46 protein-coding genes (1 of these 46 running past the window's edge) are annotated in these 57,671 nt (G+C 73.8%); 21 read left to right on the forward strand and 25 right to left on the reverse strand.

All coding sequences use genetic code 11. The features are described 5' to 3' along the window. Positions 1-421 precede the first annotated feature (421 nt). Complete coding sequence (locus GCU56_RS08770; protein WP_163481269.1) at positions 422-1,723, forward strand: lipopolysaccharide biosynthesis protein; 1,302 nt, start codon at positions 422-424, stop codon at positions 1,721-1,723. A gap of 5 nt (positions 1,724-1,728) precedes the next feature. Beyond that, the gene (locus GCU56_RS08775) at positions 1,729-2,724 is read left to right on the forward strand and encodes a glycosyltransferase (RefSeq protein ID WP_204331758.1); all 996 of its coding nucleotides are present in this window, start codon (positions 1,729-1,731) and stop codon (positions 2,722-2,724) included. Here GCU56_RS08775 and GCU56_RS08780 read toward each other — a convergent pair. The 5 genes from GCU56_RS08780 to GCU56_RS08800 form a co-directional block, all read right to left on the reverse strand. Next, complete coding sequence (locus GCU56_RS08780; protein WP_163481271.1) at positions 2,653-3,075, reverse strand: DUF2304 family protein; 423 nt, start codon at positions 3,073-3,075, stop codon at positions 2,653-2,655. The genes GCU56_RS08775 and GCU56_RS08780 overlap by 72 nt on opposite strands. Further along, the gene (locus GCU56_RS08785; RefSeq protein WP_163481273.1) at positions 3,072-3,818 is read right to left on the reverse strand and encodes a glycosyltransferase family 2 protein; all 747 of its coding nucleotides are present in this window, start codon (positions 3,816-3,818) and stop codon (positions 3,072-3,074) included. Before GCU56_RS08785 ends, GCU56_RS08780 begins: the two co-directional genes overlap by 4 nt. A gap of 322 nt (positions 3,819-4,140) precedes the next feature. After that, on the reverse strand, positions 4,141-5,358 hold the full coding sequence (locus GCU56_RS08790; RefSeq protein ID WP_163481275.1) for an alpha/beta hydrolase domain-containing protein: 1,218 nt from the start codon (positions 5,356-5,358) through the stop codon (positions 4,141-4,143). Positions 5,359-5,707: 349 nt separating this feature from the next. Further along, a complete protein-coding gene (locus GCU56_RS08795) occupies positions 5,708-6,808 on the reverse strand; it encodes a mannose-1-phosphate guanylyltransferase (protein ID WP_163481277.1) in 1,101 nt (366 codons plus the stop codon). Between the two features lies 1 nt (position 6,809). After that, complete coding sequence (locus tag GCU56_RS08800) at positions 6,810-7,733, reverse strand: glycosyltransferase family 2 protein (protein WP_345771733.1); 924 nt, start codon at positions 7,731-7,733, stop codon at positions 6,810-6,812. Between the two features lie 183 nt (positions 7,734-7,916). Between GCU56_RS08800 and glf the strand changes: the two genes are divergently transcribed. Continuing rightward, entirely contained in the window at positions 7,917-9,104 is a 1,188-nt protein-coding gene (gene glf / locus GCU56_RS08805) for a UDP-galactopyranose mutase (protein ID WP_163481279.1), read from the forward strand. Between the two features lie 20 nt (positions 9,105-9,124). Then, positions 9,125-11,065, forward strand: a complete 1,941-nt coding sequence (locus tag GCU56_RS08810; protein WP_163481281.1) for a glycosyltransferase — start codon at positions 9,125-9,127, stop codon at positions 11,063-11,065. On the opposite strand, the gene glfT1 is transcribed toward GCU56_RS08810, so the two are convergent. Genes glfT1 through wzm form a run of 3 tightly spaced genes read right to left on the reverse strand, consistent with a single transcriptional unit; the run spans position 11,052 to position 13,575 of the window. Continuing rightward, positions 11,052-11,960 carry a galactofuranosyltransferase GlfT1 gene (glfT1, locus tag GCU56_RS08815; protein WP_163481283.1) on the reverse strand — a complete coding sequence of 303 codons (909 nt, stop codon included), beginning with the start codon at positions 11,958-11,960 and terminating at the stop codon, positions 11,052-11,054. The genes GCU56_RS08810 and glfT1 overlap by 14 nt on opposite strands. Further along, the gene (gene wzt, locus GCU56_RS08820) at positions 11,957-12,733 is read right to left on the reverse strand and encodes a galactan export ABC transporter ATP-binding subunit Wzt/RfbE (RefSeq protein ID WP_345771734.1); all 777 of its coding nucleotides are present in this window, start codon (positions 12,731-12,733) and stop codon (positions 11,957-11,959) included. Before wzt ends, glfT1 begins: the two co-directional genes overlap by 4 nt. Positions 12,734-12,735: 2 nt before the next feature. Then, positions 12,736-13,575, reverse strand: a complete 840-nt coding sequence (gene wzm, locus GCU56_RS08825) for a galactan export ABC transporter permease subunit Wzm/RfbD (protein ID WP_345771735.1) — start codon at positions 13,573-13,575, stop codon at positions 12,736-12,738. A 219-nt stretch (positions 13,576-13,794) separates the two neighbouring features. On the opposite strand from wzm, the gene GCU56_RS08830 reads away from it, so the two are divergent. Next, on the forward strand, positions 13,795-15,759 hold the full coding sequence (locus GCU56_RS08830; protein WP_163481287.1) for a DUF6541 family protein: 1,965 nt from the start codon (positions 13,795-13,797) through the stop codon (positions 15,757-15,759). A gap of 86 nt (positions 15,760-15,845) precedes the next feature. Here GCU56_RS08830 and GCU56_RS08835 read toward each other — a convergent pair whose 3' ends face one another. From GCU56_RS08835 to rfbB, 4 genes are all read right to left on the reverse strand, one after another. After that, positions 15,846-17,753, reverse strand: a complete 1,908-nt coding sequence (locus tag GCU56_RS08835; RefSeq protein ID WP_163481289.1) for a SpoIID/LytB domain-containing protein — start codon at positions 17,751-17,753, stop codon at positions 15,846-15,848. Beyond that, positions 17,743-19,716: a peptidoglycan recognition protein family protein gene (locus GCU56_RS25120; RefSeq protein WP_345771736.1), complete on the reverse strand. Its 1,974-nt coding sequence runs from the start codon at positions 19,714-19,716 to the stop codon at positions 17,743-17,745. Before GCU56_RS25120 ends, GCU56_RS08835 begins: the two co-directional genes overlap by 11 nt. Before the next feature lie 379 nt (positions 19,717-20,095). Further along, positions 20,096-20,977: a dTDP-4-dehydrorhamnose reductase gene (gene rfbD / locus GCU56_RS08845; RefSeq protein ID WP_345771737.1), complete on the reverse strand. Its 882-nt coding sequence runs from the start codon at positions 20,975-20,977 to the stop codon at positions 20,096-20,098. Between the two features lie 74 nt (positions 20,978-21,051). Continuing rightward, entirely contained in the window at positions 21,052-22,074 is a 1,023-nt protein-coding gene (gene rfbB, locus GCU56_RS08850) for a dTDP-glucose 4,6-dehydratase (protein ID WP_163481290.1), read from the reverse strand. Positions 22,075-22,359: 285 nt separating this feature from the next. Here rfbB and GCU56_RS08855 point away from each other — a divergent pair, with 285 nt between their 5' ends. The 3 genes from GCU56_RS08855 to GCU56_RS08865 are packed head-to-tail and all read left to right on the forward strand — an operon-like array spanning position 22,360 to position 25,555. Then, a complete protein-coding gene (locus GCU56_RS08855) occupies positions 22,360-23,940 on the forward strand; it encodes an LCP family glycopolymer transferase (RefSeq protein WP_163481292.1) in 1,581 nt (526 codons plus the stop codon). Continuing rightward, positions 23,940-24,737, forward strand: coding sequence for a TIGR03089 family protein (locus GCU56_RS08860; protein WP_163481294.1), 798 nt, complete (start codon positions 23,940-23,942; stop codon positions 24,735-24,737). Before GCU56_RS08855 ends, GCU56_RS08860 begins: the two co-directional genes overlap by 1 nt. Next, a complete protein-coding gene (locus tag GCU56_RS08865; RefSeq protein WP_163481296.1) occupies positions 24,734-25,555 on the forward strand; it encodes a DUF1028 domain-containing protein in 822 nt (273 codons plus the stop codon). Before GCU56_RS08860 ends, GCU56_RS08865 begins: the two co-directional genes overlap by 4 nt. A gap of 7 nt (positions 25,556-25,562) precedes the next feature. On the opposite strand, the gene GCU56_RS08870 is transcribed toward GCU56_RS08865, so the two are convergent. The 3 genes from GCU56_RS08870 to GCU56_RS08880 all read right to left on the reverse strand — a co-directional run bounded on the left by GCU56_RS08870 (position 25,563) and on the right by GCU56_RS08880 (position 31,961). After that, on the reverse strand, positions 25,563-27,614 hold the full coding sequence (locus tag GCU56_RS08870; RefSeq protein WP_163481298.1) for a DUF6541 family protein: 2,052 nt from the start codon (positions 27,612-27,614) through the stop codon (positions 25,563-25,565). A gap of 107 nt (positions 27,615-27,721) precedes the next feature. After that, positions 27,722-28,705, reverse strand: coding sequence for a decaprenyl-phosphate phosphoribosyltransferase (locus GCU56_RS08875; RefSeq protein ID WP_345771738.1), 984 nt, complete (start codon positions 28,703-28,705; stop codon positions 27,722-27,724). Between the two features lie 127 nt (positions 28,706-28,832). Next, positions 28,833-31,961, reverse strand: a complete 3,129-nt coding sequence (locus tag GCU56_RS08880; protein ID WP_163481300.1) for an arabinosyltransferase domain-containing protein — start codon at positions 31,959-31,961, stop codon at positions 28,833-28,835. A 96-nt stretch (positions 31,962-32,057) separates the two neighbouring features. On the opposite strand from GCU56_RS08880, the gene GCU56_RS08885 reads away from it, so the two are divergent. The 6 genes from GCU56_RS08885 to GCU56_RS08910 all read left to right on the forward strand — a co-directional run bounded on the left by GCU56_RS08885 (position 32,058) and on the right by GCU56_RS08910 (position 38,683). Further along, entirely contained in the window at positions 32,058-33,341 is a 1,284-nt protein-coding gene (locus GCU56_RS08885; RefSeq protein ID WP_163481302.1) for a hypothetical protein, read from the forward strand. Further along, positions 33,338-34,456 carry a glycosyltransferase family 4 protein gene (locus GCU56_RS08890; protein ID WP_163481304.1) on the forward strand — a complete coding sequence of 373 codons (1,119 nt, stop codon included), beginning with the start codon at positions 33,338-33,340 and terminating at the stop codon, positions 34,454-34,456. Before GCU56_RS08885 ends, GCU56_RS08890 begins: the two co-directional genes overlap by 4 nt. A 396-nt stretch (positions 34,457-34,852) precedes the next feature. After that, on the forward strand, positions 34,853-35,065 hold the full coding sequence (locus GCU56_RS08895) for a hypothetical protein (protein ID WP_163481306.1): 213 nt from the start codon (positions 34,853-34,855) through the stop codon (positions 35,063-35,065). Positions 35,066-35,107: 42 nt separating this feature from the next. Further along, on the forward strand, positions 35,108-36,595 hold the full coding sequence (nhaC, locus tag GCU56_RS08900) for a Na+/H+ antiporter NhaC (protein WP_163481308.1): 1,488 nt from the start codon (positions 35,108-35,110) through the stop codon (positions 36,593-36,595). 74 nt (positions 36,596-36,669) lie between these two features. Then, on the forward strand, positions 36,670-38,079 hold the full coding sequence (locus GCU56_RS08905; RefSeq protein WP_163481310.1) for a basic amino acid/polyamine antiporter: 1,410 nt from the start codon (positions 36,670-36,672) through the stop codon (positions 38,077-38,079). 52 nt (positions 38,080-38,131) lie between these two features. Next, on the forward strand, positions 38,132-38,683 hold the full coding sequence (locus GCU56_RS08910) for a copper chaperone PCu(A)C (RefSeq protein ID WP_163481312.1): 552 nt from the start codon (positions 38,132-38,134) through the stop codon (positions 38,681-38,683). A 19-nt stretch (positions 38,684-38,702) separates the two neighbouring features. Here GCU56_RS08910 and GCU56_RS08915 read toward each other — a convergent pair whose 3' ends face one another. From GCU56_RS08915 to GCU56_RS08925, 3 genes are read right to left on the reverse strand one after another with little or no spacing between them, the layout of a single operon-like run. Beyond that, complete coding sequence (locus GCU56_RS08915; protein WP_163481314.1) at positions 38,703-39,356, reverse strand: GAP family protein; 654 nt, start codon at positions 39,354-39,356, stop codon at positions 38,703-38,705. 40 nt (positions 39,357-39,396) lie between these two features. Further along, on the reverse strand, positions 39,397-41,097 hold the full coding sequence (locus tag GCU56_RS08920; protein ID WP_163481316.1) for an alpha/beta hydrolase: 1,701 nt from the start codon (positions 41,095-41,097) through the stop codon (positions 39,397-39,399). Positions 41,098-41,126: 29 nt separating this feature from the next. Continuing rightward, a complete protein-coding gene (locus GCU56_RS08925) occupies positions 41,127-41,642 on the reverse strand; it encodes a DUF1269 domain-containing protein (RefSeq protein WP_163481318.1) in 516 nt (171 codons plus the stop codon). Positions 41,643-42,033: 391 nt separating this feature from the next. Here GCU56_RS08925 and GCU56_RS08930 point away from each other — a divergent pair, with 391 nt between their 5' ends. Next, the gene (locus tag GCU56_RS08930; RefSeq protein ID WP_163481320.1) at positions 42,034-43,308 is read left to right on the forward strand and encodes an arginine deiminase; all 1,275 of its coding nucleotides are present in this window, start codon (positions 42,034-42,036) and stop codon (positions 43,306-43,308) included. A 138-nt stretch (positions 43,309-43,446) separates the two neighbouring features. Then, positions 43,447-44,130, forward strand: a complete 684-nt coding sequence (locus GCU56_RS08935; protein WP_163481322.1) for an META domain-containing protein — start codon at positions 43,447-43,449, stop codon at positions 44,128-44,130. Between the two features lie 293 nt (positions 44,131-44,423). Here GCU56_RS08935 and GCU56_RS24560 read toward each other — a convergent pair whose 3' ends face one another. Continuing rightward, entirely contained in the window at positions 44,424-44,558 is a 135-nt protein-coding gene (locus GCU56_RS24560; RefSeq protein ID WP_275585796.1) for a hypothetical protein, read from the reverse strand. Positions 44,559-44,922: 364 nt separating this feature from the next. Between GCU56_RS24560 and GCU56_RS08945 the strand changes: the two genes are divergently transcribed. Then, entirely contained in the window at positions 44,923-47,532 is a 2,610-nt protein-coding gene (locus GCU56_RS08945) for a LuxR C-terminal-related transcriptional regulator (protein WP_163481326.1), read from the forward strand. Positions 47,533-47,710: 178 nt separating this feature from the next. On the opposite strand, the gene GCU56_RS08950 is transcribed toward GCU56_RS08945, so the two are convergent. Both GCU56_RS08950 and GCU56_RS08955 read right to left on the reverse strand, forming a co-directional pair. Beyond that, positions 47,711-48,868, reverse strand: a complete 1,158-nt coding sequence (locus GCU56_RS08950; RefSeq protein WP_163481328.1) for an acyl-CoA dehydrogenase family protein — start codon at positions 48,866-48,868, stop codon at positions 47,711-47,713. A gap of 69 nt (positions 48,869-48,937) precedes the next feature. Next, complete coding sequence (locus GCU56_RS08955; RefSeq protein WP_163481329.1) at positions 48,938-49,948, reverse strand: sulfotransferase; 1,011 nt, start codon at positions 49,946-49,948, stop codon at positions 48,938-48,940. 77 nt (positions 49,949-50,025) lie between these two features. Between GCU56_RS08955 and GCU56_RS08960 the strand changes: the two genes are divergently transcribed. The 3 genes from GCU56_RS08960 (at position 50,026) to chrA (ending at position 53,396) form a co-directional block, all read left to right on the forward strand. After that, the gene (locus GCU56_RS08960; protein WP_345771739.1) at positions 50,026-50,940 is read left to right on the forward strand and encodes a hypothetical protein; all 915 of its coding nucleotides are present in this window, start codon (positions 50,026-50,028) and stop codon (positions 50,938-50,940) included. A 438-nt stretch (positions 50,941-51,378) separates the two neighbouring features. Further along, the gene (locus GCU56_RS08965; protein ID WP_204331759.1) at positions 51,379-51,954 is read left to right on the forward strand and encodes a cysteine dioxygenase; all 576 of its coding nucleotides are present in this window, start codon (positions 51,379-51,381) and stop codon (positions 51,952-51,954) included. Further along, entirely contained in the window at positions 51,951-53,396 is a 1,446-nt protein-coding gene (chrA, locus tag GCU56_RS08970) for a chromate efflux transporter (protein WP_163481331.1), read from the forward strand. The genes GCU56_RS08965 and chrA overlap by 4 nt, the downstream gene beginning before the upstream one ends. 10 nt (positions 53,397-53,406) lie before the next feature. Here chrA and purE read toward each other — a convergent pair whose 3' ends face one another. The 3 genes from purE to GCU56_RS08985 are packed head-to-tail and all read right to left on the reverse strand — an operon-like array spanning position 53,407 to position 55,956. Continuing rightward, entirely contained in the window at positions 53,407-53,907 is a 501-nt protein-coding gene (gene purE, locus GCU56_RS08975; protein WP_369410079.1) for a 5-(carboxyamino)imidazole ribonucleotide mutase, read from the reverse strand. Between the two features lie 10 nt (positions 53,908-53,917). Then, positions 53,918-55,126 carry a 5-(carboxyamino)imidazole ribonucleotide synthase gene (locus GCU56_RS08980; protein ID WP_239522010.1) on the reverse strand — a complete coding sequence of 403 codons (1,209 nt, stop codon included), beginning with the start codon at positions 55,124-55,126 and terminating at the stop codon, positions 53,918-53,920. 56 nt (positions 55,127-55,182) lie between these two features. After that, on the reverse strand, positions 55,183-55,956 hold the full coding sequence (locus GCU56_RS08985; protein ID WP_163481333.1) for a polyprenol monophosphomannose synthase: 774 nt from the start codon (positions 55,954-55,956) through the stop codon (positions 55,183-55,185). 76 nt (positions 55,957-56,032) lie between these two features. Between GCU56_RS08985 and GCU56_RS08990 the strand changes: the two genes are divergently transcribed. Next, positions 56,033-56,521 carry a GtrA family protein gene (locus GCU56_RS08990; protein ID WP_163481335.1) on the forward strand — a complete coding sequence of 163 codons (489 nt, stop codon included), beginning with the start codon at positions 56,033-56,035 and terminating at the stop codon, positions 56,519-56,521. A gap of 25 nt (positions 56,522-56,546) precedes the next feature. Here GCU56_RS08990 and GCU56_RS08995 read toward each other — a convergent pair whose 3' ends face one another. Continuing rightward, a protein-coding gene (locus GCU56_RS08995) for an AAA family ATPase (protein WP_163481337.1) crosses the window boundary here: on the reverse strand, positions 56,547-57,671 show its final stretch. 1,836 nt of this gene lie beyond the right edge of the window; the window shows 1,125 of its 2,961 coding nt (coding positions 1,837-2,961); the start codon falls outside the window, past its right edge; its stop codon occupies positions 56,547-56,549.

Raw genomic sequence — 57,671 nt, forward strand, 5'->3', positions numbered from 1 at the left:
TTGGGCGACTGACGCAAAGTTAGCAGCCGGCCGAGCGATGGCAAGCACGTCGCACGGCAACTCCTGTCGTCACGGAGACAAGTCGTCGTGCCCTTCTCGCTCCGGACACGCCGTTCCATCCAACGGCGTAGGCCATGTCGGCCAGTCTCCTTGTCGACTCCTCGTCACTGTCTGACATGCGGAACGACCCGACACCACCTAAGGGGTTACGAGGAGGTGTCCGAGAGGCTGACGCGCGGCCCGCCAGAAAAATCCCGGTGTCGTCACTCCCGTCCCCCCGAGTCACACAGATCACGCCCGTCGTGTCGCCGGGGGGCCGTCGAGAGGCCCGGATCGGCCTCCGACGGACGCCGGGAGCACCTCCGGGCGGTCGCCTAGGGTGGTGCGCGAGCGCCATCCGGCGCGCGCGAGGGGGAAACAGGTGGCGAGCCAGCTCTCCGCCGTCACCCGGCAGGTCGGTCCCGTGGCCGTGGGCCTGGGCGTGCTGGGTCTGGCGTCCTTCGCCTTCCTCTCCGTGAGCGGCCGCGCGCTGGGCCCCGCCGAGCTGGCGCCGCTGGGCACCTTGTGGGTCCTCATCAACGCCCTCGGCCCCGCGCTCTTCCAGCCGCTGGAGCAGGAGGTCGGCCGCGCCGTCGCCGAGCGCGCCGCGCACGGGCACGGCGCACGACCGGTCTTCCTGCGGGCCTGCGCCCTGGCCGGCGGCCTGGTCGTCGTGGCGGCGGTGGTCCTGTTCCTCGCCCGCCGCCCGCTGGCCGACGAGGTGTTCGCCGGGCAGGACGTCCTGGTGCTCGCGCTGCTGCTCGGCCTGGTGGGCCTGGGCGCCGAGCACCTGACCCGGGGCGCGTTCGCCGGCGGCGGCGCCTTCCCCCGCTACGGCACCCAGCTGGCGATCGACGGGGTGCTGCGGATCGGCAGCGCGGCCGCGCTCGCCCTGATCGGCGTCGCCACCGCGGGCTGGTACGGCCTCTTCCTGGGTCTGGCCCCGATCGTCGCCGTCCTCCTCACCGCCGGCTGGCTCGGCCCGGCCAACCAGCCCGGGCCGCACCACTCCTGGGGCGAGCTGTCCCACGCCGTCGGCTGGCTCAGCGTCGGGGCGCTGGCGAGCCAGTTCGTCATCAACGCCGCCCCCGTGGCGGCCAGCCTGCTCGCCGGTGCCGAGGAGCAGGCGCGCGCCGGCATCTTCATCAGCGTCCTCGTGCTCACCCGTGTGCCGCTGTTCCTCTTCGCCGCGATCCAGGCGTCGTTCCTCCCCGGGATGGCCGCGCTCGCCGCCGCGGGCGACGACGCCGGCTTCCGCCGCCGCCTGGACCTCATCGCCGGCGCGGTCACCGCGATGGGTGTCGCCGGGCTGCTGGTCATCGTGGCGATCGGGCCGTGGCTCGTCCGGCTCGTGTACGGCTCGGACTTCGTCACGACCCGCACCGACCTCTGGCCGCTCGCCGCGGCCAGCGGGCTGTTCATGCTCGCCTCGGTGCTGGCGCAGACCCTGGTGTCGATCCGCGGTTACCGCGCCCCGGTCGTCGGCTGGCTGGCCGGCACCGCGGCCTTCCTGTTCGCCCTGCTCGCCCCGCTGCGCCTGGAGCAGCGGGTCGGGTTCGCCTTCCTCGCCGGCAGCGCGGTCGCCGCGCTCGTCCTGGTGATCGCCATGCGCCTGCGCCTGCGCGCCCCGCTGACCGCGGGGTCGCGCGCGCCGGCCGACGGAGAGGACATCCCCTGGACCTGACCGCGGTGGTGCTCGCCTACGGCGAGCAGCCCTATCTCTACGACGTCGTCGACCGGATCCTCGCCTCCACCGGCGTGTCCGTGCACGTGGTCGTCGTCGACAACGGGTGCACCACCCCGTCGATGGACCCGCTGCGCGACCGTCCCGGCGTGACGCTGCTCGAGCCCGGCACCAACACCGGCTTCACCGGCGGCTGCAACCTCGGCGCCACCGCCACGGACTCGGAGTTCCTCGCCTTCGTGAACTCCGACGCCCTCGTCGAGCCCGACGCCCTCGCCGAGCTGACCAAGGTGGCGGCGCGACCCGACGTCGGGATCGCCTCGGCGAGCTTGCGGCTGGCCGAGACTCCCGAACTGCTGAACTCCGCCGGCAACCCGGTGCACGTCCTGGGACTGTCCTGGGCCGGCCACCTCGGCGAGCCGGCCGCCGACCACGACACCGAGTTCCCGATCGCCAGCGCGAGCGGCGCGGCCATCGTCGTGCGGCGAGAGGTGTGGAACGCGCTCGGCGGGTTCACCGAGCGCTTCTTCGCCTACCTCGAGGACGCCGACCTGTCTCTGCGCTGCTGGCAGCAGGGGTGGGACGTCGTCTACGTCCCGTCGGCCGTCGTCCTCCACCACTACGAGTTCGGCCGGAACAAGGCCAAGTTCTACCTGCTCGAGCGCAACCGGCTGATCCTGGTGCTCACCCTGTACCAGGCCAGGACGCTGGTCCTCCTGGCGCCGGCCCTGCTCGCCTTCGAGGTGGCGAGTTGCCTCGTCGCCGCGTCCCGGGGCTGGCTCCCCGCGAAGATCCGCGGGTACCGGTGGCTCGTCCGGGAGCGGACGTGGCTGACCGCGCACCGCCGGGCGGTCCAGCAGGCCCGCCGGCGCGACGACGGTGAGCTGGCGGGGCTGCTCACGGGCCGGTTCGACCAGAGCGTGCTGCCGCTACCGCGCGGTGGCGGACTCCTCAACGCGGCGATGAACGGCTACTGGAACGTCGTCCGCCGGCTGCTGTGAGCGGGCCTGCACCGCCTCGACGTGCCGCAGCGCGGCGTCGGCGAGCGCGACCTGGCGAGCCAGGAGCACCAGGCGCGCCTCCTGCTCGCGGAACCGCACGCTCGTGCTGCCGACGAGATAGATGATCACCAGCGCGAGGGCGTAGAGCAGCAGGTCGGTGCCACGGGTGACGCCGGTCCAGTTGGCCAGCGCCTGCAGGGAGTCGGGGAAGAGGACCGCGAGCACGCCGGCGACCACGGTGAGGACCGCCAGGATCTTGCGGCGGGCCTGGCCACGCAGCGACGTCCGCGAGCGCAGGGAGATCAGGACGGCCAGCACGAGGGCCGGCACGAGCAGCAGCTGGATGATCACTTTCGGCCCCAGTTCGTGACCCGGTGCGCGGCCACCTCGGCGAGGATGTTGATGCTGTTGAGCAGCGGCTGGCCCTTGGACTTCGAGTAGTCCGTGTACAGGATGTGCACCGGGTACTCGGTGATCCGGTACTCGGGACGGGTGAGGTACCGCTCGAGCTCCGACGCGTAGGCCATGCCCGCGTGCGACAGCCGGATGTCGGCGGCCACGTGGCGGGCGACGATCCGCAGTCCGTTGTGGGCGTCGGTCAGGCGGGTGCTGCTGCCGCGGTTGAGCAGCTTGGCCGCCGTCCGCAGGATGGTGCGGCGCAGCCAGCTCATCTGGGTCGGGCCGTCGCCCTCCAGGAAGCGCGAGCCCATGACGACGTCATGACCCTCGCGGATCTTGTCGATCATGCCGAGCAGGTCGGGGAGCTGGTGCTGGCCGTCGGCGTCGAAGCAGGCGATGTAGCGCGCGTCGGTGAGCAGCAGCGCGGCCTCGAAGCCGGTCTGCAGGGCCCCACCGGCGCCGAGGTTGATCGGGTGGCTCACCCGGAAGGCGCCGGCCTTGTCGATCTCCTCCGCCGAGTTGTCCGTGCTGGCGTCGTCCACGGCGATGACCGAGAGCCCGGCGGTGACCAGTTCGGAGATGACGGCGCCGACCACGGGGGCCTCGTTGTAGACACGGACGACCACGACGGTGTCCTCCCACGAGGGAGCCGCCGGGTTCGGGCTGTCCACGGCCTGGGGGCGCAACGAGTCCATCTCCTCGCATGCTAGGGGCATCCGCGGCGGAATGCCCCCACGCACCGTTGCCGGGTCATGCGTCACCGTCATCAGCCTGTGTCCCTCGTCGTCCGTTCCGCGGTTCTGCACGCGTGCCGAGCTGGCCCGTCGAGCATGCGGGACGAACCCGTCCGCTCCGGGCGACACTCCGACCCGGTTGCCACGGTGTGAGCACACACTGCACTCACGTCACAAGCGCCACCCACGGCCCCGGCCCCCTGGGCCCGGACGGGTCTCGAGGAAGGGACGGACGGGGCGCCTCCCGCTCGGAAGACGCCCCGTCCCTCGTGGCGTGGCGGTGTCAGGAGTGGGTGGACTCCCGGAGGTCGGCCTTGACGTACCGCTCCACGTACTCACGCGGGAACCAGCCCTCCCGCACCAGGTCGTGGAGCCGCTGGTGCACCGCGCTGGTGTACGCCCCGCGGTTCTCGTACAGCGCGGACAGTTGCTCCGCGGTCAGCGGCGTCTCGACCCCGACCTGGAAGCAGAGCGGCCCCGCCCCGGTGTTCACCGGCCAGTAGCGCTTGGTCGGCACGTCGAGGTACGTCGTCCGGACCCCTCCGACGGCGTTGCCGTACTGGTCGAGCTGGACGCGGGTCCCGTCGCTGAGGTCCTCGTCGACGGCGATGTACGGGGCGCGCGGGGGGACGGTGCCGTCGGTGACCCAGTCGAGCAGGTGCTGCAGGCCCATGAACGTCATCGCCCCGTAGGGGAACCTGCTCAGCGGCTGATCGCATCCGCTGACGCCGGGGTTCTCGCGTGAGTCGTTGTGCGACATCCCCGCCACCTCGTAGATGCGGAACTGGTTGCCGGGCACGTCGCTGTCCGGTCGCCGGTAAGCGCTGCTGACGTTGGTGTGCACCTCGAACTGCGTCGGCATCTGGATCGTCGGCACGTCGGTCATCTCGACCGGGTTGGGTCCGAGCGTGGCGGTCACGAAGAAGCCCTGGTAGATCGGCCCACCGTCCGGCATCCGCTGCGCCGCGTGCGTCGAGGCCATGTAGCCCCGGGTCACGGCGGAGGAGTCCGAGGTGCCGGCGAGCACCAGCGCCTCGACCGGGAAGCCGGCCAACGGGCCCGTACGGGCGTCGCTCCTGATGAGCCGGCCGACCTGGGCGATGATCTCGTTCGTCTGAGCGGCCGTGACGCTCAGGGTGCCGTACCGCTCCGCGTTGAACGGCTCGAGCGAGCTCGCCGGATTGCCCGCGTTGTCCAGGTTGATCGGGCGGGCGACGATCTCCAGGCAGGCGTGGCCGTTCTGGGCGATGCCGTAGCGGGCGAACTGGCAGATCAGCGCGTTGCCGCCTCGGTGCATCGGCTCGGCGATCACCTGACCGCTGAAGTCCCTGGCCTTCGCGGGACGGCGCACCAGGACCCGCGTCTCGTACGGCTGGCCGGCCGCCGTCCCCGAGACGAAGTACTCCTCGGCGACGTAGCCGAAGTCCTCCGGGTTGGTGCCCGGGGGTCCCGGTCGGATCCCGGCGAACATCGGCCCGGGGCCGGTGATGGGGCCTTCCACCGTGATCCCCTCGCCTCCGCCGCCCGCTCGTGCACGTGGTGCTGTCGCCAACAGCGCCGCGGTGAGCACGAGGAACGCGATCGTCGCGACTGCTGTCCAGGCCCCAGCCCCATGGCCGAGCCGCACACGTGGGTGCATCTCGAACTCCCTCGTCCGACGCGCCGGCCCACCCGACACGACCCAGAGGACTGTTTCCGTTTCGGTCTGCAACTGTCAACGCGCGCTCGGAGCCGCCTCTTGTCCAGGCGGCGCGTTGCCCCCGACGCGCGGACGACTGCCCACCTCGCTGCCGTGTCGCCACGGGCGGAGCCGGACTCCAGCTGGACTCGTCCGGTCGCGTGTCCCGGCCTCAGGAGAAGCGGGGGCCCGACCGCTGTTCGACCTCGGCCAGGAGCTGTTTGACCCGCTCCGCGTCGCCCAGCGGGCAGACCATCGTCACGTCGGCGGTGTGCACCACGACGCTGTCCCGCACGCCGACCAGCGCGACCAGGTGGTCGGGGTCGTCGCTGAAGACCACGTTGCGCTCGCTGTCGAGCAGCACGGTCAGGCCGCGCACCGCGTTGCCCGCCCCGTCGCCGTCCAGCGTCCCGGCCAGCGCGGGCCAGGAGCCGACGTCGAGCCAGTCGACGTCCAGGTCGACGACCAGCACCCGTCCCGGCTCGGTCGCGGCCGGCTCGAGGACGGCGTAGTCGACGCTGATCTTCGGCAGCGTCGGGAAGACCTCGGCGAGGACGGCGTCCCGCTCCGGCCCCGCGGGGACGGCGACCACCCGCGCCAGCCCGGCGGCGGACTCCGGCAGGTGCTCGGCCAGCGCGTCGAGCACCGTCTGCGCCCGCCACACGAACATCCCGGAGTTCCAGAGGTACTCCCCCGACGCGACGTAGGCCTCGGCCGTCGCCCGGTCGGGCTTCTCGCGGAAGGCCGCCGCCTCCGCCGCGCCGGGCACCTCGGCCGGTGCGCCGCGCTGCACGTAGCCGAAGCCGGTGGCCGGCGCGGTCGGCGTGATGCCCAGCGTGACCAGTGCGCCGGGTCGGACGGCGAGGACGTCGTAGGCGGTGCTCAGCGCGGCGGCGAAGCGCTCGACCGGCCGGATGACGTGGTCGGCGCTCACCACGGCCAGCTCGGCGTCCGGATCGGCGTCCGCGACCAGCGCGGCCGCCAGCCCGACCGCGTTGGCAGTGTCGCGGGCCACCGGCTCCAGGATCAGCCGGCCGGCGCCGAGCTCCGGCAGCGCCGCCCGCACCTGCGGGCCGTACCGGGCGGCCGTGCACACCCAGATCCGGTCGACCGGCAGCACCGCGCGCAGCCGGCCGAACGCCTCGGCGAGCAGGCTGTGCGCGCCGCCGTCCTCCTCGGTGACCACGTCGAGCAGCTGCTTGGGCCGGGCCGCCCGGGACAGCGGCCACAGCCGCGTCCCGGAGCCGCCGGCCATGATCACCGCGTGCCGCATCTCAGCCCTTCGTCCGGGAACGGCCCACGTCGTCGGCCCGCCGCTGGAAGCGGGCACCCGCGGCCACCCGGCCGCTGACGTAGGAGACCAGCATCCGGGCGCCCAGCCCGCCGCGGAGCAGCACCCGCAGCGGCGCGTTCCGGCGGCCGGGGTACTGACCGAAGAGGTAACGCAGCGCGCTGGTGTGGTGCACCCGCTGCATCCGGTGCGGGTCCCGGCGGGTGGAGTGCCCGCCCTCGTGGACGACCACGGCGGAGGGCGCGTAGACGTGCAGCCAGCCGCGCCGGCCCAGCCGCTCGGCGAGGTCGACGTCCTCGAAGTACATGAAGTAGCCCGGGTCGAACCCGCCGACCGACCAGAACGCCTCGAGGTCGACCAGCAGGCAGGAACCGGACAGCCAGCCGGCCGGGCGCTCCCGCGGCGACTCGCGCTCCCGGCGGTAGCGCGCGGTCCAGGGGTTGGCGGGCCAGGCCCAGCCCAGCAGCGCGTGCCCGGCCCCGGTGGACAGCCGCGGGAGGTCGCGCGCCGAGGGGTACAGCTCCCCCTCCGGCGTCCGGATCGCCGGCCCGAGCGTCGCCGCCCGCGGCCATCGGGCGGCCACGGTGAGCAGCTCGTCGATCGAGCCCGGCTCGAAGCGGACGTCGGGGTTGGCGACCAGCGCGTAGCCCTCCGACACCCCGGCCAGGCCGGCGTTCACCGCGGCGCCGTAGCCGATGTTGCCTCCGGTGCGCAGCAGCCGGACGTGCGGGTTCTGCGCGGCGGCCCGCTCCGGCGCGCCGTCGGTGGACCCGTTGTCGGCGAGCACCACCTCGACCGGGCGGGTCGTGGCGGCGGCCAGCGACTCGAGGAACCCCTCGAGGACCTCCCCCGGCGAGTAGGTCACCGCGACCACCCGTAGCGGCGTACTCACGGGGTCGTCCGGCACGGGGTCACCCTAGGCGGCGCCTCCGGCACGACGTCGTGCGGTGACGCACGTGCCGGGTGGGACGGCTGGGTCGCGGCCACCGGAACGGGGCGCGACGGGCTGACCAGCGGCTTGTCCGGCGCGCCGTCCGGAACCGCCACGGGGAGCCAGCCGCAGGATCACATAACGGTATCGTCGCGAGGCGTGACTTCCGCCAGACCTGATCTCGTCGTCGTGGGCTCCGGCTTCTTCGGACTGACCGTCGCCGAGCGCGTCGCGAGTCAGCTGGGCAAGCGCGTCCTGGTCCTCGACCGCCGCTCGCACCTCGGCGGGAACGCCTACTCCGCGCCCGAGCCCGAGACCGGCATCGAGGTGCACGTCTACGGCGCGCACCTGTTCCACACCTCGAACGAGCGGGTCTGGCAGTACGTGAACCAGTTCACCGAGTTCACGAACTACCAGCACAAGGTGTTCAGCATCTACGACGGGCAGACCTACTCGCTGCCGATCAACCTGGCGACCATCTGCCAGTACTTCGGCAAGAGCTTCTCCCCCGAGGAGGCGCGGGCGCTGGTCGCCGAGCAGTCCGGTGAGATCGACACGGCCGCCGCGGCCAACCTCGAGGAGAAGGCGATCTCGCTGATCGGCCGCCCCCTCTACGAGGCGTTCATCCGCGGGTACACGAAGAAGCAGTGGCAGACCGAGCCCACCGAGCTGCCGGCCGCGGTCATCGCCCGGCTCCCGGTGCGCTACACGTTCGACAACCGGTACTTCAACGACACCTACGAGGGCCTGCCGGTCGACGGCTACACCGCCTGGCTGACCCGGATGGCGGAGCACCCGGACATCGAGGTGCGGCTGGACACCGACTACTTCGACGTCCGCGACGAGCTGCCGCAGGACGTGCCCACCATCTTCACCGGGCCGATCGACAAGTACTTCGGTTACGAGGCCGGGGAGCTGGGCTGGCGCACGCTGGACTTCGAGACCGAGGTCCTGCCGATCGGCGACTTCCAGGGGACGTCGGTCATGAACTACGCCGACGAGGACGTGCCCTACACCCGGATCCACGAGTTCCGGCACTTCCACCCCGAGCGCGCCTACCCGACGGACAAGACCGTCGTCGTCCGCGAGTACTCCCGGTTCGCCGAGACCGGGGACGAGCCGTACTACCCGATCAACACCCCCGAGGACCGCGCGAAGCTCGAGCGCTACCGGGAGCTGGCCCGCAAGGAGGCCGTCGAGAAGCGGGTTCTCTTCGGCGGACGCCTGGGCACCTACAAGTACCTCGACATGCACATGGCCATCGGCTCCGCGCTCAGCATGTTCGACAACCGGATCCGTCCCTTCTTCGACCAGGGCGAGTCGCTCGACGGCTCCCTCGACGACTGACCCGCGAGGACTACGAACCGATGACCACGATCGACTCCCCGGTCTCCCCGGAACGGGTCGCCGACTCCTCGGCGGCCGACCTCGCGAGCGGCAAGGCGGTCACGCTGCTGCAGCGGGTGCTGCTGCCGCGCTCGGGTGACCCGCTGAAGGTGCGCTCCCTCTACGTCGACGAGAGCGCCGCCGGCACCCGGCGGGTCAAGGCCAGCAACCGGTCGGAGGGCAGCGTCGCCGCGGGCAACGAGGTCTCCTTCGCCACCTACTTCAACGCCTTCCCGGCCAGCTACTGGCGCCGGTGGACCGTCCTGCGCTCGGTGGTGCTGGGCATGCGGGTCTCCGGGCCCGGCCGGATCGACGTCTACCGGTCCAAGGCCGACGGCAGCATCATCCACGTCACCGGTGCCACCACCACCGGCGAGGAGCGGGTGCTCGAGTTCGACCTGGACCTGACCCCGTTCGAGGACGGCGGCTGGTACTGGTTCGACGTCACGGCCGACGACGCCCCGCTGACCGTGCACGAGGCGGCGTGGTCCGCGGCGCAGGCGCCCGAGCACGACACCCGGCTGTCGATCGGCATCTGCACGTTCAACCGGCCGACCGACTGCGTCGCGGCGCTGGCCGCGCTCGCCGGCGACCCGGTCGTGGCCGGCCTCATCTCGAAGGTGATCGTCGCCGACCAGGGCACCAAGAAGGTCCGTGACGACGCCGGTTTCCCGGCGGCGTCCGGTGCGCTCGGGGACAAGCTGATGCTGGTCGAGCAGGGCAACCTCGGCGGCAGCGGCGGCTTCTCCCGGACGATGTACGAGATGCTGCGCAACACCGACGCGACGCACCACATCCTGCTCGACGACGACGTGCAGCTGGAGCCCGACAGCATCGCGCGGGCCTACGCCTTCGCCCGCTTCACCAAGCTGCCCATGCTGGTCGGCGGCCAGATGCTGGCCCTGCAGGACCGCTCCGTGCTGCACTCGATGGGCGAGGTCGTCGCCCGCGACAAGTTCTTCTGGCGGGCCGCGCCCAACACCGAGTACGCCCACGACTTCGCCGAGGAGACCCTGCGCGAGTCGCCGGACCTGCACCGGCGGATCGACGTCGACTACACCGGCTGGTGGATGTGCCTCATCCCCCGCCAGGCGATCGAGCGGCTGGGCCTGGCGCTGCCGCTGTTCATCAAGTGGGACGACGCCGAGTACGGCATCCGCGCCGGCGAGCACGGCTTCCCGACCGCGACCCTGCCCGGCGTCGCCGTGTGGCACCTCTCGTGGAGCGACAAGGACGACACCGCGGGGTGGCAGGCCTACTTCCACACCCGGAACCGGCTGGTCGCGGCGGCGCTGCACACGCCCTACAAGCGGGGCGGCAAGCTGCTGCTGGACACCTTCAAGTTCGACCTGAAGTTCCTGATCATGCTGCAGTACGCCACCGCGGCCCTGCACCACCGGGCGTACGACGACTTCCTCGCCGGCCCGGAGCGGCTGTTCCCGATCCTCCCGACGGCGCTGCCGACCGCGCTGAAGCACCAGGGCGACTACCCCGACGGCCAGGTCATCGCGTCGTCGTCGGACCTCCCCCTGCCGTCGATGGGTGCGATCAAGGCCGAGCGGTTCATGAAGCCGCCGACGACGCCGCTGACGATCGGCCGGACGCTGCTGGCCGCGCTGGTGCACAACGTGCAGCGGCCCAAGCCCGAGGCCGCCGACCGCCCGGAGATGAACATCAGCGCCCAGGACGCGCGCTGGTTCCTGCTCTCCCGGCTGGACAGCGCCACCGTGGGCACCGCCGACGGGCGGGGTGTCACGTTCCGCCGCCGCGAGCAGGACACCTTCTGGAAGATGCTCAACCACTCGGTCCGGGTGCACATCCGGCTGGCGCGCGAGTTCCCCAGGCTGAAGAAGCAGTACCGGGAGCACATGCAGCAGCTGACCGCGCCGGAGAGCTGGGAGCAGGTGTTCAGGGCCGGGTGAACCGTTCCTGCCGCCCGGCCCGGGTGAGGCGCAGCCACTCGCGCCAGGCACCCGGGTCGCGGCGGGAGACGAGGAAGAACCAGCCGAACCGCACGGTCTCCAGCGGGCGCAGCCAGCGCATGCCCGGCTGGGCCATCAGGTAGCCGCGGTTGCGGTAGGTGAAGTACCGCTTGACCTCGTTCGCCGGGTACTGCGCCGACAGCCGGCCGCCGAGGATCGGCTCGAACTCCGTCGTCCCCTCGGGGTGCAGGTAGGCGGTCTCGGTGCAGGTGCCGAACGGCAGCCCGGCCCGCAGCAGCCGGCGGTGGATCTCGGTCTCGTCGCCGCGGAAGAACAACCGGTAGTCGGGCACACCGACGACGTCGAGCGCCTCGGCGCGGAACAGCGCCCCGTTGAACAGCGACGCGTAGCGCGGCAGCAGGTCCAACCCCGCGAAGTCGCTGCGCCGCCGCCGCCAGCGCAGCCCCCGGCGCAGCGGGAAGGCCAGCCTGTCGGGGTCGGCCATGTCGGCGACCAGCGGCGACACCTCGGCCAGCCCGTGCCGGCGGGCGCTGGCCAGGAGCGTCTCCAGGACCCGGTCGTCGGCCGGGCGGCCGTCGTCGTCGGCGCACCACACCCAGTCCGCGCCGAGGGACAGCGCGGTCAGCATGCCGAGCGCGAAGCCACCGGCCCCGCCGAGGTTGCGCCGGCTGGGCAGGTAGGTCGCCGGCAGGCCGCTGGCCCGGACGACGTCCTCCGCGGACTGGTCGGGCCCGTTGTCGACCACGACCACGGCGTCGACGCGGCGGGTCTGGGTGGCCAGGACGGCGAGGCTCTCGGCCAGCAGCTCGCGGCGGTGCCGGGTGACGACGACCGCGACGACGCACTCGCCGTCCCCGGCCGGGACACCGGTCACGCGGGGAGGCCCTTGTAGGACCGCAGGACGTCCTCGAGCTCGCCCTGCTGCTTGACCCGGCCGTGCTCCATCCAGATGGCGGTGTCGCACAGCTCGCGCAGGAACTCGTCGGAGTGCGAGGCGAAGACCAGCAGCCCCGAGCGCTCGACCAGGTCGGCCAGCCGCTGCTTGGACTTCTCCAGGAACGCGGCGTCGACCGCGCCGATGCCCTCGTCGAGCAGCAGGATCTCCGGGTCGATGCTGGTGACCACGCCGAGGGCCAGCCGCACGCGCATGCCGGTGGAGTACGTCCGCAGCGGCATCCGCAGGAAGTCGCCGAGCTCGGTGAAGTCGGCGATGTCGTCGACCCGCGCCTCCATCTGCTTGCGGGTCATCCCGAGGAACAGCCCGCGGATCATGATGTTCTCGAGGCCGGAGATCTCGGGGTCCATGCCGACGCCGAGGTCGAAGATGGGCGCCACCCGGCCGGAGATCTCCGCGACGCCGCGGGTGGGCTCGTAGATGCCGGCCAGCAGCCGCAGCAGCGTCGTCTTCCCGGCGCCGTTGTGCCCGACCAGCGCCACCCGGGAACCGTGCTCCAGGTGCAGCGTGACGTCGGTCAGCGCCTCGATGATCGGCACCTTGCTGGTGCTGGCGATGTTGCCGCCGACCAGGCCCATGACCGTCTTCTTCAGCGACCGGCTCTTCGCGTCGAAGATGGGGAAGTCGACGCAGGCGTCCTTGGTGGTGATGCTGACCGGGGGCCGGTCCGTGGCGGCGGGGTCGGTGGACACGTTCACACCCAATACGAGACGCGGGACCGGTACCGGCGGACGACGAACAGCGTCACCGCCCAGCCGATCACCGTGATGACGAGGACGACGATCCAGTACCGCAGGAGCTGGTCCTGCCCCAGCAGCGGCCGCCGGATGATCTCGACGAAGTGCAGGAAGGGGTTGAACTCCGCCAGCCGGGCCCGCTCGGCGATCGACTCGTTCGCGCTGTTGAGCAGGTCCTCGTAGATCCAGACGATCGGCGTCAGGAAGAACATCAGCTGGACGATGCTCTGCGTGATCGGCGTGAGGTCCCGGAACCGGGTGGTGACGACGCCCAGCAGCAGCGCCACCCAGGCACCGTTGGCCATGAGCAGGGCGAACGCCGGGATCGCGGCGAGGACGGTCCACGACAGCGGCTGCGGGAAGATCACCAGCATGACCAGGTAGACGATCATGTTGTGCGCGAAGAGCAGGCTCTGCCGCCAGACCAGCCGGTAGACGTGCACGCTCAGCGGTGCGGGCAGGTGCTTGATCAGCCCCTCGTTGGAGATGAAGACGTCCGCGCCCTCCAGGACGCAGCCGCTGATGAAGCCCCACACGATGAAGCCGACGAGGATGTAGGGCAGCTGCACCGCGAGGTCGTTGCCGAACAGGCCGGCGTAGAGGATGCCGAGCGCGACGGCGGTGACCGCCATGCTGATGGTGATCCAGATGGGGCCGAGCACCGAGCGGCGGTAGCGCTGCTTGATGTCCTGCCAGCCGAGGTGGCCCCACAGCTGCCGCTGCCGCCAGCCGCCGCCGAGGTCCTCGAAGGTCCGGGACCACGTGCGGGAGTCCGACTGGGGCGGTGCTGTTGACACGGGACCCGACGGTACCCGCCGCACTCCGGCCGACCCGCACTCCGGCGGGGGTCCGGCGCCCGCCTGACCCCATCCGGCGCAGCCACCACACGGCTACCCCCGATCGCCGCCCGGCTACTGTGGCCGGGACTGCGGGGCGTGCGGGGGAGCCGGCGGGTACGGCCCAGTGCCCCAGCACCCGCCACTCATCGTCGCCACCACAGACGGGACCTGGCGTTCGTGCCTCTCGACTCGATCATCGTGCCGGTCACCACCCTGGTGGTGCTGCTGGCCCCGGGCGGGCTGGTCGCCGTCGCCGCCGGGCTGCGGGCGCGGCACGCCCTCGCGACCGCCCCGGTCCTCACCTACGGGCTGGCCGCGGTGGCCGCCACCGTCGCGGAGGTGGTCGACGTCCCGTGGGGCGGCTGGTTCCTCGCCGCGGAGGCCGTCGTCGTGGCCGGCGTCCTGTGGGGAGCACGGGCCCGCGCGGGTGGCCGGCCGCTGCTGCCGCTCCCCCGGTTCGCCCGGCCGGGCCGGGACGACGTCGTGGTGGCGGTCGGGGTCCTGCTGGGTGGGCTCGTGTCCCTGGCCGCGATGCTGCGCGGCTTCGGGTCCCTGGACCGCCCCAACCAGACGTGGGACTACACGTACCACGCGAACATCACCCGGTTCATCGCCGACTCGGGAGACGTCGCGGCGTCGGCACTGCGGGTGGTGAACAACTGGGACTCCGAGTCCTTCTTCTACCCCAACGCGCACGCCGCGATCGGCGCCGTCGTCCGGGACCTCACCGGGGCGGACGTCTTCTCGGTGCTCAACTCCCAGATCCTGCTCCTCGGCGGGGTGGCCGGCCTCGGGCTGGCCGTGCTGCTCCGCGACCTGGGCGCGCCGCTGGCCGTGACGGCGTCCACCCCGGTGCTCCTGGCCGGCTTCGCCAGCTTCCCCTACGACCTCGTCTGGCGGGGACCGCTCCTGCCCTACGCCACCGGCCTCGCGGTGACGCCGGCCTTCCTGCTCCTCGTCCGCCTCCTGGTGGTGGACCGACGGCCGCCCCACGTCGTGCTCGCCGTCCTGGGCGGAGCGGCGCTGTTCGGCCTGCAGCCGAGCACGGCGCTGTCCGCGGCCGGACTGGCGCTGCTCATGGTGGCGCAGCGGTGCTGGTCGCGGCGGCGGGTGGACGGCCGGGAGGCCGGCCTGCTGGCGCTCGCCGCTGTCCTGACGGCGGTGGTCTCGGCGCCCGCCGTGGTGGGCGCCCTCCGGGCCAACGCCGGGACCGACGTCGACTGGGCCGCCGACATGACCCTGGCCGAGGCCGTCGACGCGCTGGTCGTCCTCGACGCCAGCGCCTCCGGGCCGCAGCCCTGGCTGGCCCTGTGCGTGGCGGCGGGCCTGCTCACCATCCGGTCTGCCCGCTACCTGTGGTGGCTGGTGGCGGGGTCGGCGGTGGCGCTGCTGCTGTTCGTGCTCACGGCCGCCTCCGACGCCGAGTTCGTCGAGTCGCTGACCGGCCCCTGGTGGAACGACCGCTGGCGCTTCGTGGCGCTGGCCGTCCTCGGCCTGGCGCCGCTCGCGGCACACGGGCTCTGGCGCCTGTCACTGGGGCTGGTCGCCCTGGCCCGCCGGGTGTCCGGGGAGCGGGCACGGCGACTCCGGCTGCCGGGCCGGGCGGTGGTGTTCGGCGGCGTCCTCGCCGTCCTCCTGCTGCTGACCAACGGCCTGTACTGGACGGACAACCACAGCCGGATCGCCCGGGCCTACCAGCACGACCGGTACCTCGACGACGCCGAGATGACGGCGATGGCCTGGCTCTCCGACCGCATCCCCCCTGGCGAGACGGTCATGAACGACTCGGCGGACGGCTCGGCCTACCTGCTCGCGGTGGGGGGTGTGCGGCCGGTGTTCGGGCACCTCGTCTCGTCCTTCGGCGTCCTCGGCCCCACCCAGACGCTGCTGCGCGAGCGGTTCCGGTGCCTGGACAGCGACGTCGCGGTGCGGGAGGCGATCGACCGGCTGGACATCGGCTACGTCTTCCTCGGCAGCGGCTTCATCAACAGCCGCTCCGAGCGGGTCACGGGCCTCCGCCGGCTGAACGGGTCACCGTCCCTGCACGCCGTGTACGAGCGGGACGGTGTGCAGGTCTACGAGGTGGCGCTGCGGCCGCTCGCCGAGCGCCCGCTGCCCGGCTGTGCGCAGCCCGCGGGCTGACCGTCCGCACCCGCGACGAGCAGCGCCTCCCCCGTCCTCCGCACAGGAGGACAGGGGAGGCGCGTCGCACCCCGGCTCAGCCGGGGTCAGTAGCTGCGGGCCACCCCGACCGTGTCGCTGGACCCCTTCGTCCACCTCCCGGGGAGCGGGCGGTCCCCCGCGTCACCGAACGGGAACGCCAGGTCGGCCACCCCCGTGGAGACGCTGTTGCGCAGGAAGAACCTGCCGCTGCGGTAGATGCCGACCGTGTCCGTGCCGTTGCCGTCCCAGTCGCCCACCGTCGGCAGGTCCGTCGCGTCGCCGTAGGAGATGCGCGCGTCGGCCACCGGCCGCAGGTTGCTGTTGGTCAGGAAGAAGGTCCCGCGCCGCCAGACGCCGACCGTGTCGTACGGGTCGCCGTCCCAGTCGCCGGCCACCAGCACGTCGCCGCGGTCGCCGAACCAGAAGTCGCCGTGCGAGACGCCGGTGCTGTTGCTGTTGCGCAGGAAGACGTGGCCGGACCGGTAGATGCCGACGGTGTCGGTGCCGTTGCCGTCCCAGTCACCGCACACCGGCTGGTCGCCCGCCTGCCCGTAGCCGAAGGACGCCTCCGCCTGGCCGGAGCCGGCGGCGTTGGTGATGTGGAAGACCCCCGAGCGGAAGACGCCGAGCGTGTCGACCCCGTCGCCGTCCCAGTCGCAGGACAGCGGGACGTCGCCCCGTCCCCCGAAGGCGACGCCCTGGGCGGACGCTCCCAGCACGTTGGCCGACCCCTGGAAGACCACCGGCTGCACCGCCGCGGCCGGCCGGCTCCCGCCGATGGTGAACCAGTCGGACCGCAGGCCGAGCGCGGTACGGACCTGGCTGCCGGTCGCGGTCACGGTCTTCGCGGTGCCGATGATCTGCACCTGGGTGGCCCGGCCGCCGTCGGCACCGTACCCGTTGCGCGCGGTGACCTTGATGTCGGTCAACGTGCCGACGCCGTACGCGGCGGCGATCGTCGTCGCCGGCACCGCCAGCGCCCAGTCGTGGTACGGCGAGGCGGCGTCCCCCGCGTCCGGGACCGCCGGGAAGGTGCCGCCCGCGGTGTGGCCACCGGTCGAGGAGCTGAACTCCGCGCGCACGATGGCGTTGGCCCCGTTGCGGAGCACCACGCCGCTGGTCGCGGCGATGGCCGCGTCGGTGCGCGGGTCCTCCAGCGCCTTGGTGGTGTTGGTGCCCGCGCCCAGGTACACCTGGCAGCTCGTGGTGTCGCAGGTCTTGGCCCAGGAGGAACGGCCCTCGGCCCAGGCGTAGGACCGGGCCGCGACGGCCTGGGCCTTGAGCGCCTCGATGCCCTTGCCGCCGGCCGCGTCGCCCCAGCTCGCCGGCGACTCCCGCGGGACGACGCCCCGGAGGTAGTCCTCCATGTTCACGCTGTTGACGGTGCGCTGCCCCTCGGGCAGCCACCGCACGGAGAGCTCACCGCGGTACTGGGTGGTCCCCGTGGGAGTGCACAGACTCAGCATCGCCGACAGGTCGTTCCCCGGTGGGACGCTCGCGACGACCCGCGAGCTGCCGATGGTCTGCGGTGCGGAGAGCGCGCCGGCGCAGCCGGCGCCGGTGGCGAGGGTGAAGGAACCGTCGGGGCGGGCCTGCACCCGAGCCGCGGTGCCGGCGGGGAGCGGGACGCCGCCCACCGTGAAGTCCCGGCCCGAGGTCACGACGAGGTCGCGACCGTCCTGCCCGGTGAGCTGGACGGTGATGACGTCGTTGGGCTGGGTGGACTGCGTCGTCCCGCCGTAGTAGTGCGACAGGATCTGGGTGTAGGGCCAGCTGTGCGTGGTGGCGTAGCCGTACGCACCCCACTGCCCCAGTCCGCGCCCGTGGCCCCAGCCGTGGCCGGTGAACTGGACGTCGCCGGTGAGTGCGGCCTGCGCGGGCGCCGGGGCGACGATCGACCCCGCGGCGGCGAGGCCGATCGCGGCGAGGGCCGTGCCGGCCCAGCGCCGCAGTCGGAGACGGTCAGTAGCCACGGGAGACCCCTGCGGTGTCGGTGCCGTTGCCGTCCCAGTCACCGGGCAGCGGCGCGTCGGCGACCTCGCCGAACTGGAGCGCCACGTCGGTCGTGGGGCGGGACAGGCTGTTGGTCAGGAAGAAGTTGGTGCCGCGGCGGACGCCGATGGTGTCCCGGCCGGTGCCGGTCCAGTCCCCGGCGACGATGCGGTCGGAGCCGTCACCGAAGTACAGGTGACCGTCGGTGTTGGGCCGCAGGTTGCTGTTGGTGAAGTGGAAGACGTTGCGCTGGTAGACCCCGACCGTGTCGTAGGGGTCGCCGTCCCAGTTGCCCGCCACCGGCTGGGCCGTGCGGTCGCCGAACATGAAGGCGCCCTGCGCCGGGCCGGTCGAGTTGGCGTTGCGCAGGAAGAACGAGCCCGGGCGCCAGACGCCGATGCTGTCCTTGCCGTCGCCGTCCCAGTCGCCGCACAGCGGCCGGTCCGAGGGGTCGCCGAACCAGAAGTCCGCGACCGGCGCGGCGGTCGGGGAGTTGGAGTCGAACAGGACGAAGCGGCCGCGGCGGAAGATGCCGACCGTCTCGGTCCCGTCACCGTTCCAGTCGCAGGCGATCGGGACGTCGCCCCGGTCACCGCGGGAGAAGTCGAGGTCGGGGGCGCCCGGGGTGTTGGAGTTGCGCAGCACGTTCTGGGCGGCCACCGGCCCGCCACCCGGGACCCACTTCGCCACGACCATCGCCCGGATGTCGCTCATCTTGCTGTAGGCGTACTGACCGGGGCAGGCGGTCGAGCCGACGTCCCGGTGGGCGAACACCGTCGGCAGGGTGACCTGCTGGCCCTTCGCGTACTTGGCCGTGCCGCCCCCGGCGGAGGTCAGCGTGGTCGTCCCCTTGGGGTCGACGCCGTAGAGCGACAGCTTCCAGGCGGCGACGGAGGCCACCGTCTCGAGCATGACGGCCGGCGGGGCGACGACGTCGTAGTTGCCCATCATCGAGACGCCGAACGTGGACGTGTTGAACCCGCCGGCGTGGGCCCCGACGACGGTGCTGGCCAGACCGCCGGAGCGGCCCTCCCAGGCCCGGCCGAACTTGTCGACGATGACGTTGTAGCCGATGTCCCCCCACCCGAGGCTGACCGCGTGGTAGGCGTACATCGAGCGCAGGATCCCCGGCACGTCCGCGGCGGTGTAGTCGTTGTTGCCGGCGGTGTGGTGGATGGTCGCGGCCTTGATCGTCGGCGCGTACTCGTGGTCCCAGCCCATGATGTTCTCGTCGGCACCCCACTGGGCCCGGGAGTAGACCGGCGGCATGGATGCCGCGGCGTTCGCCTGGTCGGTGATCTCCGGCGTGCCCGGCTGCGCGTCCGCCGCGCTCTTGCCCGGGTCGATCAGCTGGACCTGCACGTCGCGCGGCGTGGAGCCGTCCGCGGCCTGGACGATGACCTCGATGCCCGTGGCCGCCCCGGTCCACCAGGGCGCCGTGCCGCCGCGGGCCTCCGCGTCGGCGGGACCGGCCGACTCCTGCTCGACGTCGTCCTGCTCGACCGTCGTCCACGCACCCCACGTGCCGCGGGCGTCCTTCGTGCGGAGCTGGACGGTCACCCCGGTCACCGCGTCGTCCTGTGCCCACGTGACGCCGACGGCCGAGAACGGCTCGCTGTCGGGCTGGGAGACGGTCAGCGCAGGGACGCCGCCGAGCTCCTCACCGGAGCTGGCGACCTCGTCACCGCCGGACGTCGTCGCCGGCGGAGCGGGCTGCCCCGCGGCCGGCGGGGCGACCTCCGCCCCGGGACCGGCGTCGACGACGACGCCGTCCGTGGTGACCACGGCGGTGTCCTCCGGCTGCTCCACCGAACCCAGGTCGACCGCCTCGATGGACGGCGCGACCGGCTCCGCCTCCGGCGTGGGGGCGGCGTAGACGGGCAGGACGAGGATGGTCCCCGACAGGACGAGGAAGGCTGCTGATCCTACGAGTGAGCGGCGCACGAACGTGGTTCCTCCGTTGAGCGAGCGGGAGCCCGGCCGCACGGCGAGACGGACCCGTACCGCAGCTTCATCGTCAGGGTCGCGCTTTCACTTGAGGCGCGCCGCTCACCGACCGTGATTGTCTGCATAACGAAACCATCTCTATCGGCAGCTCCTCCAGCCCCTGTGACCCATCGGACCCCGACGTCGTCACTCGAGTAACACCGTCACCGCGCGCCCCGGGGGACACGCCAGGCGGCGGTCACCGGGCGTGCAGGCGTCGCCGGGAGGGCAGCCGCCGAGAGGGCAGAGGTCGCCGACAGGGCGGGCGCGGCCGGGAGGGCGGCGTTCCCCGCGCGCGGACGCTCCCCGGGCGCGGACGTCACCCGGGAGGGCAGCCTCACCAGGAGCGCAGGGCCTCCGCCAGCGCTGCCCGCCAGGGACGCGGCGCCGGCAGCCCGGCGGCGGTCCAGGCCGTGGTGTCGAGCACCGAGTAGGCCGGCCGGGGAGCCGGGCGCGGAAAGGCGTCGGTGCTGGTGGGCAGCACCCGCTCGGGGTCGGCGCCACGCTCCTCGAACACCGCTCGCGCCAGGTCCCACCAGCTCGCCGCCCCGGTGTTGGTGAGGTGCAGGACCGGCGGAGCCGACTCGGCCCGGGCGCCGAGCGCCACCAGGCCGGCGGCGAGGTCGAGCGACCAGGTGGGCGAGCCGACCTGGTCGGTGACCACCGAGACGGTCGGCCGGTCGGCCTCCAACCGCATCATCGTGGCGACGAAGTTCCCGCCGTGGTGCCCGTAGACCCAGGCGGTGCGGACCGTGGTGGCGTCCCCGCCGGCCGCGGCGACCGCCCGCTCACCGGCGGCCTTCGTCCGGCCGTACGCCGACCGGGGGGCGGTCGGGGCGTCGACGGGATAGGGCTCGGTGGCGGTGCCGTCGAAGACGTAGTCGGTCGACACGTGCACCAGCCGGCCCGCGCCGGCCATCTCCTGGGCCAGCCAGCCCGGTGCGGCGCCGTTGACCAGCTGCGCGGTGGCCTCGTCGGTCTCGGCGTCGTCCACCGCGGTGTAGGCGGCGGCGTTGAGCAGGACGGCGCGGTCGGCGCGCACCTCGTCCAGCCAGTGCCGGACCGTCTTGCGGACGGCCGCCTCGTTAGTGAGGTCGAGCTCGGCGCGGCCGAGCGCCGTCACGTCGTCGTCCGGGCGCCGGGCGAGGACCTCGAGCAGGTCGTGCCCGAGCTGTCCGCGTGCCCCGGTGACCAGCCAGGCGGTGCTCAGGCCGCTCACGAGCCCTCCTCGCTGGCGCTCGTCGGCCGCGTTCGCGGGCGCTGCCGTGCTCACTGGTGAGCTCGCGAGCTCGCTCACGCCGTGGCGTCCTGGGAGCCGGCCTCCTGGTGCGCCGTCGCCGCGGCGGCCTTCAGCGGCTCCCACCAGGCGCGGTTCTCGCGGTACCACTGCACGGTCAGGGCCAGCCCGTCCTCGAAGCTCATCCGCGGCGCGTAGCCGAGGGCCGCAGTCTTCGAGTAGTCGACGGAGTAGCGCAGGTCGTGCCCACCGCCGCGCGGGTCGACGATGTTCTCGACGTAGCTCCAGTCGCGGCCGGTGGCGTCGAGCAGCTTCTCGGTGAGCTCCTTGTTGGAGAGCTCCCGGCCGCCGCCGATGTTGTAGAACTCGCCGGGCAGCCCCTTCTCGACCACCAGCTGGATGCCCCGGCAGTGGTCGTCGACGAACAGCCAGTCGCGGACGTTGGCGCCCTCGCCGTACAGCGGCACCCGCTCGCCGTCGAGCAGGTTGGTGACGAACAGGGGGATGACCTTCTCCGGGAAGTGGAAGGGCCCGTAGTTGTTGCTGCACCGGGTGATCGAGATGTTCAGCCCGTAGGTCTGGGCGTAGGCGCGGGCGATCAGGTCACTGCCGGCCTTGGCGGCCGAGTAGGGCGAGTTGGGCTCCAGGAGGTGGTCCTCGGTCCAGGAGCCGTCGTCGATGGACCCGTAGACCTCGTCGGTGGAGACGTGCAGCACCCGGCCGACGCCGTGCCGCAGGGCTGCCTCGAAGACCTGCTGCGCGCCGAGGACGTTGGTGAGGACGAAGTCCGCCGCCCCGTGGATGGAACGGTCGACGTGCGACTCGGCGGCGAAGTTGACCACCACGTCGACCCCGGGCAGCGCTGCGTCCAGGTCGGCCTGGACGCAGATGTCGCCGCGGACGAACCGGTACCGCGGGGAGTCCGCGACCGACGCGAGGTTGGTGAGGTTGCCCGCGTACGTCAGCTTGTCGAACACCACGACCTCGGCGTCCTCGAAGCCGGGGTACCCGCCGGTCAGCATGGTCCGGACGTAGTGCGAGCCGATGAAACCGGCACCGCCGGTGACCAAGATGCGCACGAGACCCCTCGTTCCCGCCGGGCACGTCCCCGGCACCGCGTCCCAGTGTCCCGCATCGCCCACCGGGGCCCCGGTGGCCGTGTGACTCGTGCGCTCGGTGAGCAGCAGGGGTCGGGGCGGGCGGACGGGTCCGTGTCGGAGGCCCGGGAGCCCCGTCCGGCGGAACTACCATCGCTGCACCAGCGTCCTCCAGTGGACGGCCGTGCCGAGGACCGAGCCAGTGAGCTCACCGATGCACACCGCAGCGCCGCGGATGCGGCCGACGAGCGCCACGAAGGGGGACGCGTGACCGACGAGCGCAGCACCAACGGCACGCCGAACGGCTCGCGCCCGCTGCCCGCCCGGCTCGACCCCCGGAGCGGCCGCCCGCCGCGCCGCGGCACGACCGCCGGAGCCGGCGCTCCCCGGGCCGCCGCGGCCCGCCCGGACGAGCCCAGCGACGGCGGCCCCCGACGGCGCGCCGGTCTGCTCGTCGCCACCCGCGCGGTCGCCGCCCTGCTCGCCGTCGTCGTCCTGGGGGCCAGCGGCTGGGGCTGGTACCTCGGTCAGGTCGCCGACGCCAGCGTCACGCGCACCGACGCCATCCCGACCGACGGCAACGCCGACGCCGACGGCGTCCGCGCGGCCATGAACCTGCTGCTGGTCGGCAGCGACAGCCGCGGCCGACTGACCGAGGAGCAGCTCGCCCAGCTCAGCGCCGGGGAGGACTCCGGCGTCAACACCGACACGATGATCCTGGTGCACGTGCCGGCCGACGGCTCCAAGGCCTCGTTCGTCTCCTTCCCGCGCGACTCCTACGTCGAGATCCCCGGCCACGGCATGGACAAGCTCAACGCCGCCTACGCGCTGGGCTACTACGGGCTGCCCGAGGGCACCGACGACGCCCAGCGGCAGGCGGCCGGGGCGCAGCTGCTGATCCAGACGATCAGCGGGCTGACCGGCCTGCAGATCGACCACTACGCCGAGGTCGACCTGCTCGGCTTCTTCCAGCTGTCCAGCGTCGTCGGCGGGGTGGACGTCAACCTCTGCGCGCCGGTGCGCGACAGCTACTCCGGCGTGAACCTGCCCGCCGGCCCCCAGACGATCACCGGGGAGCAGGCGCTGGCCTTCGTCCGTCAGCGGCACGGCCTCCCCCGCGGCGACTTCGACCGGATCATCCGCCAGCAGACCTTCATCGCCGGGATGATCCGCAAGATGCTGTCGGACAACGTCCTGCTCGACCTGGGCAAGCAGCGCCAGCTCGTCGAGGCGGCCGCCGGCTCGCTCACGGTCGACCAGTCCCTCGACCTGTTCGGCCTCGCCGGCCAGATGCAGGCGGTCACGCCGGGCAGCATCGAGTTCCAGACCATCCCCTACGTCGGGGACGACGAGGACGAGCAGGGGCGCTACATCCTGCGCCTGCAGGACGAGGACGCCCTGCACGCCTTCTTCGCCGACCTGTCCGCCGAGCCGCAGGCGCCGGCGCCCGCCGTGGACACCCCGCCGGCCACGGTGGATCCCGCGGAGGTGTCGGTGGAGGTCTACAACGGCTCGGGGACCTCCGGCCTCGCCGCCGAGACCAAGGGCGAACTGGAGGCGGCCGGCTTCGTGGTGACCAGCACCGGCAACGCCGACAGCACCGGCTACACCGCCACGGAGATCCGCTACGCCGCCGGTGACGAGCCGCTGGCCGCCACGCTGGCCGCGTCGATCCCGGGTGCGACCACGGCCCCCAACGAGGACGGCACCAGCGGTGTGGTCCAGCTCGTGCTCGGCTCGGACTTCCAGGGCCTGGGCCAGCCGCTGGCCGCGCCGGCCACCACCGCGGCGGCGCCGGTCGAGGGCGAGGACGCCCGGACCGCGGCCGACACCACCTGCATCAACTGATGGCCGCCACGCCCGCCGACCTGCTCGCCGACCGGGTGCGGCGGGACGCGGCGGCGCCCCTGCTCACCCACTACGACGACGCGTCCGGGGAGCGGGTCGAGCTGTCGGCCGCCACGGTCGCCAACTGGGTGGCCAAGACCGCCAACCTGCTGCAGGACGAGTTCGACGTGACCGCGGGCAGCACCGTCGCCGTGGCGCTCCCCGTCCACTGGCAGACCGCGGCCGTGCTCCTGGCGGCCTGGAGCTGCGGCGCCACCGTCCTGGACACCGCCGCGGAGGACGACGGCCGGCTCGACGACACCGACGTCGTCCTGGCCGCGCAGGACCGGCTGGGCCCGCTCGAGGAGCAGGACCTGCCGGAGCTGCTGGGGCTGTCCCTGCACCCGCTCGGCCTGGGCATGACCGGGTACGCCGGCCCGGCCCGTGACTACGCACTCGAGGTGCGGGTGCACGGCGACGTCTTCGTCCCGTGGGAGCGACCCGACCCGGCGGCACCCGGGCTGCGGCTGGGCGCGCTCGAGCTGACCCTCGGCGGCCTGGTCGACGCGGCGCGGGAGCTGGCCACCCGGCTGGGGATCGTCGCGGGCGACCGGGTCCTGGTCGACGAGCGCACCGCCGAGGAGGCCGGCCCCGTGGCCTGGCTGCTGGCCCCGCTGGCGGCCGGCGCCTCCCTCGTGCTGGTCCGCTCCCCCGACGCCACCCGCCTGCCCGCCCGCGCGGCCGCCGAGCGGGTCACCGCCACCCTCGGGACGACGATCGACGGCATCCGCGCGCTGGGCCGCCCCGCCGGGGCGTGACCTTCTCCGTCGTCGCCCGCGATCCGGCGACCGGCGACCTGGGCATCGCCGTCTCCTCGTGCATCCTGGCCGTCGGCCGGGTCGTCCCGAGCGTGCGGCCGGGCGTCGGGGTGGTCGCCGTCCAGGCGCGCAGCCGGCGTGGTCTCGGGCACACGCTGCTGGGCGGGCTCGCCGCAGGGGCCGACCCCGCCGACCTCGTGCGCAAGGCGGCGCACTCCGCCGAGGACGCCGACCGGCAGATCGCCGTCCTCGACACCGCCGGCCGGGTGGCCGCCGACACCGGACGCGGGTCCTTCCCGGTCAGCGGGCACCTGGTGGGCGAGGGCACCAGCGTCCAGGGCAACATGCTCGCCTCCCCGGAGGTGCTGCCGGCGATGGCGCAGGCCCTCGCCGCCGCCCGCGGGGACCTCCCCGACCGGCTTCTGGCCGCCCTGACGGCCGGTCAGGACGCCGGCGGGGACGTCCGGGGCCGGCAGTCGGCCGCCCTGCTGGTGGTCAGCGGCGCGCCGGCCACCGACGAGGACGACGGCGTCCGCACGGACCTGCGGGTCGACGACTCCGGCGACCCGGTCGCGCAGTTACGGGTGCTGCGCAACCTCCAGCGCGCCTACGACGAGCGCGACTACGAGACCCTCGCCCTGTTCGCCCCCGACGGCGCCCGCGACCTCTACGCCGCCCTGGCCGCCTCCCAGCGCGGGGACCGCGACGCCGCCCGGGCCGCGCTCGCCGGCCTGCGCGCCCGCCCCGGGTGGTCGGCCTGGCTGGCCGCCATGGCCGGGGACCCGCGGCTGTCGGCGGTGTCGCGACTGCTGGGCTGACCCCCGGTCAGGTCAGCTCGCAGGCCGCGTCGGCCGACTCCTCGAGCGGGACGGGGTCGATCTCGTAGATCGTCACGCCGGTCCCCTCGTACACCGGGCGCAGGGAGTCCACCGACGACAGGTCCCGGAACCCGGGGTTGGTCGTCTCGCCACCGAGGATGGTGCTCGCCGACGAGTACACGTACCGGACGCCGAGGTCCTCGACCGCCTGGCGGACCCGCTCGCTGGAGTCCAGGCAGTTCAGCCCGTCGACCACCAGCTGGCGCTCCTCGGGCAACGGCGGCTTGACCGGCACGGTCAGCGCCGCGCCGAACACCGGCTGGACGTCGGCCAGCGCCCACATCCAGGCCGACCCGTCGTTGGGGTCGTTGAGGACGGGGCCGGCACCGGCGAGGTCGCGCAGCACGTCGAACGCCGCCAGGTCGTCGTCGGACACCGACCCGCCTCCGCCGGGCACGTAGGCGGTCGCCAGCCGGTCCCGGTTCTCCTGGACGTAGAACCCGCTGAGGACGCCGACGAGGGCGAGCACGACCACCACGCCGGCGGCGGCGAGCGCCGGGGTGCGCAGGGCCGGCATCCGCTCGTGCCAGCGAGTGGTCACCCTCCGGACCAGGCCGGCCAGCAGCCCACCGAGATGGGTCACCCCCACGGCGGCGAACACCGACAGGCCGAGGAAGACCACGCCCTTGAAGCGGAACCGGTCGTTCCACCAGGGCCCGGTCAGCAGCTGCACGAGCCGGCCCTCGTAGGCGGCGGCCATGACGCAGAGCAGCACGAAGACGCCGGTCGCGGCGTACCACCACCGCAGCTGAGGCGAGCGCCAGCCCACGGCCAGCCCGACCAGCGCGGCGATCGCCAGCCACAGCTGCGGGTGGTCGTTGTCGTAGTTGTAGAACAGCAGCTCGCCCACGGCCTCGCCGGGCGACTGCGCGATCGGCCAGTCGACGACCGTGCCCCCACCGGTGTCCACGAGCGCCTGCCCGATGAGCGGCAGCGCCAGCACCGCGGCGACCGCCGCCGCCGGCACGAGCACGACCAGGTCCCGGCGCAGCACGTCGCGGGCCGGCACGTCGCCACGCTGCAGCCAGCGGCCGACGACCAGGCAGATCCCGAAGACCGCGGCGGTCAGGGCCGCGCTCGGGTGCATCAGCGCCAGCCCCGCGGTGGCGAGGCCGAGGCCGACCGTGGTCACGGTGTCCCGCCGGTCGAGGGTGCGGGCCAGCAGCACGAGGAACGCCGGGACCAGCGCGATGCCGAAGGCGAAGACCCACACCGGACCGCGCCAGATAAGGTCGATCGGGAACCCCGACGTCGACGCCAGCACGACCGGCGCGACGGCCGCCGCGCGCACGAGGCCCAGCGTGCGCAGCAGGGCGACCAGCCCCAGCCCCGCGACCAGCGGGATGCCGGTCAGCAGGGCGTTGGTGCTGGTGAGGCTGGTGCCGTGGACCTGGTCGACCAGGGAGGCCATCGCGTGGAAGGCGTCGGGGTAGACCGAGGCGCCGTCGGGATAGCCGTTCAGGTCCCCGGCGACACTGGGCGCGACGTCGCCGGAGCGGGTGATGTTCTCGATCAGGTTGACGTGGAAGAGCGCGTCGAAGCCCTGGTTGGCGCTGGTCAGCCCGTCGGTGCCGGGTACCAGCGTGGCGAACCCGATCACCGCGCCCAGGACGACCCCCGCCACGGCGAGCAGGGACCACAGCCGGGACTCCCGCTCGTCCGCGTCGTCCGCCGGGTCGGCTGCCGGGCCCGCCGGCCCCACGTCCGGGTCGACCGGCCGGCGCGAGCGCCTGCGGGCTCGGGCCTCGAGGGCACCGGCCCCGACGAAGGCGACGGCGATCCCGGCCAGCGCCACGGCGGCCGCGCTGACCGGCGTCCAGTCGACCCCCGCGAGGCTGACCACGACGATGGCGACCAGCACCAGCGCGACGGTGAGGAGGGGGGCGGCGCCGACGGCGGCCCACCCGCGCATCCGGAGCGCGAGGGCCAGCAGCAGCCCCGGGACGACCGTGAGCAGCACCGCGACGGCGAGGGTCAGGAACACGTTCAGGTCAAGCACCGTCCAGGGTCTCGGTCCGCAACGGCCGCGGATCCGGCGATCCCCCAGCCTAGGTCAGGGGAACGCGCTGTCCCCTGACCGCCACCGGGTGGTGCGGACCGCCCAGGTCAGCGGGCCAGGACCCCGAGTCCGACGGTCACCAGCCAGACCACGCCGAGCCCCAGCAGCACCCGGTCGCGCAGGACGATGTCCTCCGGCGTCCCGGCCTCGCCCCGGTCGACGTCCACCGCGTAGCGCAGCAGCGCGAGGACGAACGGCGCGATGGACACCGTCTGCCAGGGGAAGCCGGTGTCGTCCTCCCGCAGCTCGAACGCCCAGAGGCTGTAGACGGTGCAGGTGACGCCGGCCGACAGGCTCCAGACGAAGCGGAGGTAGCTGGCCGAGTAGGCGCGCAGCGACCGGCGGGTCGCCGCCTCGTCCCCGAGGGCCACCATCTCGGCGTACCGCTTGCCCGCCACCATGAACAGCGCGCCGAACGCGGCGACCAGCAGGAACCACTGCGACAGGACGATGCCGGAGGCCGCGCCGCCGGCGATGCCCCGCAGCAGGAACCCCGACGCGACGACCGCGAGGTCGATGACCGGCTGGTCGCGCAGGAAGTAGGCGTAGGCCAGGGAGATCCCGACGTAGCAGGCGAGCACGACGACGAGGTCGGTCCGGGTCAGCAGGAAGGCGCCGGCGAGCGAGCCCGCGAGCAGCACCAGCCCCGCGACGGTGGCCACCGCCGGCGGCACGATGCCCGCGGCGACCGGGCGCAGCCGCTTGGTCGGGTGCCGGCGGTCCTCGGCGACGTCGTGCACGTCGTTGAGCAGGTAGACGCCGCTGGAGGCGAGGCAGAAGAGCGCGAACGCCAGCAGGGTCGTGCGCGCGACGTCGGCCTGCAGCAGGCTCCCGGCGGCCAGCGGCGCCGCGACGACCAGCAGGTTCTTGATCCACTGCCGCGGCCGCGCGCTGCGCACCAGACCCCGGGCCACCCCGCTCAGCGACACCGCGGCGCCGGCTGGGGGTAGGGGTGCGGGGGGCGGCTCCACGGCGTGGTTGCCGTCGAAGCGCACCACAGGGGTCGTCCGGGTCTCGCCATCGACGTCCACGTGTCTGCCTCTCCGTCCCCGGACACCGTGCGGTGCCCGGTCCTGCCTGCTGCGCTCCCCGCCCGGAGCAGTGCACTCGAGCGCCGCTCCGTAGACAACCACGGGCGGCTCGCCGACCGTCCCGGCATCACCCGCTCGGGGGTCCGGCCCAGCCCGGCTGTTGCACGCGCGCCGGCGCCAGGTCGTAGGCGCCGACCGGGTAGGGGACGCCGAAGCGGAAGACCTGGATGTCGGCGACCCCCGGCTGGGACGGGAAGGACGCCGGCAGCTCGGTCACCGACGACGTCCGCCGGACCGGCGCGAACAGGCCGCCGCGCAGGTCCTGCCAGGTGTTGTCCTCCAGGCCATTGCCCACCGGGCCGCCCCGCCACACCACCCCGTACTCCGACGGCTCGGTGATGCCGTGGCGGACGACCGGCTGACGCAGGCAGGGGAAGGAGAAGGCGATCTGCCACGCGGTCGCCACCGGGGCGTCGTCGGGCACGAGGTCGGCCAGGGTCACCGCCGGCACCACCGACGGCCCGGTGAAGGCCAGCCACCCGCCCGGCCCCCCCGACCGGTCCTCGGCCACCAGGCGCACGAGGTCAGCGCCGGACGCGTCCGCGCCGGCCGGGTCGAGGACGAACGTCCGCCAGGCCGGGGAGTCGAGGGTGTCCGCCAGGTCCTGGGTGCCGACCACCTCGGGCGGGCCGTCCCCCTCCCGCACGCCGTACTCGGCGCGCAGCTCGTTGCCCTCGGCCAGCTGGCCCGCGGCCAGCACGGCCAGCCCGGCGTCCGGTCCGGTGTCCGGGACAGGGAACCAGGCCGTCTGCGTGGCGCCGGTCGCGTCCTCGGTCCCGGGCTGCGACAGGCTCCCCCACACGTGCGCCGCCGCCCCCTGACCGGACCCGCCGGGAGGCGGGCTCACCGGGAACCAGCCGCCGTCGCGCACGAAGGCCGCTCCCTCGGCGGGGTCGGGACCGTCCTGCTCCGGGTCGATCGGCCGGGCGGCGCCGACGTCGAGCACCTCCATCGCGCCCGCGGCCCCGCACTCCTCGGCGAGCGGGTCGGTCAGCGCGTCGGCCCACGGCGACCAGCTGTCCACGGTGCGGGCCGCGGCGAGGGAGAAGCTCCCGACCAGGTGCAGCACCGACGTGAGCAGGAACACCAGGACGGCGAGCGGCACCGCGCCGGCCCACGACGGCGACCCCGACCGGCCGGTGCGCCGCCGCAGCAGCGCGACCGCGCCGACGCTCGCCCCGACGACGGCCAGCCAGAGCAGCGGGCTGCCGAACGAGACGACCGAGAAGAAGGGTGCGACGAAGGGGTGCGGCATCCCGGGCAGCCACGAGTACGGCCACGAGTTGGGACCGCGGAAGACCAGCGCGAAGACGACGACGGCCGACCCGAGGGCGAGGACCGGCACGGCCCGCGACGGACGGCGGCCTCCCGTCGCCTGTCCCACGAGCCAGGGCACGGCGACGAGGAACGCGGCGAGGAAGGCCGGGCCCAGGCCGGACAGCGCACCGAAGTGGTGCGTCCACTTGCTCGGCGTGAACCACAGCAGGAGGAGGGCGAGGGCCAGCGAGGCGGCCGGCAGGACCAGCGGGACCGGCAGCCGGACGCCGCGGCTCCGGATGGCGACCCCGGCGACCAGGAACCAGACCAGGGCCACCAGGGCGAGCAGGACGGCGGTCCGCTTGGCGTAGTTGCCCATCGGGATCTGGTTGAGCAGGAACGAGTACCGCATCCACTCGTCGTCCCAGCTGTCCTGCTCCTGGACGGAGAGGAAGATCTCCTGCCCGCGCAGGAAGTCGTTGAGCGTGCCGTCGGCGAAGGCGGCCGCGGCGGCCAGTGCACCGGGGGCGAGGACCAGCGCCGTCCGGGTCAGGGCGTCGAGAGGCGACCGCGCGGCCCGCACCAGCGGGACCAGCCAGGGCAGCCCGGCCAGCAGCGGGGCCAGGGCGACCAGCCCGGTGGGGTGGCAGGTCGCCGCGAGGCCGGCCGCACCGAAGGCGACGGCGACGGGCAGCAGCCGCTGCCGGCGGACCGCGGCCACCACCGCGTGGAGGGCGACGAGGGCGAGGACGCCGACGACCGCCTCCGGCCGCACGCCCATGCCGTAGGGCAGCCACCAGGCGAGGAACGTCGCGGCGCCCAGGACCGTGGCGGCCAGCTGGCCGTGCCGGCGGTCCAGGACGGCCGCCGGGACGACGCCCGGCTGGGCGAGGAACCGGCGCAGCAGCAGCCACGACACCAGCCCGACCGCCAGCGCGGGCAGCCGGAGCAGCACCGGGCTGCTGCCGACCGCGGCGTCCCACCACCCGAGCAGCCGGTAGAACCAGGTGAACGGCGTGAAGGACTGGTTGAGCAGCTGGTAGTAGTTCCCGACGAAGCCCTCGTCCGGGGCGTTGCGGGCCATGGCGGCGTAGTAGCCGTCGTCGTCGGTGGGCGGGGCGAGGAACAGCCACAGCAGCAGGGTGGCGACCACCACCGCGTCCACGACCAGGTGCAGGGGACGGCGCGGCCGGCGCTCCTCCGGGTCGTCCGGCCCCGGCGTCCGCCGGCCGGTCCGCCGGTCGGCCCGCCACAGCGCCACCAGGGCGCCGAGCGCCGCCAGCAGGACCACGGCAGTCAGCAGCTCCTTCACCGCGCTGGGCGTGGTGTTGAACTGGTTGTCCACGCCCAGCTCGACCCGCAGGTCGTCGTCGGAGGGCAGCCGGTCGACGCTGGTCGCCAGGACGTCGACGTCGGGCAGCACCGTCTGCCCGGCGTCGGCCGTCAGCGTCCCGAGCGGCACGCCGTCGCGCTCGGCGCGGAGCCCCGAGGAGTCGCCGGCCAGCCGGTAGGTGCACGGCCCCGCCGGCACCGGCTCCTCCAGCAGCGTCTGCCCCCGGACGACGACGGCCAGCCGCCCGTCGCGGACGCCGGCCACCAGACCCTCCTGGACCGCCACCTCCTGGCCGGGGACGAGGGTGGCCAGGAGCACGCCGTCCGGCGTGTCCCCGGCGGCGGCGACCGCGGCGCAGCTGAACGAGACGGCCAGGTCCAGCGGCTGCTGGTTGGTCAGCTCGAGCATGGTCGAGGTCGGTCGAGCAGGATCCTGCGGCCAGCTGACCGTGGGCATGCTCATCTGTACCGGCGCCAGGGGCAGGGCGACGGCGCCGACGATCGCCACGAGGGCGAGCAGCAGCGGCAACAGGCCCCGCCACCGACCCGGACCGACGGGCGAGCGATCGGAGGGCGCCTCCGTCCGCTCCGCGTCGATCAGGTCCATCCGCCCACCCGTCTCCTCCGTCGTCCGCCGGCCCGCCACTACGGTGGCTCCCGTGTGCGGGCCCGACGAGCAGTATCCCGGCTCGGTCAGGACGCGGTGACCCGTCCCGGCCGGCGCTCCGGACTGGCACCCTCGCTGAGCTGGGCGGCCCTGTGCGTGACCCTCGCCGGGGTCCTCACCGCCGGCTACCTGGCGCTGGTCGCCCGGTCGCTGCCCGCGGTCGAGTACGGCTGGTTCGGCGCCTTCTGGTCGGTGGCGCTGATCATCGGGTTCGGCGCCTTCTTCCCCATCGAGCAGGAACTCGCCCGCCTGGTGCACCTCGCCGGACCGGGGGCGCCGCTGCCCCGGGGGACGGTCCGCGCCGTCGGCGGGGTGACGGCGCTGAGCCTGGGAGCCGTCCTGGGCAGCTGGCCGCTGCTGCGGCAGTCGCTCGGCGGCAGCGGCTGGCTGCTCCTCGCGCTCGCGGCGCTGTGTGCGGCGTCCGGCGCCCAGTTCGTCGTCCGCGGGCTGCTGCTGGGGCGGGGCGCCCTGGCGTCGCACGGCAGCGTGCTGCTCGCGGACGCCGCGCTGCGGGTGGGCGCGGCCGCCGCGGTGGTGGCGGTGGCCGGGCCGGCGACCGCCACCCCCTTCGGCTGGACGGTCGTCCTCGGCGCCGTCCTCGCGCACGCCCCGCTGCTCGCCTGGCTCCTGCGGCGCCGGCCCCGGCCGACCGCACCGGCCGGGCCGCGGATGACCGTCGGCGCGGTGGGCCCGCTGATCGTCGGGGCACTGTGCGCGCAGGTGCTGCTCAACGCCGCGCCGGTGCTCGTCGTCGGGGTGGCCGCCGCCGACGAGCAGGTCCTGGCCGCGCAGTTCGTCGCCGGGTTCACCCTCATCCGGCTGCCGCTGTTCCTCGCCGTGCCGCTGCAGGGGGCCCTGATCCCGCACCTGGTCGGCGTGACCGCCGACCGGCGCGGCTCGCTGGCCCTCGTCGGCCGCACCGCCGGGGGCGTCGGCGTCCTCTGCGCGCTGGCCGCGCTGGCGGGCTGGCTGGTCGGCCCGCTGCTGGTCCGGCTGCTGTTCGGGGACCGGTACGTGCTGGGCGGCGGCGCGCTCGCCGTCCTCGCGGTCGGCACCGCGCTCTACCTGGGGCTGCTGGCCACCAGCCAGGCGCTGGTGGCCGCCGCGCGGCACCGCGACGTCGGGCTGGTGTGGTCCACTGGGCTCGCCGCCGCGGCGGTCGTCTTCCTCGCCGTCCCCGGGCTGATCGCCCGGACCGGGCTGGCCTACGTGGTCGGCTGCGGGGTGGCCTTCGTCGTCAGCCTCGTCCTGCTGGTGCGGCACGGCCGCGCCCGGCCGCGCACCTCCCCCGTCCCCGAGCTCACCGGAGGCGCCGGATGACCCGGACCCTGGACGTCGTCGTCGCGCTGGACTACTACACGCCCTACGTCAGTGGCCTGACCAACGTGGCCCGCGACGTGGCCGAGGGGCTCGCCGAGCGCGGCCACCGCGTCACCGTGGTGACCAGCCGGCACGACCCGGACCTGCCCGAGCGGGAGGTCGTGCGCGGGGTCTCGGTCCAGCGCACCCCGGTGCTGGCCCGGCTGGGCAAGGGCGTGCTGAGCCCGGCCCTGATCGGAGCCGTCGCCGCGGCGGCCGCCACCGCGTCGGTCACGAACCTGCACCTGCCGATGCCCGAGGCCGCCCTGCTGGCCCGGCGCATCCGGTCGCCGCTGGTGACCACCTACCACTGCGACGTCACCCTGCCGCCCGGTGCGCTGAACCGGGCACAGATCCTCGGGGTCGACCTGTCCAGCCGCCGGGCGGTGCGCCGCTCGGACCGGGTCGTGGTCTCCAGCGACGACTACGCCCGGCACAGCCGGCTGTGGCCGGCGCTGGCCGGCCGGACGGCGGTCATCCCGCCGCCGTGCCGCGAGCGGCCGGCCGGCACCCCGCGCTTCCGCGAGGGCCCGGGCCTGCACGTCGGCTTCCTCGGCCGGATCGTCGAGGAGAAGGGCCTGCAGTACCTGGTCCGCGGATTCCAGGCGATCGCCGAACCCGACAGCCGGCTGCTGATCGGCGGGGACTTCGCCGGTGTCGCCGGCGGCTCGGTGGTCGCCGAGCTCCGGCAGGTCATCGCCGACGACCCGCGGATCAGGCTGCTGGGCTTCGTGCCCGAGGAGCAGCTCGCCGACCTGTACGCCTCGCTGGACGTCTTCGCGCTGCCCTCGGTCAACGCGTTCGAGGCGTTCGGCATCGTCCAGGTGGAGGCGATGATGGCCGGGGTGCCGGTGCTGGCCAGCGACCTGCCCGGGGTGCGCACGCCGGTGCAGGAGACCGGCTTCGGGCTGGTGGTGCCGCCGCGGGACGTCGACGGGATCGCCGCGGCGCTGCGGCGGCTGGCCACCGAGCCGCAGGACCGCGCCGGCGGGGCCGCTCGGGCCCGGGACCGGTACGCGTCGGGCACCGTCGTGTCGGCCTACGAGGAGCTGCTGAGCACGGTCGCCGGTCCCTGACCCGACTCGTCCGCGCCCGGCTCCCCGGGTCCAGGCGCCGAGACCGGGGGCCGGCTGCTCGAGCAGCCGGCCCCTCCGTGATCAGGGCGCCCAGCGGCATCGAGTTGGGCAGGCGCGCACCCCCGGGCCGAACTCCCTGCCCCGCCGTACATCTCACCCCCAGCGGACGAGGCCGGGCGGCAGGGCAGGGCGACAGCCTTCAGCTGCTGCCCAGCCCCCTGCAGAGAGGAACCGCCTGCTCTGTCCGGGAGTGCCGATCCCGTCAGCTCGAGCGAGGAGCGTGCAGACGATGACCCAGACCACGACCTGCCGCACCGGCACGGGTGGGTCGACATGAGGCGCGCACAGGAACGGGGACGGGCTGGACCGAGTCGGCTGGGCGCCGCGTCACGCACGGTGATCATCGCCGGCGCAGCAGCCGTGGTCTCCAGCCGGCTCACCCGGAAGGCACGCGTGTCGCCGGCCCTCCAACCGGCGCCCCCGGCGGCCGCCCGGGCCAGCGTCGACGAGGTGCACGTCGAGCTGACCGAGTCGGCGGACCTGCGGGACGCGGGACTGCCGACCGACGAGGAGTTCGCCGCCCGGAGGGCCCGCCTGCTCGCGCTGTAGCAGGGCGCGGGCGCAGCCGGGCTCCCGATCGAGAGGCATGCCATGGGTGCGAGCGGTGTCCTGACACCGAGGCGACCGTCCCTGGTCGACGTCCTGGTGCCGCTCGTCGCGCTGGCGGCACTGATCGCCGGCTGCCTGCTCCTGTTCGGCCTGGACGCCCTGGACGGACCCCTGCAGGTGGCCCTGGTGGTGTGCGCCGCGATCGCCGCCCTGATCGCGCTGAAGAACGGGCACCGCTGGGAAGAGGTGCAGAGCGCCGGGCAGGAGGCGATCGCCTCGGTGACCAGCGCGATGTTCATCCTGCTGGCCGTCGGCGCGCTGATCGGCACGTGGAACCTGTCCGGCACCATCCCGACCCTCGTCTACTACGGGATCCAGGTGCTCTCCCCGTCGTGGTTCTACGCCGCCACGGCGATCATCTGCGGCTTCGTCGCGCTGTGCATCGGGAGCTCCTGGACCACCGCGGCCACGATCGGGGTCGGCCTGATCGGCATCGCCGGCCTGCTCGACGTCTCGGTGGCGATCACGGCCGGTGCGGTCATCTCGGGCGCCTACCTCGGCGACAAGACCTCGCCGCTGTCGGAGACCACCATCCTGACCGCCCAGATGGTGGGCGTCGACCCGCGCGAGCACATCAAACGCCAGGTGTGGACCTCCGTACCGGCGTTCCTCATCGCGCTCGTCGTCTTCTTCGTCCTCGGCTTCGTCAGGGCGCCGGACGTGCGCGACACCGTGTCCACCAGCACGGAGCTGGCCGACCTCGACCAGCTGTTCTGGATCAGCCCGGTGAACCTGCTGCCCCTCCTGCTGCTGGTCGTGCTGTCGGTGCGCAAGGCACCGGCGTCCCTCTCCCTGCTCGGGTCGGCCCTGTTCGCCGGCGTGCTCGCGGCCTTCACCCAGCCGCAGGTCGTCGCCGACTTCGTCGCCGGCCAGGGCAACGTGGTGGTCGAGTCGATCAAGGCGACCTGGCAGACGATGGCGACCGGGTTCACCGCCGAGACCGGCCTCGCCGAGGTCGACCGGCTCGTCTCCCGCGGCGGCATGTCCAGCATGCTCCTCACGCTCTGGCTGATCTTCGGGGCGGTGACCTTCGGCGTCCTGCTGGAGAAGTTCGGGTTGATCACCCGGCTGGTCGACCCGATGGTCGCCGCGGCGAAGAGCACCGGACGGCTGTTCGTCACCGTGTTCGCCTGCGCCTTCGGCCTGAACGTCGTCGCCGGTGACCAGTACATCGCCCTGGTCCTGCCCGCGCGGATCTTCCGCGTCGAGTTCGCGCGGCGAGGTCTCGCGCCGACGAACCTGTCCCGGCTGGCGGCCGACAGCGGCACGGTCACCTCCCCGCTGGTGCCGTGGAACTCGTGCGGCGCGTTCATGGCGGCCACCCTCGGCGTCTCCACGCTGCTCTACGCGCCGTGGGCCGTCTTCTGCTACGCGAGCCCCGCACTGAGCGTCCTGTACGGGGTCACCGGATTCAAGATCGAGAAGGTCGAGCCGGTCGCGCTCGACCCGTTCCCAGAACGGAGCAGCTGACGATGGTGGACACGACCCCCTCCCCCCGAGCTGCCGACGCGGCTGCCGAGGCCCCGAGCTCAGCACCGGGGAAGATGAGCGTGCCCACGCTGACCGCCATGGTGGTCGGCAGCATGGTCGGCGCGGGGGTGTTCTCGCTGCCGGCCCGGTTCGGCGTGGCGACCGGCATCCTCGGTTCGCTGATCGCCTGGGCGATCGCGGGCGCCGGGATGCTGATGCTCGCCTTCGTCTTTCAGAACCTCGCCATCCGCAAGCCCGACCTGGACTCCGGGGTCTTCATCTACGCCAAGGCCGGCTTCGGCGACTACGTCGGGTTCAACTCCGCGATCGGTTTCTGGGCCAGCGCCATCGCCGGCAACACCTTCTACTGGGTGTTCATCACCGCGACCCTCGGCGCCTTCTTCCCCGCCTTCGGTGACGGCGACACCGTCCTCGCGGTGGCGCTCGGCACGGTCGGCGTGTGGCTGTTCCACACCCTGATCGCGCGAGGCATCCGGGACGCGGCCGTGATCAACCGGATCGTGACGGTGTTCAAGATCCTTCCGATCCTGGTCTTCATCGTCGTGCTCTTCATCGCCTTCGACGCCGGCGTCTTCGCCGACAACTGGATCGCCACCGGCTACGGCGACCTCGGCGGGCTCGACGAGCAGATCCGCAACACCATGCTCATCACGACGTTCGTCTTCCTCGGCATCGAGGGCGCCAGCGTGTACAGCCGCTACGCCAAGCGGCGCGAGGACGTCGGCAGGGCGACCGTCCTCGGCTTCCTGAGCGTGCTGGCGATCTTCTCCCTGGTGACCCTGTCGAGCTACGCGGTCATGACCCAGCCGGACATCGCCGCCACCCGCCAGCCCTCCATGATCGGCGTGTTCGAGTCCGTCGTCGGCGAGTGGGGCAGCTGGTTCATCAGCGCCGGCGTCATCATCTCCGTGCTCGGCGCCTACCTCGCCTGGACCCTGATGGCCGCCGAGGTGATGTACATGCCTGCCCGCAACGAGGACTTCCCCGCGTTCCTGGGACGGGAGAACGAGAACGGAACGCCGATCACCGCGCTCGTGGTCAGTTCGCTGGCGGTACAGGCGCTGCTCGCCGCGACGCTCGTGCTCAGCGACGCGCTGAACTTCATGCTCGACCTGTGCGCCAGCCTGGCGTTGATCCCGTACTTCCTCGCCGCCGCGTACGGGCTGAAGCTCGGCATCACGGGCGAGGCCTACGAGGACGTGGACCGGAGGACGCGGCGCAAGGAGGCGATCTTCGCGGGGATCGCCACCGCGTACACGCTGTTCCTCTTCGAGGCCGCCGGGCTGCAGTTCCTCCTGCTGGCGACGGTGCTCCTCGCCCCGGCCACCCTGCTCTACGTCAAGGCGCGCAGCGAACGCGGCCGCCGGCTGTTCAGCCCCACCGAGCTGGTGCTCTGTGCCGTGATCGTGGCCGCCGGGATCACCGGCGTCGTCGGCCTGTGGACCGGCTTCATCGCCATCTGACGCGACGTCCATCGGCAACCGCGCCCACTCGAGCTCGCCCCTTGGAGTTCTCATGCACCGCACCCGAGTCGCCGCAACGATGCTGCTCCTCCTGCTGGCGCTCACCAGTTGCGCTTCGGGACAGACCGCCTCGGACCCCCTCTTCGGCCGGGCCCGGATCGGGCTCGACAGTGTGGATGGGCAGGTCGGCTCGCTCCGGCTGCTCAGCGTCTCCATCGCATCCCCGGGAACGCGAGGCAGCATCCACATCGCCGGCGACAGCGCCGCACTCCTCGTGACCATCGCGAACGACGGCGAGGACGAGGACGTCCTCACCGGGGCGAGCACCGACGTCGCGGAGCAGGTCGTGCTCCGCGACGTCGATGCCCCCTCGGACCCGGACCTGCAGATGTCCGTGCCCTCCGGCGGGATCGCGGTCATCCGCGACGTGACCGGAGCGCACCTGGAACTGTCCGGGCTGCAGGAGAGGCTCCGGAGCGGGTTCAGCGTCCCCGTCACCTTCGACTTCCGCGATGCCGGCCCGGTGACCCTCTCGGTACCGATCCGCACCTACGACGACGTCCGGCCGGACAGGTTCTCGAGCCCGCTGGCGTGCTGTTCCTGACTCGGAGCCGAGGAGCGTGTCACAGTCCGGCGACGCCTTGGGCGACGAGCAGGATCGCGGTCGCTGTGATGCCGACGGCCATGACGCTGCCGTTGTGAGCGCTCAGCCATCTCCGCGCGTGGCTCAGCGGCGTGAGGACCCGCGCAGCCAGCAGTGCGTGCAGCAACAGCGGCAGGGCGACCGTCACGGCGGCGATCGCGGCGAACGTCGCCACCCCGACCGCGGTGCCGGTGGTGCTCAGGTCGGCTGCGCCGATCGTCAATCCTCCAGCGGCGGCCAGCAACACGGTCCTGGGACTGGCGGCGGACAGCAGCAGTCCCCACCGCATGGCGTGGGCCGGTGACGTGCCGTTCAGGGACGGCATCCATGCGGGCTCAGCATCGTCGCCCCGTGCCCACCACAGCCGCACGCCGAGGGGCAACAAGACCAGACCGAGTCCGATCCTGGTCCAGTCGGCCCAGGTGGAGGTGTCCTCGTAGAGCTCGACGACGGAGGCCAGCGCAGCGAAGGCGCCACTGGTCAGGACGATCCCGCTCACCCGGCCGGCCAGGAACGCGCTGACTGCCGCCTGCGCTCGGGACGTGCCGAGCAGCAGGATCGTCACGATGACGCTGGACGGGGACATCGCGATCGCCAGGGCGTACAGCGCGACCTCGCCGATCACCGCGCCCATGGCCATGGGCTGGGCGGTGGCGTGGCCCCGGACACCGACCTCAGCCCCGGATCAGCGCGCGGAGTCGGTGTGCCTTCTGCTCGGTCCAGTCGGCCGGGCGGAGCAGCAGCGCCCAGGCATCGACCGACTCGCGGGTGTACCGGTGCCCGTGCCCCTCGGGGACCTCGGTCGAGAACGGCATGTCGAGGGTGACCTGCCAGAAGGTGACGAAGGGGATCCAGGTCATCTCGTCGAGCACGTCGCGCCCGGGTGCCTCGGCCAGCCAGTCCGGACGGTCGAGCAACAGCGACGGGCTCCACCAGGTGACCGGGTCGGACGGGTGCTGCAGGATCAGCACCCGGGTCCCCTCCCAGGGGACGTCGGCCGGTGGAGCGCCGGCGCCGATCTCGGTGCTGAAGCGCACCGTGCGGCCGCCCCGGTACACGGGCTCCACCTCACGGCTGCCGGCGTCGCGGCCCTCGCGGAACTCGGTGTGCAGGGCGTTGAAGTTCGGCGGGCCCACGAACAGCGCCCCGGTCACCCGGTTGCGCAGGTCGTACTCCCCGCTGAACGCCGCCTCCGCGCCGAACGACCCGAGGCTCTCCCCGAACACGTACAGCTCCGGCCGGTCCTCGAGCGGGAGCGCGGACCACCTCTCGTAGACGGCGTCGAAGAGCTCCCGCCCGGCCGCCCGCGCCCGGTCCTGGTCGATCAGGTAGGACAGCCCCGACGGCACGTAGGAGTACTGCATCGCGACCACGGCGGAGTTCCCGGCGGCGATGTACTCGAACGCCGCGAGCGACCCGGCGTCCAGCCAGCCGCGCCCGGTGGTCGTGGCGACCATGAGACGGGCGCGGTCGAAGCCGCCGGCCCGGACGAGGTCGTCGACGGCGGCCTGCGCCCGGTCGCCGACGTCGTCCGCGGTCTGCACGCCGGAGTAGATCCGGATGGGTTCGGGAGCCTCCGCGTCGGTGAACGCGGAGATCTCGGTGGCCGACGGGCCACCGGCGACGAACGTCCGCCCCTCGCGGCCCAGCGTGTCCCACTCGATCAGCGACCCCGGCCCGCCCGAGCGCAGGTTGCTGTCCGGCTGCTCGACGCCCTCGGCCGTCTCCTGGTCCGCCAAGGCGAAGGCCCGGTCCGCCGCGGCGAGCCCCGCGTCGACGGCCACCCCGCTGATCAGCAGGACGACCAGCGCGGCGACGACCAGCCCGCCCAGGGCTCGGGCGGCCGACGGGCCCACCCAGCGCGACAACAGCCGAGCGATCCCCCGGCCCGCGGCGCGGACCGCTCGGCTGACGGCGAGCAGGAGGGCGCAGACGACCGGCGCGACGACCACCGCCAGCAGCGCGCTGCCCAACGACTCGCCCGGCAGCCCCATCAGCTCGCGGAGCATGCCCTGCCACCGACGGCCCAGCACGAGGAACGCCGCCACCAGGACGGCGGCGGCGGCGAGGAACACACGCCACGCCCAGCGCCGCGGCGGACGAGGGCCGCGGTCGGCCAGCGCCCGCCACACCGCAGCGGCCAGCACGCCCACGCCGTAGCCCATCGCCGCGCCGATCCCGCTGACCACGCCCTGCGCGACCCCCTCCCGCGGGAGCAGCGACGGGGTGAGCGACGCGCAGACCAGCACGACCGCGCCCCAGCAACCCGGCAGCGACAGCCGCGGCCACCGCTGCGCCAGCTCGCCGGTGGCCCACGGACGCTCAGCACTCGGCCGCGGCGGCGACTCGGCCGCCACCACGTCCGCGGCGGTCATGTCGGCGGCCCGTGGCTGCTCCTGGCCGGCTACGCGGTTCCCTGGAGGACGGGGGGCTCGTCGTCGGCGAACGCCGCACGCAGGGTGTCCTCCTGCTCGCGGGAGAGGTTCGTGTGCAGCAGGTGTGCGCGCCGCCCGGCGAACGCCTCCCGCACCCGGTCCAGCACGGCGTCGGAGGTCAGCACGAACAGCGCTGACGTGCCGGGGGTGATCTCCTCCCGCACGCGCTCGATGAACGTGTCGTCGATCCCGACGTCTGTGAGCCGGCCGGTGAGCGCGCCGGCTGCGGCACCGATGGCAGCGCCGAGCAGCGGAACGAGGAACAAGAGGCCGAACAGCATCCCCCAGAAGGCCCCGCCGAGGGCGCCGGCGCTGGTGAGGTCTCGCAACTGCCGCGTCTTCGGCTTCCTCGCGTCGGGTTGCCAGAACACCGTCGCCGCGTCGTGCACGGTGATCAACTGCTGCCGGGCGAGGTCGGTGAGGATGACGACGGCCTCGTCGGCCCCGCCGGGGGTGTCGAAGCGCCACACGCTCAAGGTGGACATCGGGGTTCCCCTTCCTGCAGGTCCGTCTGCGGGCGGCATCCTCCGGGCCATCGCCGCGAGGCCGCCTCCTCTGCTCGGGATGAGAGCTCCAGCGCCGGCGACGAGGACAGGGTCGGGACCCGCCGTCCCGGATCAGCCGGGAGCATCAGAGCCGGCGAGGCCCGACGTCGGGTGGCGGGGGACGCTGCACCGGGTCGACCTGCGGCAGGTCCGCGCGCCGCTCCTGTGCAGGGCGCACTCCTCTCCGCGGCACGTCTCATCTCTGCCGGACGAGGCCGGACCGCACGCGGAGGGAGCAACGTCCAGGCTCGCGAGGCACTCCGCTGCAGGCACCCGTCCTGTTCTGGTGCGGTGCCCGCTGGCCCTCTCCCGAGCGAGGAGCGTGCGGACGATGACCGACACCACGATCTCCCGGGCCGTCGCGAGCGCGCCGGCCGCCGCCTACGGCGTGCACTCCGAGGTCGGGGTGCTGCGCAAGGTGATGGTGTGCGCGCCGGGGCTCGCTCACCAGCGGCTGACCCCGACCAACTCCGACGACCTGCTCTTCGACGACGTGCTGTGGGTGCAGAACGCCCGCCGGGATCATGCCGAGTTCGTGACCATGATGCGCGACCGCGGGGTCGAGGTGGTCGAACTGCACGACGTGCTGGCCGAGACGATGGCCGTCCCGGAGGCCAAGACCTGGCTGCTGGACCGCAAGATCGTCGCCAACGAGGTCGGTCTCGGCCTGGTCCAGGACACCCGCGCGTTCCTCGAGGAGCTCGACGACCGGCGGCTGGCCGAGTTCCTGATCGGCGGGTTGTCCACCGCCGACCTACCCGCCGACTCCCGCCCCGGCTGTGTGGCCCTCGCCCGCGAGTCCACCGGTGCCCGCGAGTACCTGATGCCACCGCTGCCCAACACGCTCTACACCCGTGACACCACGTGCTGGATCTACGGCGGCGTGACGCTCAACCCGCTGTACTGGCCCGCTCGGCACGACGAGACGCTGCTGTACAAGGCGATCTACACCTTCCACCCCGACTTCTCCGGCGCTCACGTCTGGTGGGGCGACCCCGAGCGGGACTGGGGTCTGGCCACCCTCGAGGGCGGCGACGTCATGCCGATCGGCAACGGCGCCGTCGCCGTCGGGATGAGCGAGCGCACCTCCCGGCAGGCCATCACCCAGTTCGCCGCCGCGCTGTTCGCCGAAGGGGCGGCCGACCGGGTGATCGTCGCCGGCATGCCGAGACTGCGGTCGGCGATGCACCTGGACACCGTCTTCACCTTCGCAGACCGCGACCTGGCCACCGCGTACGCCGAGATCGTCGACGGCATCCACACCTTCTCCCTGCGCCCCGGCGACAAGGAGCCGGTCGAGGTGACCGTGGAGAAGGACTCGTTCACCGCGGTCGTCGCCGACGCGCTCGGCCTGCGCGAACTGCGCGTGCTGCCCACCGGAGGGGACGCCTACGAGAGCGAGCGCCAACAGTGGGACAGCGGCAACAACGTCGTGGCCGCAGCCCCCGGCACCGTCTTCGCCTACGACCGGAACACCACCACCAACGCCTTGCTGCGCGAGGCCGGCGTGGAGGTCCTCACCATCGTCGGCGCCGAGCTCGGCCGCGGCCGGGGCGGCGGCCACTGCATGACCTGTCCGATCATCCGCGACCCCGTCGACTTCTGAGCGGGTGGACGAGTGCCCCCGTTCCGGTTCCCGCTGCTCGTCACCGCGGCAACGGTCGGTGTCGCACTCGCGGCGTGCGGCGGGTCCCCGAACGGTACGCAGAGCGAGACGGCCGGACTCCCGGACCTCGAGGAGTCGTTGACGGCCCATGACTGGCTGCTCGACGTCGCCGACAGCACGCTCCCCGGCGACGTCGCGAACCCCGTGACGCTGGCCTTCGCCGGTGGGACGGCGGCGTCGGGCACCGCCCCGTGCAACACCTACCGGGGCACGGTCGTCCTTGAGGGCGACGACGGCGTGCGCATCGAGGCCATCGCCACGACCCTCATGAGCTGCGAGCCGGCCCTCATGGCGGCCGAACGCGAGTACCTCGACGCGCTGGCGCAGGTACGGACCGCCGACACCAGGGACCCGGATCGGCTGGCCCTCACGTCGGGCGGCGTGCGGCTGTCCTTCACCGCCATCGACGCGCGTGAGCTGATCGTCGGCGACTGGGCGCTCACCGGCGTCCGGACCGGCGCGGGGATCCAGAGCATGGTGGAAGGCACCGAGCCGGTCGCGCGGGTCACCGCGGACGCAGACGTCGTCGTCGAGACCGGCTGCAACACGCTCAGGACCACCTGGGAGATCGACGGCCGGACGATCGTCGTCGAACAGCCGGCCGGGACGTCGATGAACTGCGAGGAACCGGCCGGCGTCATGGACCAGGAGGCCGCCATCGCAGCGGCGCTCACCGCCGCCTCGACCATCGCGATCACTCCAGCCACCCTGACCCTGCTCGACGACGCGGGGGACATCGTGCTGACCGCTCAGCGGGCCTGAGCTGAGGCACGTGCTCCAGGGTCTGAGATCTCCTCCTCCGCGGGTGAGCCGGTGCCGGCGCCCGCAGGGACGGCCGTGGCGGGAGGGCGGGCGATGAGCGGCCGGCCAGGTGGCCGCCACATCCCCCGGCGCGGCCGCGCTGGTGACCCACCGCCGGTTGACCGCGCTGCTGCGGAACCCAGTCACCGCCGCCTCGGCAGTCGACCCAGATGGAGCGACCCTCTGACAGACGTCTCCCGGAGGACGGACGCCGAGGCCGACCGCCGCGGAACCGCGTGTCGGCCGCGCGGTGGCTAGGGCTTGACCTCGTGCACGGACACGACGTGCAGCCCGAGATCCTGGATCAGCGCCAGCATCCCGTGCAGGTGGGCCTCGTCGATGACCTCTCCGTAGATGATCGTCTCCGGTGGGGCCTCGACCAGCACCATGTCGGGGAACGCGCCGCGGGTTCGGTCGGACAGATGCCCTGCGACACGGAACTGGTAGTGCGATGTCACGTTCGCCCCCCTTCCTGCTCTCGCCGCTGTCACCGTCGCGCTCCTCCTCCAGATCCGCCTCGTCCGGCGAAGACGAGGTGACCGGACCGGTGTCGTGCCCCCAGGGGTGTCTCCGCACGGCGCCAGCGCACCGTCACGGACGGTGGTGGGCGCAGGCCCGTGGACGAAGTCCTGCCGGTCGCCCCCGGGGCACTGTCCAGATCGTCTCGGTGGTCGTAGCTTGCGATGGATCATGGCTGTCGCCGGTCCAGCCGAGGGCTCGGCTCGAGGCGCGAGGCGTCTCGGTGTGCCGAGGATGAAGACTGCGCTGCCGCGGCTGCCCGAGCGGTACGTGCGCCGCCCGCGGTTGGTGGTCGCGATGGAGGCGGCGGCTCCTGGGCACGTCACCCTGGTGTGCGCGCCGGCCGGGTACGGCAAGACGCTGCTGCTGGCCGAGTGGGCGTCCCGGCACCCGGACTCGACCGCCTGGATGTCACTGGACGCGGACGACAACGACGACCGCCGCTTCTGGTCGGCGGTGCTGACGGCTCTCGCCTCGTGTCCGGCAGTCCCGCAGGACAGTGCCGTCCACCGGCTGGCCGTGCCCGCCCGGCCGAGCGGGGACACTCCGTTCCTGGCCGCGGTGGTCGACGCGGTCGACCTGCTGCCGGGTCCTGTGCACCTCGTGCTGGACGACGTGCACGAGCTGACCGCGGCCGACCCGCTGCGCGGGCTCGCCGGCCTCGTTCGTGACCGACCTCCGGGGTTGCACCTCGTGCTGGGTAGCCGGAGCGACCCACCGCTCGCGCTGGGCCGGATGCGGTTGAGCGGCGAGGTCCACGAGATCCGGGCCGGAGCACTCCGGTTCTCGGTACCCGAAGCGGCGGAGATGCTGGCCGGGATCGACGTCGTGCTGCGTCCCGACCAGCTGCGTCTGCTCGTCGAGCAGACGGAGGGCTGGGCGGCCGGGCTGCGGCTGGCGGCGCTGTCCCTGCGCGAGGCTGACGACCCCGACGGATTCCTCGCCGACTTCGCCGGCAACAGCCGCGCCATCTCCGACTACCTCGTCGACGAGATCCTCGCCCGACTCCCGTTGGAGCGGTTGGACCTGCTGCGGGCGGTGAGCGTCTGCGACCCGCTGTCCGCGTCGCTCGCGGCGGCCCTGTCCGGCCGCCCGGACGCGGGCGAGGTCCTCGACTCCCTGGAACACGACACCTCCCTCGTCCTCAGTTCCGGGCAGGGCCGGACCTGGTACCGGATGCACCCGCTGCTGCGGTCCCACCTGCTGGCCGACCTCCGGCGACGGCGACCCGACGTGGTGCTGGACCTCCACCGTCGGGCCGCCGACTGGTACGACGCGCAGGGTCAGCCCGTCCCGGCGCTGGCGCAGGCGCGCCAGGCCAGGGATCACCACCGGGTCGACCTGCTCCTGCGTGAGAACTCCGTGTCGCTGATCGCCGACGGGGCGCACCGCGCCGTGCGCGAGGCCATGGACGGGCTCGGGGGCAGGTACGTGGACCAGGACCCCTGGCTGTCCCTCGTCGCGGCGCTGGTGGACGTGGAGACCGGGGCATTGGCGGCGGCCGATGTCCACCTCGATCGTGCCGACGACGTCTGGCCCGCCGAGCCGACGGCAGACCTCACGGCCCTGCGCGTTCTGGTGCACGCGCGTCGAGTCAGCCTGGCCGGCGACCCGCGCGCGATGGTGCAGGTGACGGAGGACCTCGATGCGACGTTCGACGGCCAGCCTGAGCTCGCCGTCATCGGAGAGCTGGACCGGGCCCTGGCCCTGCTCACGGTCGATCGTCGGAGGGAGGCACAGGCCGTCGCCGAGGCCGCGACCCAGCGGGCGCGCCTGGGGGGCCAGGCCTACCTCGTCGCGCGGGGACTGACCGTGCTGGCGGCGGCTGAGTCCGCCCGTGGGGACTACCGGCGGATGGTCACCCTCGCCGAGGAGGCCGACGGACTCGTGCCCGGCACCGACTGGCTGGCCACGGCCGGGGCGGTGCTGTCCTCGATCCTGCGCGCCTACGGGGCGCTGCTGAGGGCCGAGCCCGCCGTCTGCCTGGATCTGCTCGACCCGGCGCTCGCCTTCGGAGAGTTGCAGGACGAGCCCCTGAGCGCGGTCGACCCGACGACGCGTGGGCTGCGGGGAGCCGCGCTGGTGGACCTCGGACGCGTCGTCGAGGGCCTCGACGAACTACGGCGCGCGCGCACGCAGACGGCGGACCAGCCCAGGATGGCGGCGACCAGCGCGCTCCTCGCGTTGCTGGAGTACCCGGCGGCGGCGCTCGCCGGCCGCCCCGAGGCCGCCCGTACCGCCCTGGACTGGGCCGAGCACAGCCTGGGCGACGCGGGGGACGTGGTCCTGCTGCGGGCGCGACGGCTGACCGCGATGGGCAGGCACGGGGCCGCCGCCGAGGCCCTGCGACCCCTCATCGACGGGACGACGCCTGTCCTCCAGCCGTGGGTGGTGGTCGAGGCTCACGTGCTCGACTGTCACCTCGCGCTGCTGGCGGAGCGCCGGGAGCACGCCCGCGCCTCGCTGCACCGCGCGCTGGCGTCGAGCGATGACATGGACGTGCTGCGGCCCCTGGCCTTCGGCCCGGCCGAGGTCGCCGACCTCCTCACCAGCCTGCTGGGCAGCTTCGACGCCCGCGAACCCGTCGCGCGCCGAGCGCTGCACGCCCGGTTCACCCTCGGCGCCGACGACCGGCGGACAGGGCTGACCGGGCGGGAGCGGGCGGTCCTCGACCTGCTGCCCTCACAGCGCTCGTTCGGCGAGATCGCCACCGAACTGACCGTCTCGCACAGCACCGTGAAGACACACGTCCGGGCCATCTACGGCAAGCTCGGCGCCACCTCCCGGCGGGATGCCGTCGACCGGGCGCGCAACCGCGGCCTCTTCTCCTCCGGGACGTCGTGACGGCGGGTCGGCCTCCGCTCGCCCTGGCGCTGGCTCGTCCGCGCTCCTGTGCCCGGGCAGCCTTCCGCCGTCCCCGGCTCCCCGTGTCGCAGCGGCGTCCCCCACGCCGTGCTGCGCGGTTCCGTCAGGTGCCGGGCCCACCGCATCGGGTGGTCGCTCCAGGACCGGAGCCGGCGTCCTACTTCAGGAGACTCCGTGCGATCACCATGCGCTGGATCTGGTTGGTGCCCTCGTAGATCTGGGTGATCTTGGCGTCCCGCATCATCCGCTCGACCGGGAAGTCCTGGGTGTAGCCGGCGCCACCGAAGAGCTGGACGGCGTCGGTGGTCACCTTCATGGCGACGTCGGAGGCGAAGGCCTTGGCGGCGGCGCACAGCCGGCCGAGGTCGGGGCCGCCGTCCACCCCGCGGGCGGCGGCGACGTAGACCAGGTGCCGGGCGGCCTCGATCTGCATCGCCATGTCGGCGAGCATGAACTGCACGCCCTGGAAGTCGCTGACCGCCCGGCCGAACTGGCGGCGGTCGCGGGTGTACTCCACGGCCGCGTCCAGGGCGCCCTGGGCGATGCCGACGGCCTGCGCCCCGATGGTCGGCCGGGTGAAGTCGAGGGTCTTCAGCGCGGTCTTGAAGCCGGTGCCGGGCTCGCCGATGACCCGGTCGGCCGGGATGGTGCAGTCGGTCAGGTAGAGCTCGCAGGTCGGCGAGCCCTTGATGCCCATCTTCCGTTCCTTGGGGCCGACGGCGAAGCCCGGGTCGTCGGCGTGGACGACGAAGGCGGAGATCCCGTTGGCGCCCTTCTCCGGATCGGTGACCGCCATGACCGTGTACCAGGAGGAGACCCCCGAGTTGGTGATCCAGGCCTTGGTGCCGTTGAGCACCCACGTGTCGCCGTCCTGCCGGGCCCGGGTCCGCATGGCCGCGGCGTCGGAGCCGGCCTCGCGCTCGGACAGGCCGTAGCTGATCATCGCCTCGCCCGCGGCGATCGAGGGCAGCACCCGCTGCTTGAGGTCCTCGGACGCCGACAGGATGATCGGCATCGAGCCCAGCTTGTTGACCGCCGGGATGAGCGAGGCGCTGGCGTCGACGCGGGCGACCTCCTCGATGACGATGCAGGTCGCGATCGGGTCGGCGCCCTCGCCGCCGTAGGCCTCCGGGATGTGCGTGGCGTGGAAACCGGCTGTGGTCAGGGCCTTCTGCGCCTCCACCGGATAGCGGGACTCGGCGTCGACCTCGGCCGCGTACGGGGCGATCTCGCGCTCTGCGATCTCCCGGACGGCGGCCCGGATCTCGTCGTGCTCCTCGGTCAGCGCGTACAGTCCGCCAGCGTTGTTACCCACGGGTAGATCCTAGATCCGCCGATGCCCAGGACGAAGCCATCCACGCCCACGACGCCGCCCCGTCTGGGCTCAGCCGGTCGCACCGCCGACCGGGTCGGACGGTGGCGTGACCGTGGTCGCGCGGGACCGGAAGTCGCCGCGGCCGGTGTCGCCCTTCCAGTCGTCGAAGGACTCGCCGGTCAGCTCCTCGAGCAGGGCGATGTCCGCGAGCAGGGGCTCGAGCACCTCCCGGCGCACCTCGACCGGCATGGGCGGACGCGGCGTCCGGCCGGCGTGCAGCGCGGCGACGAGCGGCCGGCTGGCCTGCCGCCACGCCTGCGGCGGGGCGAACGAGCCGAGCACCGCGCCGGCTCGCACCAGGCGGGACAGCGCCCGGTACCGGGTCGTGTCCGCGACGTGCGGCTTGACGTTCTCGGGCGGCACGGCGTGGGCGCGCCCCGGCTCGACACCCAGGAACGCGCTGACCCGGTCCAGGGTCTCGGCCGGGGTGTCCACCACCTGCCGGTAGCGGAGCAGGAGGACCTGCTCCCGGGGCACGCAGCGGAGGAGGTCACGCACCTGCTCGCCGTAGCGGCCCAGCCGGCGGTAGTGCCAGAACGGCGCCCAGCCCTCGGCGACGCGGCGGTCCTCCAGACCGACCGCCGTGCCGAAGTCCGCCTCCGGCTCGAGCCCGTCGGCCCGGAGGTGGACCCAGTTGGACCACGCCCGGTCCACCGGGTCCCGGACGACGGCGACCACCTTGATCGCCGGGACGTCCGCGGCCAGCCGAGCCTGCGCAGCACGGTCGTACAGGTAGAAGGGCGTGCTCTCCCCGCGTACCGCGCCGGCGGGGGCCCCCGCGAACAGCGCCAGGTAGTCCTCGCGCCGCCAGATCCACTCCCGCGCACTGTGCGCGTCACCCGGGCCGCGCTGACCGCTGCGCGGTGGCGGGCGACCGTCGGTCAGGTAGTACTTCGGCTCCTTGACCGGCGACAGGTACAGGCCGGGATGGGTGGCGAGGGCGGCGTGCAGTGCCGTGGTCCCGGCCTTCGGTGCGCCGGCGATCACGAACTGCGGGAGCCGATCGGCGGGGCTGGTCACGTGGGTGTCCTCCTGGAGTCCTCGGACGGCTGTGCACACTGGGCGGTGTCCCCCTGGTCCGATCCCGGAGCCGCCCCGTGCCCACGACTGCTGCGCTGCCCGTCCCTGACGCCAACCGGTTCTGGGCCGACGCCGAGACCGTCGTGGCACCGGAGGACCCGCGGTGGGGTGCCTGGGCCGGCGGCCCGTCGGTCCAGCTGGTGGACGGGACGTGGTGGCTGGCCTACCGGCTCCGGCGGCCGGTCGGCGAGGGCCGCGGGTACGCCAACGTGGTGGCCCGGTCGGCCGACGGGGTCCGGTTCACCGAGGTGCTCCGGCTGGGCAAGGACGACTTCGCTGCCGAGTCCCTGGAGCGCCCCGCCCTGGTGTACACGCCCGAGGGCCGCTGGCGGCTCTACGTCAGCTGCGCGACCCCCGGCACCAAGCACTGGCGGGTCGACCTGGTGGAGGCCGGCACGGTCGAGGGCCTCGGGGCGGCGACGCCGCGCACGGTGCTGCCCGGCAGCACCACCGCGGCGGTCAAGGACCCGGTGGTGCGGCACGACGGGGACCAGTGGCACCTCTGGGCCTCGGTGCACCCCCTCGACGACCCGGCCGCGACCGACCGGATGACCACCGAGCACGCGACCAGCGCCGACGGCGGCGAGTGGACCTGGCGGGGCACCGCCCTCGCCGGGAGTCCCGGCAGCTGGGACGCCCGAGGGGTGCGCTTCGCCACCGTGGTGCTGGCCGGCCCGCGCACCTGGGCGCTCTACGACGGCCGGGCCACGGCGGGCGAGAACTGGGAGGAGCGCACGGGGCTGGCCGTCTCCGACGGGAACGGCGGGTTCCGGGCCGCCGGGAACGGGCCGTTGCTGCAGAGCCCGCACCTGCCCGGTGGACTGCGCTACGCCGACGTGGTGGCCCTGCCCGACGGCGGTGCCCGCTGGTTCTACGAGGCGACCCGCGCCGACGGGGCGCACGAGCTGCGCACGGTGCTGCTGCCGTCCTGACACCGCCACGGCCGCGCCCTCCTGGTGCTCGGGACCCGGCCGACGGATCCGTGCTCGCGGACGCCGGTCGACGCCCGCCGGGTCGCCACCCCGGGGCTCCCGCGCGCGGCGGAGGGGTCCCCACCCGGCGATCCGGGGCCCGTCGCGGCGGCCACGACCGGCCCGCAGCCTGACACGACCCCTCATACCCGTCAATCCCGATCGGGATGGTAGACATTCCGTCGTGTCCGCCGCCGCGACCGTCCGGTCGTCCGCCCCCGGAGCCGCCCCGCGGCTGGTCCGGCGCGTGCACATCGACCTCGGCCGGGTGTGGTCGGCGGCCTGTCGCTGACGCCGTCCTCCGCCCTCCCCCGTCGCCGACCGGCACTCGCCCGGTGACACCACCCCGCGCCCCGGCCGACTCCGGCCCGGTGGGCGCCCCGTGTCGAGGAACCGTTGATGCTGCACGCCCCCGCCCTCCCCCCACCGTCCGCCCTGACCGCACCCGCCCACCCGTCGGCTCCCATTCCGTCGCGCACCGGCGCCGCCGGCCTGGCGGCCGCCCTGGCCGCGGCCGCCGGGCGCTGGCTGCACCTGGTCGAGTACCGGCCCACCAGCCGGTGGACCCACCTGCTGCCGGCCGCAGACGCCGCGGAGGCGCTGCACCCCGCGCTGCACGCCGACCTGCTGACCGCCCAGGTCTGGCTGCTCTCCTGGCTCCCGGGGCAGGGCACCCCGCTGCACGACCACGGCGACTCGGCTGGCGCGTTCACCGTGGTCCGCGGCACGCTCACCGAGCGGGTCGTCGCGGCCGGCCGGGCCGGCGGCACCGTGCGGCAGACGACCGTCGACCTCACCGCCGGGCGCGTCCGGCACTTCGGCCCGCACCACGTCCACCAGGTGACCAACACCGAGGCGGGAGCGGCAGTCAGCGTGCACGTCTACACGCCGGGGCTCACCCGGATGAACACCTACCGCATCGACGACGGCCGGCTCCTCCAGACCGGCACCGAGCAGGCCGGCGTCGACTGGTGAGCTCCACACCACCGCCGGACGCCGGCCGCCGCCGGACGGAGCGGGGCGAGGCGTCCGGGGCCCGGGCCCCGGACCCGTCCTCGCACGAGCAGGCGGTGGTGCCCTTCGGCACCGCGGTGCGCGCCTGGTTCGTCATCTCGCTGCAGACCTTCGGCGGCCCGGCCGGCCAGATCGCGGTCATGCAGCGCACGCTGGTGGACGAGAAGCGGTGGATCGGCCAGCGCCGGTTCCTGCACGCCCTCAACTACTGCACGCTGCTCCCGGGCCCCGAGGCGCAGCAGCTGGCCACCTACGTGGGGTGGCTCCTGCACGGCACCCGCGGCGGCCTGGTCGCCGGCGGGCTGTTCGTGCTGCCCGGGGTGGTGGCGCTGCTGGTCCTGTCCGCGGTCTACGTCGCCTTCGGCACCACCACCGCGGTCACCGCGGTCTTCGCCGGCCTGGCCGCCGCGGTGCTCGCGATCGTCGTCCAGGCCGTGATCCGCGTGGCCGGGAAGGCGCTGGACAGCCGGGCCCTGGTCCTCCTCGCGGTGGCGTCCTTCGTCGCGCTGGCAGGGTTCGGTGTGCCGTTCCCGGTGGTCGTCGCCCTCGCGGGGATCGCCGGGTGGGCGCTCGGCCGATGGCGCCCGTCCGCTCTGCCCCGGGAGAAGTCCGCCGAGGGGCCCGACGCCGGCCCGCCGCCGGTCGTCTCCGACGACGACCTGCACTCCGAGGCCCCGACCACCCGCCGCACGCTGACGGTCCTGCTCGTCGGGTTGCTCGTGTGGGGTCTGCCGATCGCGGCGGTCGCGCTGCTGACCGGGGCAGGGAGCGTGTTCACCGAGCAGGGGCTGTTCTTCTCCGGTGCCGCGGTGGTGACCTTCGGCGGCGCCTACGCGGTGCTGGCCTACGTCGCCCAGCAGGCGGTGTCGGTCTACGGCTGGCTGGCGCCCGGGGAGATGGTGCGCGGACTGGCGCTGGCCGAGACCACGCCGGGGCCGCTGATCATGGTGGTGCAGTTCGTCGCGTTCCTCGGCGCCTACCGCGACCCCGGTTCCCTCGACCCGTGGGTGGCCGCCGTCCTCGCCTCGCTGCTGGTCACCTGGGTGACCTTCGTGCCCAGCTTCCTGTTCGTCCTGCTCGGCGCCCCCTACATGGAGCGGCTGAGGGGCAACCGGTCGCTGTCGGCCGCGCTCACCGGCATCACGGCCGCCGTGGTCGGCGTCATCGCGAACCTGGGCGTCTACTTCGCCGTCCACACGCTGTTCTCCGACACCCTCGACGTCGACGGCGGACTGCTGGCGTTCGAGCTGCCGGACGTGACCACGCTGCGGCCGGTGCCCCTGGCCATCGCCGTGGTCGCCGCGGTGCTGCTGTTCCGCCTGAAGTGGTCGGTGCTGCGCACGCTCGGGGTCTGCGCCGTCCTCGGCCTGCTCGCCGGGGTGGGCGGTCTGCCCGTCGCCTGACCGGCCGTCCTCAGGCCGAGGTGATGCGCTCCTGCAGAGCGGCGTCGCGGGCGACCACCGACTCGGCCAGGTCGGCCTGGAAGCGGACGACGGCCTCCTGCAGCCGGGGGTCGGCGGCGGCGAGGATGCGGACGGCCAGCAGCCCCGCGTTGCGGCCGCCGCCGATGGACACCGTCGCCACCGGCACGCCGGCAGGCATCTGCACGATCGAGAGCAGGCTGTCCAGCCCGTCCAGCCGGTCCAGCGGGCGGGGGACGCCGATGACCGGCAGCGGCGTGGCGGCGGCGATCATCCCCGGCAGGTGGGCCGCTCCCCCGGCGCCGGCGATGACCACTCGGAGTCCCCGGCCGGCGGCGGACTCGGCGTAGTCGAGCATCCGGCGGGGGGTGCGGTGCGCGGAGACGACGTGCACCTCGTGCGGGACACCGAACTCGGCCAGCGCCGCCGCGGCGGGCTCCATCATCGGCCAGTCGGAGTCGCTGCCCATGACGATGCCGACGATCGGGTCCACGCGGGGCTCCTCAGTGTCCGGTCGGGAAGGCGAACGCCGGGTCGACCTCGCCGTCGGCCAGGTAGCGCGCGGCCGCCGCGGCCCGGGCGCGCACCCGCGGCAGGTCCGCGCCCAGCGCGGTGACGTGGCCGAGCTTCCGGCCGGGGCGCTGACCCTTGCCGTACCAGTGCAGCTTGACGTCGGGCCAGTGCGCCATGAGGTGGTGCACCCGCTCGTCGAGCCCCGGTCCGGCCCAGTCGTCGGCGGCCGCCCGCCCGCCGAGCACGTTGGCCATCACCGCCACCGGTGCGGTCATCGCCGTGGAGCCGAGCGGGTAGTCGAGGACGGCGCGCAGGTGCTGCTCGAACTGGCTGGTTCGGGCCCCCTCGATGGTCCAGTGGCCGGAGTTGTGCGGGCGCATGGCCAGCTCGTTGACCAGCACGCCCTCGGGCGTCTCGAACAGCTCGACCGCGAGCATGCCGACCACCCCGAGCCGGTCGGCGATGCGGACGGCGAGCTCCTGCGCGGCGGTCGCGAGCTCGTCGGCCAGGCCGGGCGCGGGCGCGAGCACCTCCGAGCAGACGCCGTCCACCTGCACGGTCTCCACGACCGGCCACACCGCGACCTGACCGAACGGGGAACGGGCGACCTGGGCGCAGAGCTCGCGGGTCAGCCGGACCCGCTCCTCGACCAGCAGGGTGCCGTGCCGGACCAGCAGCGCGGCGGCCTCGTCGCGGTCCGGGACCACGAAGACGCCCTTGCCGTCGTAGCCCCCGCGCGGCGTCTTCAGCACGACCGGCCAACCGTGCCGGCCGGCGAAGGACTCGACCTCCTCGACGACGGCCACCTCCGCCCAGGCCGGCTGCGGCTCGCCGGCGGCGGCGAGCGCACGGCGGAGCACCAGCTTGTCCTGCGCGTGCACCAGCGCGTCCGGGCCCGGCGCGACCCGGTGACCGGCCGCCGCCAGCGCGTGCAGGTGCTCGGTCGGCACGTGCTCGTGGTCGAACGTGACCACGGTGGCCCCCTCGGCCAGCCGCAGCAGCGCGTCGAGGTCCCGGTGGTCCCCCAGCTCGACGTCGGCCGCGACCAGTGCCGCGGACTCGTCCGGGCCGGCGGACAGGACCCGGAGCGACTGGCCGAGGGCGATCGCGGCCTGGTGGGTCATCCGGGCGAGCTGGCCGCCCCCGACCATGGCGACGACGGGCAGTCCGGTGCGCCGGTCCAGCGGGGAGTCGCTCATGACGGGCCGAGACTAACCGGGTCCCGCCGGCGGGCCCGACGGGGCCGGGGCTGCGCTCACCGCGGCCTGGTGAACCGCAGGCGGGGCACGAGGACCAGCGCCTCCAGCGCGATGCGGGTGGTCATCTTGGACCGGCCGTGCGAGCGCTCGTGGAAGACGATCGGCACCTCCACCACCCGCAGCCCGGCGCGCAGCGCCCGGTAGGTCACCTCGATCTGGAACGAGTACCCGTGCGCCTGGGCGGAGGGGACGTCGATGGCCGCCACCGCCTCGGCGCGCAGGCACTTGAAGCCCGCGGTCAGGTCGCGGACGCCCACGCCGAGGAGGGTGCGCGCGTACAGGGAGCCCCCGCGGGAGAGCAGCCTCCGGACCAGGCCCCAGTCGGAGACCCCGCCACCGGGGACGTAGCGGGACCCGACGGCGATGTCGGCGCCGGCCTGCACGGCGGCGACCAGGCGCGGGATGTCGGCGGGGTCGTGCGAGAGGTCGGCGTCCATCTGCAGCAGGCAGTCGGCGCCCCGGGCGACCGCGTGGGCGAAACCGGCGGCGTAGGCCGGCCCCAGCCCCTCGCGCTCGTCCCGGACCAGGACGTGCACGCCGGGGAGTTCCCGGGCCAGCTCCCGCGCGCGGGCGGCCGTGCCGTCGGGCGAGGAGTCGTCCACGACCAGGATGGCGGTCTCCTCGACCCCGCAGCCGCCGAGGACGGCGTGCACCGCGCGGACGACCCGCTCGACGTTCTCGATCTCCTGGTACGTCGGCAGGACGACCCAGAGCGAGCGCGGTGCCGGCCGCCGGTCCGGGGAGCGGGGGGCGGCGGGCCGGGCGGACATCGGAGCGAGGGTAGGGCAGCACACCGTCCCGTCGTGGCCAGGACCGGTGTGGTGGCGTGGCACCTAGAGTGGCCGGGTGGCCCGGACAGACGCGCTCAGCCGCCGCCTGGGCAGCACGTGGCGGCTGCTGGTCAAGGAGCTGAGCGGCTTCGGGGTCGTCGGCGCGACCGCGTTCGTGCTGGACCTCAGCGTCTTCCAGCTGCTCTACGCCTCCGTCGGGCTGGGCGCCGTGACGTCCAAGACGCTGTCGACCCTCCTGGCGACGACGGCCGCCTACGTGGGGCACCGCTACTGGTCGTTCTCGCACCGGGCACGGACCGGCGTGCGCCGCGAGTACGCGCTGTTCGCCGCCGTCAACGGCCTCACCCTGGCGTTCGGGCTCGTCGTCGTGGCGGTGGTCCGCCATCCGCTGGGCCAGGAGAGCGCGGTGGTCCTGCAGCTCGCGAACGTCGGGTCGATCGCCGTCGGCACGGTGATCCGGTTCCTCTGCTACCGGCGTTGGGTCTTCCCCGCCCGGACCGAGCCGACCGGGCAGACCGACCCCGCCCGAGCCGGCATCCCCTGATCCGGCGCGCCCACTGGGCCGCCGGTCACCCGGCCAGGCGGGAGCCGTGCCGCCCCGCGATCACCTCGATGCGGGTGGGGATGCGGGTGCGCAGCTCCTCCAGGTGGCTGATGACGCCGACCGTCCGGCCGCCACGGCGCAACTCGTCCAGCACGGTCATGACCGCGTCGAGTGCCTGGGCGTCCAGCGTGCCGAAGCCCTCGTCGACGAACAGGGTGTCGATCCGCACCCCGCCGGTCTCCGCGGTGACCACGTCGGCCAGACCCAGCGCGAGCGCCAGCGACGCCATGAAGCTCTCCCCGCCGGAGAGCGTCTTGGTGGGGCGCAGGCAGCCGGTGTACTCGTCGAGGACGTCGAGCCCGAGCCCGCCGCGGGCGCCGTGCCGGCCCTGCGCGTCGCTGTGCCGGAAGGTGTAGCGCCCGCCGGACATGTCCTGCAGCCGCCGACTGGCCACCTCGGCGACCTGCTCGAGCCGGGCGGCGAGGACGAAGGACTGTAGCCGCATCCGCAACGTGTTCGCCCCGCGCCCCGTGACCAGGTCGGCCAGCTCGCCCACCTGCTCGGCCTCCCCGCGCCGCTGGTCGAGCTGGAGCTGGACGGCGGTGACCTCGCCCGCCAGTTCGGCGAGCGCGCGGCCGCGGCGGCGGGCCCGGTCGAGCTCGGCGACGGCCTCCTCGCGCCGCCGCGTCTCGGCGACGCACCGCTCGCCCAGCGCGTCCAGGTCCGGCCGGGTGCCCAGGTCGGCGAGTTCCGGGTCGGCGAGCGCCGCGGCGGCCACCGAGAGGAGGCGGTCGTGCTCCGCGATGCGCCGGTCCAGGTCGGCCAGCCGGCGCGGCTCCAGCAGCGCGGCCGCGGCGGTGAGGACGTCGTCGAAGCCGGTCTCGTGGGCCCGCTGCTCGGCGGCGAGCCGGGCGGTGTCCGCGGCGGCCCGGGCCCGGACCTCGGCGCTCCCGGCGTCGACCACCGCCTCGCACCGCTGTGCCTCGTCGGTCAGCCGGGCGATCCGGGCCGGGAGGTCGGCGTCCTCCCCGCGGGCCGCGGTCAGTGCGGCGGTGAGGTCGGCGAGCCCGGCGGTCACCTCCCCGTGCTCGGCGGAGCGGGCCCGCAGCTCCTCGCGGTCGGCGGCCCACCGGGCGGCGGCGGCCTCCCG

Origin of the sequence: Geodermatophilus sabuli (genome assembly GCF_010686765.1) — a bacterium.
In the GTDB taxonomy this organism is placed as follows: Bacteria; Actinomycetota; Actinomycetes; order Mycobacteriales; family Geodermatophilaceae; genus Geodermatophilus; species Geodermatophilus sabuli_A.

Coding starts and splice junctions, on each gene's coding strand:
- GCU56_RS08785 (WP_163481273.1), bottom strand. CDS start 3,818: ATGGACTCGTTGCGCCCCCAGGCCGTGGACAGCCCGAACCCGGCGGCT.
- GCU56_RS08795 (WP_163481277.1), bottom strand. CDS start 6,808: ATGCGGCACGCGGTGATCATGGCCGGCGGCTCCGGGACGCGGCTGTGG.
- GCU56_RS08810 (WP_163481281.1), top strand. CDS start 9,125: ATGACCACGATCGACTCCCCGGTCTCCCCGGAACGGGTCGCCGACTCC.
- GCU56_RS08860 (WP_163481294.1), top strand. CDS start 23,940: ATGGCCGCCACGCCCGCCGACCTGCTCGCCGACCGGGTGCGGCGGGAC.
- GCU56_RS08880 (WP_163481300.1), bottom strand. CDS start 31,961: ATGGACCTGATCGACGCGGAGCGGACGGAGGCGCCCTCCGATCGCTCG.
- GCU56_RS08890 (WP_163481304.1), top strand. CDS start 33,338: ATGACCCGGACCCTGGACGTCGTCGTCGCGCTGGACTACTACACGCCC.
- nhaC (WP_163481308.1), top strand. CDS start 35,108: ATGGGTGCGAGCGGTGTCCTGACACCGAGGCGACCGTCCCTGGTCGAC.
- GCU56_RS08905 (WP_163481310.1), top strand. CDS start 36,670: ATGAGCGTGCCCACGCTGACCGCCATGGTGGTCGGCAGCATGGTCGGC.
- GCU56_RS08910 (WP_163481312.1), top strand. CDS start 38,132: ATGCACCGCACCCGAGTCGCCGCAACGATGCTGCTCCTCCTGCTGGCG.
- GCU56_RS08915 (WP_163481314.1), bottom strand. CDS start 39,356: ATGGGCGCGGTGATCGGCGAGGTCGCGCTGTACGCCCTGGCGATCGCG.
- GCU56_RS08920 (WP_163481316.1), bottom strand. CDS start 41,097: ATGACCGCCGCGGACGTGGTGGCGGCCGAGTCGCCGCCGCGGCCGAGT.
- GCU56_RS08925 (WP_163481318.1), bottom strand. CDS start 41,642: ATGTCCACCTTGAGCGTGTGGCGCTTCGACACCCCCGGCGGGGCCGAC.
- GCU56_RS08930 (WP_163481320.1), top strand. CDS start 42,034: ATGACCGACACCACGATCTCCCGGGCCGTCGCGAGCGCGCCGGCCGCC.
- GCU56_RS24560 (WP_275585796.1), bottom strand. CDS start 44,558: ATGGTGCTGGTCGAGGCCCCACCGGAGACGATCATCTACGGAGAGGTC.
- GCU56_RS08945 (WP_163481326.1), top strand. CDS start 44,923: ATGAAGACTGCGCTGCCGCGGCTGCCCGAGCGGTACGTGCGCCGCCCG.
- GCU56_RS08965 (WP_204331759.1), top strand. CDS start 51,379: ATGCTGCACGCCCCCGCCCTCCCCCCACCGTCCGCCCTGACCGCACCC.
- GCU56_RS08980 (WP_239522010.1), bottom strand. CDS start 55,126: ATGAGCGACTCCCCGCTGGACCGGCGCACCGGACTGCCCGTCGTCGCC.
- GCU56_RS08985 (WP_163481333.1), bottom strand. CDS start 55,956: ATGTCCGCCCGGCCCGCCGCCCCCCGCTCCCCGGACCGGCGGCCGGCA.